This window comes from Streptomyces sp. NPDC038280, assembly GCF_055600045.1.
On record NZ_JBVJYZ010000003.1, the window covers coordinates 1 to 55,870 of the forward strand.

At 70.2% G+C, this 55,870-nt stretch carries 55 protein-coding genes, 1 rRNA gene, 1 pseudogene and 1 riboswitch (1 of these 58 cut by a window edge); of the genes and pseudogenes, 33 read left to right on the top strand and 24 right to left on the bottom strand.

Annotation, left to right across the window (positions count from 1 at the left end; genetic code table 11):
• The 11 genes from rrf to ACZ7J0_RS08315 all read left to right on the top strand — a co-directional run.
• A 5S ribosomal RNA gene (gene rrf, locus ACZ7J0_RS08265) occupies positions 1–91 on the top strand; the annotation flags it as partial.
• Between the two features lie 147 nt (positions 92–238).
• The gene (locus ACZ7J0_RS08270) at positions 239–847 is read left to right on the top strand and encodes a CDP-alcohol phosphatidyltransferase family protein (protein ID WP_470885186.1); all 609 of its coding nucleotides are present in this window, start codon (positions 239–241) and stop codon (positions 845–847) included.
• 113 nt (positions 848–960) lie between these two features.
• A complete protein-coding gene (locus ACZ7J0_RS08275; RefSeq protein ID WP_470885187.1) occupies positions 961–3,456 on the top strand; it encodes a sugar phosphate nucleotidyltransferase in 2,496 nt (831 codons plus the stop codon).
• Between the two features lie 97 nt (positions 3,457–3,553).
• Positions 3,554–4,483: a DUF881 domain-containing protein gene (locus ACZ7J0_RS08280; protein WP_470885188.1), complete on the top strand. Its 930-nt coding sequence runs from the start codon at positions 3,554–3,556 to the stop codon at positions 4,481–4,483.
• Positions 4,480–4,812 carry a small basic family protein gene (locus ACZ7J0_RS08285; RefSeq protein ID WP_003970459.1) on the top strand — a complete coding sequence of 111 codons (333 nt, stop codon included), beginning with the start codon at positions 4,480–4,482 and terminating at the stop codon, positions 4,810–4,812. The genes ACZ7J0_RS08280 and ACZ7J0_RS08285 overlap by 4 nt, the downstream gene beginning before the upstream one ends.
• 5 nt (positions 4,813–4,817) lie before the next feature.
• Complete coding sequence (locus ACZ7J0_RS08290) at positions 4,818–5,603, top strand: DUF881 domain-containing protein (RefSeq protein WP_470885189.1); 786 nt, start codon at positions 4,818–4,820, stop codon at positions 5,601–5,603.
• Positions 5,604–5,685: 82 nt separating this feature from the next.
• The gene (locus ACZ7J0_RS08295; protein WP_470886018.1) at positions 5,686–6,627 is read left to right on the top strand and encodes an FHA domain-containing protein; all 942 of its coding nucleotides are present in this window, start codon (positions 5,686–5,688) and stop codon (positions 6,625–6,627) included.
• Between the two features lie 17 nt (positions 6,628–6,644).
• On the top strand, positions 6,645–7,391 hold the full coding sequence (ftsR, locus tag ACZ7J0_RS08300) for a transcriptional regulator FtsR (protein WP_470885190.1): 747 nt from the start codon (positions 6,645–6,647) through the stop codon (positions 7,389–7,391).
• 53 nt (positions 7,392–7,444) lie between these two features.
• Positions 7,445–7,918, top strand: a complete 474-nt coding sequence (locus ACZ7J0_RS08305) for a bifunctional nuclease family protein (RefSeq protein WP_468707455.1) — start codon at positions 7,445–7,447, stop codon at positions 7,916–7,918.
• A gap of 189 nt (positions 7,919–8,107) precedes the next feature.
• Positions 8,108–8,707: a MerR family transcriptional regulator gene (locus ACZ7J0_RS08310; protein ID WP_469119608.1), complete on the top strand. Its 600-nt coding sequence runs from the start codon at positions 8,108–8,110 to the stop codon at positions 8,705–8,707.
• Positions 8,708–8,851: 144 nt separating this feature from the next.
• Positions 8,852–10,396, top strand: a complete 1,545-nt coding sequence (locus ACZ7J0_RS08315) for a DNA polymerase IV (protein ID WP_470885192.1) — start codon at positions 8,852–8,854, stop codon at positions 10,394–10,396.
• On the opposite strand, the gene ACZ7J0_RS08320 is transcribed toward ACZ7J0_RS08315, so the two are convergent.
• A complete protein-coding gene (locus tag ACZ7J0_RS08320; RefSeq protein ID WP_470885193.1) occupies positions 10,288–10,689 on the bottom strand; it encodes a PRC-barrel domain-containing protein in 402 nt (133 codons plus the stop codon). The two genes, ACZ7J0_RS08315 and ACZ7J0_RS08320, sit on opposite strands and share 109 nt — an antisense overlap.
• A 113-nt stretch (positions 10,690–10,802) precedes the next feature.
• Positions 10,803–10,901: riboswitch (glycine riboswitch) on the top strand.
• A gap of 179 nt (positions 10,902–11,080) precedes the next feature.
• Between ACZ7J0_RS08320 and gcvP the strand changes: the two genes are divergently transcribed.
• Complete coding sequence (gene gcvP / locus ACZ7J0_RS08325; RefSeq protein ID WP_470885194.1) at positions 11,081–13,966, top strand: aminomethyl-transferring glycine dehydrogenase; 2,886 nt, start codon at positions 11,081–11,083, stop codon at positions 13,964–13,966.
• An 84-nt stretch (positions 13,967–14,050) separates the two neighbouring features.
• Here the strand turns inward: gcvP and ACZ7J0_RS08330 are convergent, their stop codons facing one another.
• A complete protein-coding gene (locus ACZ7J0_RS08330) occupies positions 14,051–14,257 on the bottom strand; it encodes a DUF5999 family protein (RefSeq protein ID WP_468707460.1) in 207 nt (68 codons plus the stop codon).
• 337 nt (positions 14,258–14,594) lie between these two features.
• Entirely contained in the window at positions 14,595–15,191 is a 597-nt protein-coding gene (locus tag ACZ7J0_RS08335) for a hypothetical protein (protein WP_470885195.1), read from the bottom strand.
• 481 nt (positions 15,192–15,672) lie between these two features.
• Between ACZ7J0_RS08335 and ACZ7J0_RS08340 the strand changes: the two genes are divergently transcribed.
• Positions 15,673–17,193 (top strand): glutamate-cysteine ligase family protein, encoded by a 1,521-nt coding sequence (locus ACZ7J0_RS08340; RefSeq protein WP_470885196.1) that lies wholly within the window; start codon positions 15,673–15,675, stop codon positions 17,191–17,193.
• A gap of 210 nt (positions 17,194–17,403) precedes the next feature.
• Positions 17,404–18,192, top strand: coding sequence for a CPBP family intramembrane glutamic endopeptidase (locus tag ACZ7J0_RS08345; protein WP_470886020.1), 789 nt, complete (start codon positions 17,404–17,406; stop codon positions 18,190–18,192).
• A gap of 132 nt (positions 18,193–18,324) precedes the next feature.
• On the opposite strand, the gene ACZ7J0_RS08350 is transcribed toward ACZ7J0_RS08345, so the two are convergent.
• Positions 18,325–19,134 carry a PhzF family phenazine biosynthesis protein gene (locus ACZ7J0_RS08350; RefSeq protein WP_470885197.1) on the bottom strand — a complete coding sequence of 270 codons (810 nt, stop codon included), beginning with the start codon at positions 19,132–19,134 and terminating at the stop codon, positions 18,325–18,327.
• A gap of 139 nt (positions 19,135–19,273) precedes the next feature.
• On the opposite strand from ACZ7J0_RS08350, the gene ACZ7J0_RS08355 reads away from it, so the two are divergent.
• Positions 19,274–19,897 (top strand): PadR family transcriptional regulator, encoded by a 624-nt coding sequence (locus tag ACZ7J0_RS08355; RefSeq protein WP_470885198.1) that lies wholly within the window; start codon positions 19,274–19,276, stop codon positions 19,895–19,897.
• Between the two features lie 128 nt (positions 19,898–20,025).
• Here ACZ7J0_RS08355 and ACZ7J0_RS08360 read toward each other — a convergent pair whose 3' ends face one another.
• Entirely contained in the window at positions 20,026–20,454 is a 429-nt protein-coding gene (locus ACZ7J0_RS08360; protein WP_470885200.1) for a type II toxin-antitoxin system Rv0910 family toxin, read from the bottom strand.
• Positions 20,455–20,736: 282 nt separating this feature from the next.
• On the opposite strand from ACZ7J0_RS08360, the gene ACZ7J0_RS08365 reads away from it, so the two are divergent.
• Positions 20,737–21,291, top strand: a complete 555-nt coding sequence (locus ACZ7J0_RS08365; protein WP_470885202.1) for a Clp protease N-terminal domain-containing protein — start codon at positions 20,737–20,739, stop codon at positions 21,289–21,291.
• A 41-nt stretch (positions 21,292–21,332) separates the two neighbouring features.
• Complete coding sequence (locus tag ACZ7J0_RS08370; RefSeq protein ID WP_470885204.1) at positions 21,333–22,325, top strand: EamA family transporter; 993 nt, start codon at positions 21,333–21,335, stop codon at positions 22,323–22,325.
• An 85-nt stretch (positions 22,326–22,410) separates the two neighbouring features.
• On the opposite strand, the gene ACZ7J0_RS08375 is transcribed toward ACZ7J0_RS08370, so the two are convergent.
• Positions 22,411–23,133 carry a pyridoxamine 5'-phosphate oxidase family protein gene (locus ACZ7J0_RS08375; RefSeq protein WP_470886022.1) on the bottom strand — a complete coding sequence of 241 codons (723 nt, stop codon included), beginning with the start codon at positions 23,131–23,133 and terminating at the stop codon, positions 22,411–22,413.
• Between the two features lie 63 nt (positions 23,134–23,196).
• Here ACZ7J0_RS08375 and ACZ7J0_RS08380 point away from each other — a divergent pair, with 63 nt between their 5' ends.
• Positions 23,197–24,528, top strand: a complete 1,332-nt coding sequence (locus tag ACZ7J0_RS08380) for an aminotransferase class I/II-fold pyridoxal phosphate-dependent enzyme (RefSeq protein ID WP_470885206.1) — start codon at positions 23,197–23,199, stop codon at positions 24,526–24,528.
• Here ACZ7J0_RS08380 and ACZ7J0_RS08385 read toward each other — a convergent pair.
• Complete coding sequence (locus ACZ7J0_RS08385) at positions 24,519–25,487, bottom strand: DMT family transporter (RefSeq protein WP_470885207.1); 969 nt, start codon at positions 25,485–25,487, stop codon at positions 24,519–24,521. The genes ACZ7J0_RS08380 and ACZ7J0_RS08385 overlap by 10 nt on opposite strands.
• A gap of 74 nt (positions 25,488–25,561) precedes the next feature.
• On the opposite strand from ACZ7J0_RS08385, the gene ACZ7J0_RS08390 reads away from it, so the two are divergent.
• On the top strand, positions 25,562–26,506 hold the full coding sequence (locus ACZ7J0_RS08390; protein WP_470885209.1) for a LysR family transcriptional regulator: 945 nt from the start codon (positions 25,562–25,564) through the stop codon (positions 26,504–26,506).
• A gap of 204 nt (positions 26,507–26,710) precedes the next feature.
• Here ACZ7J0_RS08390 and ACZ7J0_RS08395 read toward each other — a convergent pair whose 3' ends face one another.
• A complete protein-coding gene (locus ACZ7J0_RS08395; protein ID WP_470885211.1) occupies positions 26,711–27,178 on the bottom strand; it encodes a pyridoxamine 5'-phosphate oxidase family protein in 468 nt (155 codons plus the stop codon).
• 135 nt (positions 27,179–27,313) lie between these two features.
• On the opposite strand from ACZ7J0_RS08395, the gene ACZ7J0_RS08400 reads away from it, so the two are divergent.
• Positions 27,314–27,964 (top strand): cysteine hydrolase family protein, encoded by a 651-nt coding sequence (locus ACZ7J0_RS08400; RefSeq protein WP_470885213.1) that lies wholly within the window; start codon positions 27,314–27,316, stop codon positions 27,962–27,964.
• On the opposite strand, the gene ACZ7J0_RS08405 is transcribed toward ACZ7J0_RS08400, so the two are convergent.
• Positions 27,951–28,433, bottom strand: coding sequence for a Rieske (2Fe-2S) protein (locus ACZ7J0_RS08405; protein ID WP_470885215.1), 483 nt, complete (start codon positions 28,431–28,433; stop codon positions 27,951–27,953). The two genes, ACZ7J0_RS08400 and ACZ7J0_RS08405, sit on opposite strands and share 14 nt — an antisense overlap.
• A 270-nt stretch (positions 28,434–28,703) precedes the next feature.
• Between ACZ7J0_RS08405 and ACZ7J0_RS08410 the strand changes: the two genes are divergently transcribed.
• On the top strand, positions 28,704–31,733 hold the full coding sequence (locus tag ACZ7J0_RS08410) for a DUF6406 domain-containing protein (protein ID WP_470885217.1): 3,030 nt from the start codon (positions 28,704–28,706) through the stop codon (positions 31,731–31,733).
• A gap of 830 nt (positions 31,734–32,563) precedes the next feature.
• Positions 32,564–32,674: pseudogene (locus tag ACZ7J0_RS08415) on the top strand (HipA family kinase); the annotation flags it as partial.
• 374 nt (positions 32,675–33,048) lie between these two features.
• Here the strand turns inward: ACZ7J0_RS08415 and ACZ7J0_RS08420 are convergent.
• From ACZ7J0_RS08420 to ACZ7J0_RS08475, 12 genes are all read right to left on the bottom strand, one after another.
• On the bottom strand, positions 33,049–33,306 hold the full coding sequence (locus tag ACZ7J0_RS08420) for a hypothetical protein (protein ID WP_470885219.1): 258 nt from the start codon (positions 33,304–33,306) through the stop codon (positions 33,049–33,051).
• 135 nt (positions 33,307–33,441) lie between these two features.
• The gene (locus tag ACZ7J0_RS08425; protein WP_470885220.1) at positions 33,442–33,588 is read right to left on the bottom strand and encodes a hypothetical protein; all 147 of its coding nucleotides are present in this window, start codon (positions 33,586–33,588) and stop codon (positions 33,442–33,444) included.
• A gap of 419 nt (positions 33,589–34,007) precedes the next feature.
• Complete coding sequence (locus ACZ7J0_RS08430; RefSeq protein WP_470885222.1) at positions 34,008–34,802, bottom strand: phosphotransferase family protein; 795 nt, start codon at positions 34,800–34,802, stop codon at positions 34,008–34,010.
• 4 nt (positions 34,803–34,806) lie between these two features.
• Positions 34,807–35,286, bottom strand: a complete 480-nt coding sequence (locus ACZ7J0_RS08435; RefSeq protein WP_470885224.1) for an NUDIX domain-containing protein — start codon at positions 35,284–35,286, stop codon at positions 34,807–34,809.
• 43 nt (positions 35,287–35,329) lie between these two features.
• Complete coding sequence (locus ACZ7J0_RS08440; protein WP_470885226.1) at positions 35,330–36,928, bottom strand: hypothetical protein; 1,599 nt, start codon at positions 36,926–36,928, stop codon at positions 35,330–35,332.
• Positions 36,925–37,941 (bottom strand): glycosyltransferase family 4 protein, encoded by a 1,017-nt coding sequence (locus tag ACZ7J0_RS08445; protein ID WP_470885228.1) that lies wholly within the window; start codon positions 37,939–37,941, stop codon positions 36,925–36,927. The genes ACZ7J0_RS08440 and ACZ7J0_RS08445 overlap by 4 nt, the downstream gene beginning before the upstream one ends.
• Before the next feature lie 6 nt (positions 37,942–37,947).
• On the bottom strand, positions 37,948–38,499 hold the full coding sequence (locus tag ACZ7J0_RS08450; RefSeq protein WP_470885229.1) for a P-loop NTPase family protein: 552 nt from the start codon (positions 38,497–38,499) through the stop codon (positions 37,948–37,950).
• Positions 38,496–39,581 carry a hypothetical protein gene (locus tag ACZ7J0_RS08455; RefSeq protein WP_470885231.1) on the bottom strand — a complete coding sequence of 362 codons (1,086 nt, stop codon included), beginning with the start codon at positions 39,579–39,581 and terminating at the stop codon, positions 38,496–38,498. The genes ACZ7J0_RS08450 and ACZ7J0_RS08455 overlap by 4 nt, the downstream gene beginning before the upstream one ends.
• A complete protein-coding gene (locus tag ACZ7J0_RS08460) occupies positions 39,578–41,002 on the bottom strand; it encodes a protoporphyrinogen/coproporphyrinogen oxidase (protein ID WP_470885233.1) in 1,425 nt (474 codons plus the stop codon). Before ACZ7J0_RS08460 ends, ACZ7J0_RS08455 begins: the two co-directional genes overlap by 4 nt.
• 214 nt (positions 41,003–41,216) lie before the next feature.
• Positions 41,217–41,519, bottom strand: a complete 303-nt coding sequence (locus ACZ7J0_RS08465; protein WP_470885235.1) for a hypothetical protein — start codon at positions 41,517–41,519, stop codon at positions 41,217–41,219.
• Between the two features lie 61 nt (positions 41,520–41,580).
• Positions 41,581–41,835: a hypothetical protein gene (locus ACZ7J0_RS08470; RefSeq protein ID WP_470885237.1), complete on the bottom strand. Its 255-nt coding sequence runs from the start codon at positions 41,833–41,835 to the stop codon at positions 41,581–41,583.
• A 64-nt stretch (positions 41,836–41,899) separates the two neighbouring features.
• On the bottom strand, positions 41,900–43,084 hold the full coding sequence (locus ACZ7J0_RS08475; RefSeq protein ID WP_470885239.1) for a helix-turn-helix domain-containing protein: 1,185 nt from the start codon (positions 43,082–43,084) through the stop codon (positions 41,900–41,902).
• A 120-nt stretch (positions 43,085–43,204) separates the two neighbouring features.
• On the opposite strand from ACZ7J0_RS08475, the gene ACZ7J0_RS08480 reads away from it, so the two are divergent.
• From ACZ7J0_RS08480 to ACZ7J0_RS08520, 9 genes are all read left to right on the top strand, one after another.
• The gene (locus ACZ7J0_RS08480) at positions 43,205–43,759 is read left to right on the top strand and encodes a flavoprotein (protein ID WP_470885241.1); all 555 of its coding nucleotides are present in this window, start codon (positions 43,205–43,207) and stop codon (positions 43,757–43,759) included.
• A gap of 289 nt (positions 43,760–44,048) precedes the next feature.
• Positions 44,049–44,630 (top strand): tyrosine-type recombinase/integrase, encoded by a 582-nt coding sequence (locus tag ACZ7J0_RS08485; protein WP_470885243.1) that lies wholly within the window; start codon positions 44,049–44,051, stop codon positions 44,628–44,630.
• Positions 44,631–44,707: 77 nt separating this feature from the next.
• Positions 44,708–45,559, top strand: a complete 852-nt coding sequence (locus ACZ7J0_RS08490; RefSeq protein WP_470885245.1) for a HipA family kinase — start codon at positions 44,708–44,710, stop codon at positions 45,557–45,559.
• Entirely contained in the window at positions 45,556–45,939 is a 384-nt protein-coding gene (locus tag ACZ7J0_RS08495) for a DUF3037 domain-containing protein (RefSeq protein WP_470885247.1), read from the top strand. Before ACZ7J0_RS08490 ends, ACZ7J0_RS08495 begins: the two co-directional genes overlap by 4 nt.
• A 167-nt stretch (positions 45,940–46,106) precedes the next feature.
• On the top strand, positions 46,107–46,868 hold the full coding sequence (gene fabG, locus ACZ7J0_RS08500) for a 3-oxoacyl-ACP reductase FabG (RefSeq protein WP_470885249.1): 762 nt from the start codon (positions 46,107–46,109) through the stop codon (positions 46,866–46,868).
• Between the two features lie 17 nt (positions 46,869–46,885).
• Positions 46,886–47,653 (top strand): SDR family oxidoreductase, encoded by a 768-nt coding sequence (locus ACZ7J0_RS08505; protein ID WP_470885251.1) that lies wholly within the window; start codon positions 46,886–46,888, stop codon positions 47,651–47,653.
• A 119-nt stretch (positions 47,654–47,772) separates the two neighbouring features.
• A complete protein-coding gene (locus ACZ7J0_RS08510) occupies positions 47,773–49,350 on the top strand; it encodes an ABC transporter substrate-binding protein (protein ID WP_470885253.1) in 1,578 nt (525 codons plus the stop codon).
• Positions 49,351–49,416: 66 nt separating this feature from the next.
• A complete protein-coding gene (locus ACZ7J0_RS08515) occupies positions 49,417–50,109 on the top strand; it encodes a uracil-DNA glycosylase (RefSeq protein WP_470885255.1) in 693 nt (230 codons plus the stop codon).
• A gap of 341 nt (positions 50,110–50,450) precedes the next feature.
• Positions 50,451–50,927, top strand: coding sequence for a hypothetical protein (locus tag ACZ7J0_RS08520; protein WP_470885256.1), 477 nt, complete (start codon positions 50,451–50,453; stop codon positions 50,925–50,927).
• Between the two features lie 58 nt (positions 50,928–50,985).
• Here ACZ7J0_RS08520 and ACZ7J0_RS08525 read toward each other — a convergent pair whose 3' ends face one another.
• The 3 genes from ACZ7J0_RS08525 to ACZ7J0_RS08535 all read right to left on the bottom strand — a co-directional run bounded on the left by ACZ7J0_RS08525 (position 50,986) and on the right by ACZ7J0_RS08535 (position 53,928).
• A complete protein-coding gene (locus ACZ7J0_RS08525; RefSeq protein WP_470885258.1) occupies positions 50,986–51,444 on the bottom strand; it encodes a hypothetical protein in 459 nt (152 codons plus the stop codon).
• A 284-nt stretch (positions 51,445–51,728) separates the two neighbouring features.
• Positions 51,729–53,156, bottom strand: a complete 1,428-nt coding sequence (gene rox / locus ACZ7J0_RS08530) for a rifampin monooxygenase (protein WP_470885260.1) — start codon at positions 53,154–53,156, stop codon at positions 51,729–51,731.
• A 160-nt stretch (positions 53,157–53,316) separates the two neighbouring features.
• A complete protein-coding gene (locus ACZ7J0_RS08535; protein WP_470885262.1) occupies positions 53,317–53,928 on the bottom strand; it encodes a TetR/AcrR family transcriptional regulator in 612 nt (203 codons plus the stop codon).
• A gap of 78 nt (positions 53,929–54,006) precedes the next feature.
• Here ACZ7J0_RS08535 and ACZ7J0_RS08540 point away from each other — a divergent pair, with 78 nt between their 5' ends.
• Positions 54,007–55,215, top strand: coding sequence for an FAD-dependent monooxygenase (locus tag ACZ7J0_RS08540; RefSeq protein WP_470885264.1), 1,209 nt, complete (start codon positions 54,007–54,009; stop codon positions 55,213–55,215).
• A 79-nt stretch (positions 55,216–55,294) separates the two neighbouring features.
• Positions 55,295–55,870 carry the 5' portion of a Gfo/Idh/MocA family protein gene (locus ACZ7J0_RS08545; protein WP_470885266.1) on the top strand. The gene runs 330 nt beyond the window's last position, so the window shows 576 of its 906 coding nt (coding positions 1–576); the start codon lies at positions 55,295–55,297; its stop codon lies off the right edge, out of view.

Consider the following 55,870-nt stretch of genomic DNA (forward strand, 5'->3'; position numbering starts at 1 on the left):
GCCCGGTTACATTCCGAACCCGGAAGCTAAGCCTTTCAGCGCCGATGGTACTGCAGGGGGGACCCTGTGGGAGAGTAGGACGCCGCCGAACAATCATTGTGGGAAAGCCCCGCACCTTATGGTGCGGGGCTTTTCTGCGTTTACCGGTCGCTTCATCTCACCCCTGTGCATCCGCCGGCCAAGGCTGACGGTAAGGTCAGGGGGCATCATTGGCACGTTCCCCACAGGAGGCCCCCGGATGGAGGTCCAGGAGACTCGAGTTCAGACGGACCGGGTCCTCACCATCCCCAACATCCTCAGCATGGCCCGCCTGCTGGGTGTGCCGCTCTTCCTGTGGCTGATTCTTCGCCCCGAGTTCGGCGGTCCCAACAGTGATGGCTGGGCGCTGCTGGTGCTGATGCTCAGCGGTGTCAGTGACTATCTCGACGGGAAGCTCGCCCGCCGCTGGAACCAGATCAGCAGTCTGGGACGCCTCCTCGACCCGGCCGCCGACCGGCTCTACATCCTTTCCACCCTGGTCGGACTCACCTGGCGCGAGATCCTTCCGCTCTGGCTCACCGCTGCCCTATTGGCCCGTGAGCTCATGCTGCTGATCATGGTGGGAATCCTTCGCCGGCACGGCTATCCGCCGCCCCAGGTCAACTTCCTGGGCAAAGCTGCCACGTTCAACTTGATGTATGCCTTCCCGCTGCTGCTTCTCAGTGACGACACGGGATGGCTTTCGTCGCTTGCAAAAGTTTTCGGGTGGGCGTTCGCTGGATGGGGTACAAGTCTGTATTGGTGGGCAGGGATCCTCTACGTGGTCCAGGTCCGCCGACTCGTCAAGGCGGATACCGCGGCCGATTGAGCCCGTCTGCTCGTGCTGTGCAACGGGGCCAGCACGGGCAGGTTGTATGAGGGCCCACTGCGCAAGGGTGAAGTCGGCCGGACCGTCGTCTCTTCAAGGAGGACGCTTCCGACATGAAGGCCGTTGTAATGGCTGGCGGCGAAGGCACGCGGCTTCGCCCTATGACCTCAAGCATGCCCAAGCCACTTCTTCCGGTGGCGAATCGGCCGATCATGGAGCATGTGCTACGCCTGCTCAAGCGGCACGGTCTCAGCGAGACCGTGGTCACGGTGCAGTTTCTCGCCTCTCTCGTCAAGAACTACTTCGGTGACGGGGAAGAGCTCGGCATGCAGCTCACCTACGCCGACGAGGAGAAACCGCTCGGCACCGCTGGGAGCGTGAAGAACGCCGAGGATGCGCTGAAGGACGATGCGTTCCTCGTCATCTCCGGCGACGCCCTCACCGACTTCGACCTGACCGATCTGATCGCCTTCCACAAGGAAAAGGGTGCCCTCGTCACGGTGTGCTTGACGCGGGTGCCGAATCCCTTGGAATTCGGTATCACGATTGTGGACGAAGAGGGAAAGGTCGAGCGTTTCCTCGAGAAGCCCACTTGGGGCCAGGTGTTCTCGGACACCGTCAATACCGGTATTTACGTGATGGAGCCGGAGGTATTCCGGTACGTAGAAGCAGACGTTCCGGTCGACTGGTCCGGGGATGTCTTTCCGCAGCTCATGAAGGAAGGCAAGCCGATCTACGGCTATGTCGCCGAGGGCTACTGGGAGGACGTGGGCACGCACGAGAGCTATGTGAAGGCCCAGGCCGACGTGCTCGAAGGAAAGGTCGACGTCGATCTCGACGGCTTTGAGATCTCTCCTGGGGTCTGGGTGGCCGAAGGGGCCGAGGTGCACCCCGACGCGGTCCTGCGGGGACCGCTCTACATCGGTGATTACGCCAAGGTCGAGGCCGGCGCCGAGATCCGCGAGCACACCATCGTGGGATCGAACGTCGTCGTGAAGAGCGGGGCGTTTCTCCATCGGGCCGTCGTGCACGACAACGTGTACATCGGGGAGCACAGCAACCTTCGGGGCTGTGTCATCGGCAAGAACACGGACATCATGCGCGCGGCCCGCATCGAGGACGGCGCCGTCATCGGTGATGAGTGCCTGATCGGTGAAGAATCGATCGTTCAGGGCAATGTGCGGGTCTATCCGTTCAAGACGATCGAGGCCGGCGCTTTCGTCAACACCTCGGTGATCTGGGAGTCGCGCGGTCACGCGAATCTGTTCGGTGCCCGAGGTGTCTCCGGCATCCTGAACGTGGAGATCACGCCCGAGCTAGCCGTCCGGCTGGCGGGTGCCTACGCGACCACGCTCAAGAAGGGCGCCACGGTCACCACGGCCCGTGACCATTCCCGTGGCGCGCGTGCGCTGAAGCGCGCGGTGATCTCGGCTCTGCAGGCCAGCGCCATCGACGTACGGGACCTCGAGAACGTGCCGCTGCCTGTCGCACGGCAGCAGACGGCCCGTGGCAGCGCCGGCGGAATCATGGTCAGAACCTCGCCCGGTGTGCCCGACTCGGTGGACATCATGTTCTTCGACGAGCGGGGCGCGGACCTCTCGCAGGCGGGGCAGCGGAAGCTGGACCGCGTCTATGCGCGTCAGGAGTACCGGCGCGCCTTCCCCGGCGAGATCGGCGACCTGCACTTCCCGTCGAGCGTCTTCGACTCGTACACCGGGTCGTTGCTGCGGAACGTGGACACCTCGGGCATCGCGGATGCCGGGCTGAAGGTCGTCGTGGACGCGTCCAACGGCAGCGCCGGGCTCGTTCTGCCCAGCCTCCTCGGACGGCTTCAGGTCGACTCGCTGACGATCAATCCGGGTCTCGACGAGTCCCGGCCGACGGAGACCCCCGAGACCCGGCGCGCGGGCCTGGTGCGGCTCGGTGAGATCGTCGCGTCGGCGCGGGCGGCCTTCGGGGTGCGGTTCGACCCGGTCGGCGAGCGGATCTCGCTGGTCGACGAGCGCGGCAAGATCATCGAGGATGACCGTTCGCTGCTGGTCCTGCTGGATCTGGTGGCCGCGGAGCGGCGCAGCGGGCGGGTGGCTCTGCCGGTGACGACCACCAGGATCGCCGAGCAGGTGGCGGCCTATCACGGCACGCAGGTGGAATGGACGACCACGTCGCCGGACGATCTGACCCGGGTCGGCCGTGAGGAGACGACGATCTTCGGCGGCGACGGCCGCGGAGGGTTCATCGTCCCGGAGTTCAGCAGTGTCTTCGACGGGGCCGCCGCGTTCGTGCGGCTCATCGGTCTGGTGGCGCGGACCCAGCTCACCCTCAGCCAGATCGACGCGCGGATCCCGCGTGCCCATGTGCTGCGCCGGGATCTGGCCACGCCGTGGGCCGTCAAGGGCCTGGTGATGCGCCGCGTGGTGGAGGCCGCGGGGGAGCGCCATGTGGACACGACGGACGGTGTCCGGGTGGTGGAGGCCGACGGGCGTTGGGTGATGGTGCTGCCCGACCCGTCGGAGGCCGTCACCCATCTGTGGGCGGAAGGGCCCGACGACGCCTCGGCGCAGGCCCTGCTCGACGAATGGTCGGCCGTGGTCGACAGCGCAGGTCACTGACATGTGACCGAGGGCCCGGGAGGCGTCCGCGGACGCCTCCCGGCGCACCGGTGGGGCCATTCGGCGGCAGCCCTCGCGACGTGCGACGATGTGCGGCATGTCGCAGCAGCCCCCCGTTCGGAGCACCGGCTCCCCGCCCCCGCGTCCCGATGCGTCCATGTCGCTGCTGACCAATGTGATGGACCACGCCCTGGACGACGGCTACGCGGAGGCCACGGCGCGCCGTGAGGCGGAGGGCGGCGGGCTGCCCCGTACGCTGCGCGCCAAGCTCGGCCTCGCGGCGGGTCTGCTCCTGGCGGCCGTGGTGGTCACTGTCGGCGCCGCGCAGGCGCGGATCTCCGCTCCGGTGGTCGCCAAGGAGCGCCAGGAGCTCATCGGCCGTATCGACGCCGAGACCTCGACGGCCGACAAGCTGGAGAAGGATGTCGACGAGCTCCGCGGTGAGGTGGGGGAGCGCCAGCGCAAGGCGCTCCAGCAGCATGGCGGGGACCAGGCCGAGCTGGTCGCGTTGCTCTCCGGCGCCACGGAGGTGCGGGGGCCGGGCGTCAAGCTCGTCGTCGACGACGCCAAGGACACCGATCAGGGTGGCGGCGGGCCGCGGGAGAGCAGTGGCTTCTCGGACACGGGCCGGGTGCGCGACCGTGACATGCAGCGGGTCGTCAACGGACTGTGGCAGTCGGGCGCCGAGGCGGTCGCCATCAACGGGCAGCGGCTGACGTCGCTGTCCGCGATCCGTGCGGCGGGCGACGCCATACTTGTCGACAACAAGCCGCTGGTGCCGCCGTACACCGTGCTCGCGGTGGGGAACGGCCAGAAGCTGAGCACGGCGTTCCAGGACAGTGCCGATGGCCAGTATCTGCACGCGCTGCAGGAGAACTTCGGCATCCGTACCAGCATTTCCGCTCAGGACGAGGTGCGTCTGCCGGCGGCTCCGAGCTTGATCGTACGAATCGCAGAGCCGAGGAAGACCGGGGCCGCGACGGCCACCGGGCGGCCCACGGCCGACACAGGGAAGGGCACATCTTGATCGCCGTACTGGGCCTCGTCGTGGGAGTCGTGGTCGGACTGTTGGTCCGACCCGAGGTGCCGGCGGTGGTCGAGCCCTATCTGCCGATCGCCGTCGTCGCCGCTCTCGACGCGGTCTTCGGAGGTCTGCGCGCCATGCTGGACGGGATCTTCGTCGACAAGGTCTTCGTGGTCTCCTTCCTGTCGAATGTGGTCGTGGCCGCGCTGATCGTGTTCCTCGGCGACAAGCTGGGTGTGGGGGCGCAGTTGTCCACCGGTGTCGTGGTCGTCCTCGGCATCCGGATCTTCTCCAACGCCGCCGCGATCCGGCGGCATGTGTTCCGGGCGTGAGGCCGATGAGCAACGACGAGACACCGCAGAACGAAGACCGGCCCGAGCCGGAGACCGTACCGGAGAGGGCGTTGACCGGGCGTCAGCGCCTGGCCGCCGGGCTGTGGCCGCCACGGGTCTCCCGTGCCCAACTGATCGTGGCCGTGCTGCTGTTCGTCCTCGGCCTGGGTCTTGCCATCCAGGTCCGCTCGACCAGCGACAACAGCGCGCTGCGGGGCGCCCGCCAGGAGGACCTGGTGCGGATCCTGGACGAGCTGGACGACCGTACGCAGCGGCTGGAGGACGAGAAGGCGCGCCTGGAGGACCAGCGCGCGGAGCTCGACAGCAGCTCCAACCAAGCGGAGGAGGCCCGCAAGCAGACGCGGGAGAAGGAGCGGCAGCTCGGGATCCTGGCCGGCACGGTGGCCGCCGAGGGGCCCGGTATCACCCTCACCATCACGGACGGTTCGGGCGCGGTCGAGTCGGACATGCTCCTCGACGCGATCCAGGAGCTGCGTGCCGCCGGCGCGGAGGCGATCCAGATCAATGACGTCAGGGTCGTGGCGGACACGTACTTCTCCGGTGGTGACGGTGCCATAGAGGTGGACGGCAACCAGGTGAAGGCTCCGTACGTCTTCAAGGTCATCGGCAAGCCGGAGGACTTGGAGCCCGCGCTCAACATCCCCGGTGGTGTGGTCCAGACGCTGGAGAAGGAGCAGGCCACCGCCACCGTCGCCCGTTCGCAGAAGATCGTTGTGGACGCCTTGCGACCGGCGGAGCGGCCTGACTACGCTCGGTCGTCATCGCAGTGAGGCTGGGGTGCATGGGGGTCGTGCGACAAGGGCATGACGTTGCGGGGGGTCGCCGCATCACAAGCGTGCCGCGTGGTGGAAACTGTCCGGAGGATACGGACGTTGTGAAGGTGTCCGGGTCGGCAGGTGTGTTCATTCAGGGTTCGTCCTGCCCCACGGGCGGGTCTGTTTCGGTCAAGGGGAATCGCCCGTGAAGTTGTTTGCGAAGTTGTTCGGCAAGAGCGCACGCGAGGACGGCGGCAACAGCACCGCCAGGCACCGCGCGCCGCGCCATGCCCAGAGCGAGGAGCAGGGCGGCGAACGCCCGCTGTTCCGTGATGAGGTCGCCCCGGGCGGTGACATTCCCGGCGGCCAGGGCGCGTCGTCTGTTGACCCTGCCGGTCCCGGACGCATAGGTTTCGATGAGCCAACCTCAAGCTCGGGTGGAGGGTTTGCGCCCGATCCGTACGCATCCCAGGCAGCCGCGGGGCAGCCGCGGCAGGAGGATTCGTCCATGCCGGTATGTACGAGGTGCGGGCACCGCAACGCCGAGGCGAGTCGGTTCTGCTCCAACTGCGGCGCTCCGCTGCGGGGTGGAGCGCCCGCCGAGCGCCCGTCCGAGACTACGTCGACCATCTCGATCTCCGGACTCGAGGCGTACGACGCGGAGGTCACCGGTCAGACCGCGGTGCCGTCGCTCTCGCCCGAGGCCCAGGCCGCGGTCGACGCTCTGCCGCTGGGTTCGGCGCTCCTGGTGGTGCGCCGCGGACCGAACTCGGGCAGCCGCTTCCTGCTGGACAGCGAGCTGACCACGGCCGGCCGTCACCCGCAGAGCGACATCTTCCTCGACGACGTGACTGTCTCGCGGCGGCACGTGGAATTCCGCAGGGCGCAGGACGGCAGTTTCACCGTGTCCGATGTCGGCAGCCTCAACGGCACGTACGTCAACCGTGAGCGGATCGACTCGGTCGCTCTGTCGAACGGTGACGAGGTCCAGATCGGCAAGTACCGGCTGGTCTTCTACGCGAGCCAGCGGGGCGTGTGACCCCTCAGGGAAGGTCCATGCTGCGAACACCGTCGGGCGGTGCCGGCCGTGGCACCGCCTCCGGGGGCGACCGGCTGGTCAGCATCGGTTCGGTGCTGAACCAGCTGCGCGACGAGTTTCCCGAGGTCACGATCTCCAAGATCCGGTTCCTGGAGGCCGAGGGGCTCGTGGAGCCGCGGCGGACGCCGTCCGGGTACCGCAAGTTCAGCCCCGAGGACGTGGAGCGGCTGGCCCAGATCCTGCGCATGCAGCGGGATCACTATTTGCCGCTCAAGGTCATCAGGGAGCACCTCGACGCGCTCGCGCGGGGCGAGCAGGTCCAGCTGCCCGCTCAGGGGACGCAGCGTGACCTCCCGGACGGGCCCTGGGACCTGGAGGCGGACCGGCCGACCGCCGCGCGGGTGGGCCGGGGCGAGCTGCTCGCGGCCGCCGAGGTCAGTGAGGCGGAGCTGGCCGACTGGGAGTCCTACGGCCTGATCGGTCCCGTGTCGGACGACGGGGGCTACGACGCCGAGGCCGTGACGGTCGCCAGACTTGTCGCGGAACTGGGGAGATTCGGTCTCGAACCTCGTCATCTTCGCGCCGTGAAGGCGGCCGCCGATCGCGAGGCCGGTCTGGTCGAGCAGGTCGTCGCGCCGCTGCGCCGGCACCGTAATCCGCAGACCAGGGCCCATGCGGAGGCCACGGCGAAGGAGCTCGCGGGGCTCTCGGTACGCCTCCACGCCGCATTGGTACAGACCGCGCTCGGGGTCCGCTTTCAGTGATCTTGCGGATGCCCGACTACCCAAACCGGTCGGGCACGTCCTAGGGTTGCTGTGTGAACGAGCTCGACGTTGTGGGTGTCCGGGTGGAAATGCCCTCCAACCAACCGATCGTGCTCCTGCGTGAAGTGGGAGGCGATCGGTACCTCCCCATCTGGATCGGACCGGGTGAGGCGACGGCCATTGCCTTCGCCCAACAGGGCATGGCTCCGGCCAGGCCCCTGACTCATGACCTCTTCAAGGACGTGCTCGAAGCCGTCGGGCAGGAGCTCACCCAGGTCCGGATCACGGACCTGCGGGAAGGGGTCTTCTACGCGGAGCTGGTCTTCGCCAGTGGCGTTGAGGTGAGCGCTCGGCCCTCCGACGCCATAGCGCTCGCCCTGCGGACCGGGACGCCGATCTTCGGCAGTGACGGTGTGCTGGACGATGCCGGCATCGCGATTCCGGATGAGCAGGAGGACGAAGTGGAGAAATTCCGCGAGTTCCTCGACCAGATCTCGCCGGAGGACTTCGGATCCAGTAGCCAGTGACCGGCCTTTCGACCTGTCTCGCTGCTCCGGGTGCCGTCCGGGCATTCGAGTAGCCGTTCCCGGAAGAGAGTCACGGGAAACCACTCTCAGGGTGATTATCACTCGGCGTGCCGAGTGTGGCGATCGTTGACGCACCCCGAGTGACTGCCTACCGTCGTGTGGGCAGGTCAAGGACGGAGGGTCGGCGTCATGAGCAGCGGCGACGGTACGGCAGGGGGTTCCCTCGGACGGAGTCCGGGGGAGAGCGGGCCGTATCCGCTCCACGGCAGTGCGGCGGCGGCCGAGCCGACGACCGACACCATCGGGTATCGAGGGCCGACCGCGTGCGCGGCGGCGGGCATCACGTACCGCCAGTTGGACTACTGGGCGCGCACCGGGCTGGTCGAGCCCAGCGTGCGGCCCGCGTACGGCTCCGGCACCCAGCGGCTCTACAGCTTTCGTGACGTCGTCGTACTCAAGATCGTCAAGCGCTTCCTGGACACCGGGGTGGCGCTGCAGAACATCCGGGCGGCCGTACAGCATCTGCGGGCGCGGGGCTTCCGGGACCTCGAGCGCATGACCCTGATGAGCGACGGCGCGACGGTGTACGAGTGCTCGTCGCCGGACGAGGTCGTCGATCTGTTGCAGGGCGGCCAGGGGGTCTTCGGGATCGCCGTGGGTGTGGTGTGGCGGGACGTCGAGGCCGCGCTGTCGCAACTTCACGGGGAGCGGGTCGACACCGGCGAGACGCTGGTCGGGCACAACCCGGCGGACGAGCTGGCGCGGCGCCGCCGCGACAAGGCCGTCTGAGGCTCGCTGGTGCCTTCCGGCGCCTCTGACCCGGCGGTCTCGGTCGCTGTCTCGTCCTTGCGGCCGGATGTCCGCGGCGACGCGGCCGGACCGTCGTACAGAAGTGCGGGTCGATTGTCAGTGCCGTAGGGCAGCATCGGTGGTGTGAGAGCCGCGCCGACGATCCTGCATCTCGACATGGACGCCTTCTTCGCCGCCGCGGAGCAGGCGGCGAAGCCGAGCCTGCGCGGAAAGCCGGTGGTGGTCGGAGGTCTCGGCCCGCGCGGAGTCGTCGCCACCGCCTCGTACGAGGCCAGGCGCTTCGGGGTGCATTCGGCGATGCCCATGTCCCAGGCCAGACGGCTCGCGCCGAACGCCGCCTATCTGGTGCCCCGCTTCTCGCTCTACCGCTCGGTCAGCGACCAGGTGATGGAGCTGCTCGGACGGCTCTCGCCGCTGGTCGAGCCGCTGAGCCTGGACGAGGCCTTCGTGGACCTCGAAGCCGGGGGTGCGGCATATGACTCGGCCACGGCGCGGGAGGCCGGTGAGCGGCTGCGCAGGGACATTCTCGGCACCACCGGGTTGACCGGGTCGGTGGGACTCGCCGGATCGAAGATGCTCGCCAAGATCGCCTCCGAGGAGGCCAAGCCCAACGGGCTGGTCCTGATAGAGCCGGGGACCGAGCGCGAGCTGCTCGGCCCGAAGTCCGTACGGATCCTGCCCGGCGTCGGGCCGGCGACCGGCGAGCATCTGCGCCGGGCCGGCATGACGACGGTGGCGGACCTCGCCGAGGCGGGGGAGGACGAGCTCGTACGCCTCCTGGGCCGGGCGCACGGTGCCTCGCTGGCCCGGATGGCCCTGGGGCACGACGACAGACCCGTGGTGGCCGAGCGCGACACCAAGTCCGTCTCGGTGGAGGACACCTTCGATGTCGATCTGCACGACCGGGTTCGCATCCGGGTTGAGGTGGAGCGCCTCGCCGACCGGTGTGTGCAGCGGTTGCGGGCGTCGGGGCACTCGGGGCGGACCATCGTGCTCAAGGTGCGGCGGTTCGACTTCTCGACGCTGACCAGGTCGGAGACGCTGCGCGGGCCGACGGACGCGGCGGCGGTCGTGAGGGAGGCGGCCGCACGGCTCCTCGAGGCGGTGGACACGACCGGCGGCGTCAGGCTGCTGGGCGTGGGTGTGACCGGCCTCGCCGACTACACCCAGGAGGACCTCTTCGCACAGGCCGCCGACGACGAGCCGACGGCGGTCGAGGACGACGGGAAGGGCGAACAGGACCCCGGGGCGACGGCGGAGCGGACGGAGATCGCCGCCGAGCCGCCGGAGCGGCGCTGGCCGGCCGGGCGGGACGTGCGCCACGCCCGGTACGGGCCGGGGTGGGTGCAGGGCAGCGGGGTCGGACGGGTCACCGTGCGGTTCGAAGAGCCCTGGTCGAAGCCCGGGAGGGTACGGACGTTCCTCGTCGACGACCCCGAACTGGAGCTGTCGGATCCGCTGCCGCTCGTGTGGAGGGAGCCGGAGACCCCGGCGGAGGAGAGCGCGGCGGAGCCCTCACCGGGACCTGTGGACAGGTCCGGTGAGGGTGCGGCGGACGGTCAGGTCTCCGAGGGCTTGTCGCGGCCTGCCAGCCGGCCGAAGTCACGGCCCGGCGGTGGCGGGGACGGAGTCGCGTCGTCGGGTGCGGCGGGGAGGTCCATGCCGTAGTGCCGGTAGAGCTGGAGCTCCTGCTCCGGGGAGAGATGGCGGCCGACGCCGAAGTCCGGCGCGTCCTTGATCAGGGAGCGTTCGTAAGGGATGTGAAGCGCGCCGCCGACCAGTTCGCTGGGCTCCAGGGGGACGAAGGCGTCTCTGCTGAACAGGCCCGTGCGCACGGCCGCCCACTCGGGAACACCCGTGGCATCGTCCAGGTACACCTCGTCGATGGTTCCGATCTTGGTCCCGTCACGGTCGAACGCTTTGCGGCCGATCAGGCTGCGCGGATCGATGTCGGTCTGCACGGTCCCTCCAACGGTTCGCAACTGCTCTTCAAACACTACGAAAGTGCACAACGGGGATGTCGGCCACTCGAGGGATGTCCGGGGAACCTCGCTGGTAGGCTGGCTGTGGCTGCTGACCCTGTGCGGGAGAGTCCACCGAAGAAACCTTTCGGGGGCGCCGAAGGAGCAAATCCTCCCCGGAATCTCTCAGGCCCCTGTACCGCACGGACGAGGTCACTCTGGAAAGCAGGGCGGACGTCCGACGGCATCCGCTCTCACCGACGGTGAAAGCCGGCGTGCCGTTTCGGCGTGCCGGTGAAACTCTCAGGTTGAGATGACAGAGGGGGAGGCCGTCCGGGCATCCGCGCCGTGGTGCCCCTCGCAGGTCGTGACGACCAGGAGGCCTCCGTACATGACCGCCAACCGCATTCCGCTCTCCGTACTCGAACAGGGCATTCCCTTCGAGCAGCGGCACATCGGACCCGACGCCGAGGCGCGCGCGAAGATGCTCGCGCAGGTCGGCTACGGCTCGCTCGACGAACTCACCGACGCCGCGGTACCGGACGTGATCAAGAGCGCCGAGGCGCTCGGACTCCCCTCCGCCCGCACCGAGGCCGAGGTGCTCGCCGAACTGCGCTCGCTCGCCGACCGCAACCAGGTACTCGCGCCGATGATCGGCCTCGGCTACTACGGCACGTTCACGCCGCCGGTCATCCTGCGCAACGTCATGGAGAACCCGGCCTGGTACACGGCGTACACGCCCTACCAGCCGGAGATCTCGCAGGGCCGCCTCGAGGCGCTGCTGAACTTCCAGACCATGGTCGCCGACCTCACCGGTCTGCCCACCTCCGGCGCGTCCCTGCTCGACGAGGGCACCGCCGCCGCCGAGGCCATGTCGCTGGCCCGCCGGGTCGGCAAGGTCAAGGACGGCGTCTTCCTGGTCGACGCCGACGCGCTGCCGCAGACCATCGCCGTGATCGAGACCCGCGCCGAGCCGACCGGCGTCGAGGTCGTCGTCGCCGACCTGTCCGACGGCATTCCGGAGGAGATCGCCGAGCGCGGTGTCTTCGGCGTGCTGCTCCAGTACCCGGGCGCCTCCGGCGCGGTCCGGGACCTCAAGCCGGTCATCGAGCGGGCGCACGAGCTCGGCGCGATCGTCACCGTCTCCGCCGATCTGCTGGCGCTCACCCTGCTCACCTCGCCCGGTGAGCTCGGCGCGGACATCGCCGTCGGCACGACCCAGCGATTCGGTGTCCCGATGGGCTTCGGCGGCCCGCACGCCGGTTACATGGCCGTCCGCGAGAAGTTCGCCCGCAGCCTGCCCGGCCGCCTCGTCGGTGTCTCCGTCGACGCGGACGGCAACAGGGCCTACCGCCTGGCGCTGCAGACCCGCGAGCAGCACATCCGCCGGGAGAAGGCGACCAGCAACATCTGCACCGCGCAGGTGCTGCTCGCCGTCATGGCCGGGATGTACGCCGTCTACCACGGCCCCGACGGCCTCAAGGGCATCGCCCGGCGCACCCACCGCTACGCCGCGATCCTCGCCGAGGGGCTGCGCGCCGGTGGTGTCGAGGTCGTGCACGGCTCGTACTTCGACACCCTGACGGTCCGCGTGCCCGGCACCGCCGCGCAGGCCGTGGCCGCCGCCCGCGAGGGCGGGGTCAACGTGCACCTCGTCGACGCCGACCACGTGTCCATCTCGTGCGACGAGACCACGGGCCGCGCCCAGCTCACCGCCGTGTGGGCCGCCTTCGGTGTCGACGCCGACATCGAGGTGCTCGACGCCACCGCCGCCGACGCGCTTCCCGAGGGCCTGCTGCGCTCGGACGTGTACCTCACGCACCCGGTGTTCCACGCGCACCGCTCCGAGACGGCGATGCTGCGCTACCTGCGTAAGCTCGCCGACCGCGACTACGCGCTGGACCGCGGCATGATCCCGCTCGGCTCCTGCACGATGAAGCTCAACGCCACCACCGAGATGGAGCCGGTCACCTGGCCGGAGTTCGGGGCGATGCACCCGTTCGCGCCGGCCGACCAGGCCGCGGGCTACCTCACCCTCATCACCGAGCTCGAGGAGCGCCTCGCCGAGGTCACCGGCTACGACAAGGTCTCCATCCAGCCCAACGCCGGTTCGCAGGGCGAGCTGGCCGGTCTGCTGGCCGTCCGCGCCTACCACCGCGCCAACGGCGACACCCAGCGCACCGTCTGCCTCATCCCGTCCTCGGCGCACGGCACCAACGCCGCCTCCGCCGTGATGGCCGGGATGAAGGTCGTCGTCGTCAAGACCGCCGACGACGGCGAGATCGACATCGACGACCTGCGCGCCAAGATCGAGCAGTACCGCGACGAGTTGTCCGTGCTGATGATCACCTACCCGTCGACGCACGGTGTGTTCGAGGAGCACGTCGCCGACATCTGCGCCCAGGTGCACGACGCCGGCGGCCAGGTGTACGTCGACGGAGCCAACCTCAACGCCCTGGTCGGGCTCGCCAAGCCGGGCCGGTTCGGTGGCGACGTCTCGCACCTGAACCTGCACAAGACGTTCTGCATCCCGCACGGCGGCGGTGGCCCCGGCGTCGGTCCGGTCGGCGTCCGTTCGCACCTCGCCCCGTACCTGCCCAACCACCCGCTCCAGCCGGCCGCCGGCCCGGCGACGGGCGTCGGCCCGATCTCGGCCGCGCCGTGGGGCTCCGCGGGCATCCTGCCGATCTCCTGGGCGTACGTACGGCTCATGGGCGGCGAGGGTCTCAAGCGCGCCACCCAGGTGGCGGTGCTGGCGGCCAACTACATCGCCAAGCGCCTGGAGCCGCACTTCCCGGTGCTCTACACCGGTCCCGCCGGGCTGGTCGCGCACGAGTGCATCGTCGACATCCGGCCGCTGGCGAAGGCGTCCGGCGTCAGCGTCGACGACATCGCCAAGCGCCTGATCGACTACGGCTTCCACGCGCCCACGATGTCGTTCCCGGTCGCCGGCACGCTGATGATCGAGCCGACCGAGAGCGAGGACCTCACCGAGATCGACCGGTTCTGCGACACGATGATCGCGATCCGCGCCGAGATCGAGAAGGTCGCGTCGGGCGAGTGGCCCGCCGAGGACAACCCGCTGCGCAACGCCCCGCACACCGCGGCCGCGTTGGGCGGTGAGTGGGAGCACCCGTACAGCCGTGAGGACGCGGTCTTCCCGGCCGGTGTCTCGGCCGCCGACAAGTACTGGCCGCCGGTGCGCCGTATCGACGGCGCGTTCGGCGACCGCAACCTCGTCTGCTCGTGCCCGCCCCTGGACGAGTACGACAACTGACGGTCGGACCACGGCTGACATGAGTCAGGGCCGGTTCGGAGCGCGCTCCGGGCCGGCCCTTTGTCGTACGTCGTGCCCGCCGCCTCAGGCGGCCGTCACCACCTGCTCGGTGTCCAGCGGCCGGTGCGGCGCGATGATCTGGCCGTCCGGCAGCAGCTCACCGGTGTCCTCGAAGAGCAGGACACCATTGCACAGCAGGCTCCAGCCCTGCTCCGGGTGGTGCGCCGTCAGACGGGCGGCCTCCCGGTCGGCGGAGTCGGCTGTCGGGCAGGATGGCTTGTGCTGGCACATGGGTGGGTTCTTTCGCTGCGGTGTGGTGAGTGTCCTGCGGCTCGATGCGGTGTTCATGGCCGCCCCCCGTTGGTCGGTTCGGTCCGGTCCCAGTGTTGTCCTGCGGGCGTCGATCCGCAGGGATTTCGCGGCAGCTCTTCCTACTGGTTAGGGACGTATCACCCGCCCGGACGGTTCAGCTCAACTACACGGTCTCTTCGGATGGTTCGGGGTGGTCATTGTGGGCTAGTCCGTATGGGGCAGGACGGTGGTGTCCGTACGAACGCCGTACGTGGACAGAGCGATGCCCCGCGGCGGTGACGGCCGCGGGGCATCGCTCCGTGCTCTTCGGAAGAGGTCAGGCCGGTGAGCCCAGGAGTGGGACCGGCGGAGCGAGGCGCAGGGTGAGGACGGGCAGCAGATCGGCGACCCGGTGGGGTCTGTGGGCGGCGATGCCGGGGGGCGCGGGCGCCAGCGGAATCAGGAGGTCCGACGGCGCGGGGGACCCCTTTGACCCGTCGGCTTCCGTGTCCCCGTGCAGCCACAGGGTCAGCATGTACAGCTCGGGCACGGACAGCAGGCGTGGTTGATAGGGAGTGCTTATGGACTCGGCCTGGCGCAGTGCGCGTTCGGTGGCGGTGATGTAGGGCCCTTCGAAGAAGTGCGAGAAGGACCAGCCGTCCGGAGTGAGCATCGTGTCCGCGGCGGCGACGGCACGGTCGCCGCCACGGATCAGAAACCGCCAGCCGGCGAGCCGGGTACGCGGTGTCGGGGTGGGCGGGACGACCTGATCCAGTACATCCAGCACATGGACGGGCAGGGGCAGTTCGGCAGTGAGCTGTCCCTGGACGGAACGGAGAGCTGGTGTACGGGCCTCGCGGACGGCGGCGGGGGAACCGAGGGCCACGAGGACACTGCGCAGGGCCGGCGCGGGGGCCGGAGGGATGTGGAGCATGGTGGGTCGCCTCTCACTCAGGAGACACGGTGAAGCGGGGGGCAGTGCGGACGACGCTGTCAGCTGCGGGGCCAGAGGGGGCCATAAGGCCGTGGCCGGGCGCCGGCTCTCTGCCTCGTCCGCGGAGTTTATACCGCGCGTGTTCACCCGGTGTTTCTGCTAGACGGCTGAGCTATTGCGGCCAAGGCGGAATTCGGTCTTTATTATGCGGCATTTCGACGGATTTAACGTCAAGGCAAGCCTCTGGCCTGCGGCGTGAGCGCCGCTACGACGGCCGAATCTCGTCGGCGTTTCGGTCGTGCTGTCGGCAGTGGTAACTGCACAGTGCTCCATGCCTGCGGAATGTGCCGCACGGACTTCCTTCTCAGCCTACCGTTCAGCCTGTGCGCGTGGGGGCGTTATGGATCAGCCGGGCTGGGCATTATCGTCCGTGACACGAGCGGCCGAGCCGCGGGCTGCCCACTCGAGGAGGGACCCTTCGATGGGGGAGAAGGTCGTGGCAGGCGGGTTCGACCTGTCCGATCGACAGAGGTACCGGCGCAAGCTCCAGCAGTGTCTGGCGGGACTGGGGAGGCTCCTGGCGGAGAAGAGGTTCGACCGGCCCAGAAACATGATGGGCCTGGAGATCGAGTTGAATCTGGCGGGCGCCGACGGGATGCCCCGGATGATGAATGCCGAGGTTCTGGAGCGGATTGCGAGCAGGGATTTCCAGACGGAACTCGGAATGTTCAACCTGGAAGTGAACATCGCGCCGCACCGGCTCGGCGGGCGGGTTTTCGATCAGCTCGCCGAGGAGCTGCGCACCGGTCTGGGATATGCCCACCGCAAGGCCCAGGAGGTGGATGCCGGCATCGTCATGATCGGAATTCTGCCCACGCTCGCGCAGCACGATCTGGTGACCGCGAACCTCTCGGACGTCGACCGCTACATGCTCCTCAACGACCAGATCGTGGCCGCTCGGGGCGAGGACTTCGCGCTCGACATCCAGGGCGTCGAGCGGCTGACCTGCACCGCGGCGTCGATCGCGCCCGAATCGGCGTGCACGTCCGTGCAGTTGCACCTCCAGGTCACTCCCGCCCGGTTCGCCGCGGTGTGGAACGCGGCGCAGGCCGTCGCGGCCGTCCAGGTGGCCGTCGGCGCCAACTCGCCCTTCCTGTTCGGCCGGGAGCTGTGGCGCGAGTCGAGACCGCCGCTGTTCCAGCAGGCCACGGACACCCGGCCGCCCGAGCTCCAGGCCCAGGGCGTCCGGCCGCGCACCTGGTTCGGGGAACGCTGGGTGGACTCGGCGTACGACTTGTTCGAGGAGAACCTGCGCTTCTTTCCTCCGCTGCTGCCCATCTGCGACGAGGAGGACCCGCTGCGGGTCCTCGACGACGGGGGCGTCCCGCGTCTCCAGGAACTCGTCCTGCACAACGGCACGGTGTACCGCTGGAACCGGCCGGTGTACGACCTCACCGACGGCGTCCCGCATCTGCGGGTCGAGAACCGGGTGCTGCCCGCAGGACCCACCGTCACCGATGTCATCGCCAACGCGGCCTTCTACTACGGGCTGGTCCGCGCCCTGGCCGAGGAACCCCGACCCGTGTGGAAGCGGCTGCCGTTCGAGGAGGCGGAGGCCAACTTCGACACCGCCTGCCGGTACGGCATCGACGCCGAACTGCGCTGGCCGCGCCCCGGCCGCGCCGGCGGGGTCGCCACCGTCCCCGCCGTGCAGCTCGTACAGGACGAATTGCTGCCGCTCGCGGCGGCCGGGCTCGACGCCTGGGGCATCGAACCGGCCGACCGGGACCTCTATCTCGGAATCATCGAGGAGCGGTGCCGCCGACGGGTGAACGGCGCCTCGTGGCAGGTGGACGCCTATCACCGCGCCCTGGAGGCCGGGCTCACGCGCGAGGAGGCGCTGGCGGCGACCACCCGGCGCTACGGGGAGCTGATGCGACGGGGCGATCCGGTGCACACCTGGCCGGCGGGGTCAGCCGAACCCGGCGAAGCGGCCGCCTGAGGAGGTCCGGCGATCAGCTCCGGCGGCAGCCCCTCCTTCAGCCACGCCGCGACTCCCGCGCCCCCGCCGCCCCCCACCCGGCCGCCGTCGGGCAAGCTGTGACGTCCCAGCACGGTGGTAGGACGGTCGTGCACGGTGGTGGCAGGGAACGTGGAGGCAGGTGTGCAGGCGGAGGCGGGACGCGTGGCTGAATCTCTTCCCCAGGACGGCATGTCCCGGAGGATCCTTCGCTCCGAGACGGTGCTCGTACTGGCGCTGTCGCTCGGCGCGAGTGGTGTGTCGTCACTCATCAGCTTTGTCGGATCACTGACCAAGCCGGGCGGTCTCAAGGATCAGGCGGCGAACCTCAACACCTCGTACGCCCCGGGACGGCCGTGGCTCGACCTCGCCTGGCAGCTCTTCTCCGTCGCGACGGCCCTGGTGCCGGTCCTGCTCGTGGCGCATCTGCTGATGAGGGAACGCTGGGACAGGGGCCTGGCAGCGGGCCCCGAAGAAGGCCGGGGGCTGCGGCTGATCGGTTTCGACCTCATCCGGCCGTGGTCGGACCTCGGGCGCGGGGCGCTGGTGGCCGCCGGTATCGGCAGCGCCGGCCTCGCCTTCTATCTCGTCGCGCGGACAGCCGGGTTCAACCTGACCGTGGTGCCCGAATCGCTGCCCGACGTGTGGTGGAAGTACCCCGTGCTCCTGGCCTCGGCGGTGCAGAACTCCGTACTGGAGGAGGTCATCGTCGTCGGCTATCTGCTGCGCCGGCTCGGGCAGTTGGGATGGACGCCGATGGCCGCCCTGGTGGCGAGTTCGGTCCTGCGCGGCTCGTACCACCTCTACCAGGGCATCGGCGGCTTCCTCGGCAACATGGTCATGGGTGTGGTCTTCGTGTGGCTCTACCGGCGCTGGGGCCGGGTCGGGCCGCTCGTGGCGGCGCACGCGCTGCTCGACATCGTGGCGTTCGTCGGATACGGGCTGCTGGCCGGAAGGGTCGGCTGGCTGCCCGCGATGTGAGAGACGTGGACGCACGGCGAGGGGCGTACGGCAGGTGCCGTACGCCCCTTTCTCATCGGCCGGTTCCGAGACGTCAGCCGGTTCCGCGGGGTCGTCCGGCCTGAGAGGTCGACCGGCCCGGGGCGACGGCCGTCAGACGAGCAGGTCGCCCTCGATCACCGTCACCGCGTTGCCGGTCAGCAGGGTGCGCTCACCGCGCAGGGAGGTGCGTACGAGACCGGTGCGGGCGCCGCCCTGAAACCCCGTGAGGTCGTCGCGCCCGAGGCGCCGCGACCAGAACGGCGCCAGCGCGGTGTGCGCGCTGCCCGTCACCGGGTCCTCGTCGACGCCGACGCCGGGGAAGAAGCCGCGTGAGACGAAGTCGTAGCCCCGGGAGGGGTCCTCGGCGGCGGCCGTGACGATGATGCCCCGCTCCGACAGCTCCACGAGCGCCCGGTGGTTCGGGGCCAGGCTGCGCACGGCCTCCTCGTCGGTGAGCTCGACCACCAGGTCGCCGATGTGCGGCGAGGTGTCGTGCACCGAGACGACTTCCGCTCCCAGCGCCTTCGCGAGCCCCTCGGGGGCCGGTACGGGGGTGAGCGACGACGTCGGGAAGTCCAGGGTGATCGTGCCGTCCGCCGCGGCGCTCGCGCGCAGGACCCCGCAGCGCGCGGCGAACCGGATCGTCCCGCTCGCCCGACCGGTCGTGTGCAGGACATGGGCGGTGGCGAGGGTGGCGTGACCGCACATGTCGACCTCGGTCGCCGGGGTGAACCAGCGCAGCGCCCAGTCGGCGTCGCCGCCGGCGGGGAGCGGGTGGGCGAAGGCGGTCTCGGAAAGGTTCACCTCCGCCGCGACGTTCCGCAGCCAGTCGTCGTCGGGGAAGGCGTCCAGGAGCAGCACGCCCGCTGGGTTTCCGGAGAAGGGGTGGTCGGTGAAGGCGTCGACGATTCGAATCCGCATGAACGTGAACGTAGGGCCCCGGCAGAGCCGCGGGCCAAGGCCAATCGCACATCGCTGGACCGATAAGGCGTTGCCAACCGAACAGTTCCGATATATCGTTGACGCATCGCGACAGATCAACGATGGAAGGAGCGTAGCGATGCGTTCACATGGACACGAGCATGAGCACGGACCTGGGCACTGCGGGCCGGGCCATCACGGTCGGGGCGACTTCGAGGGGCGGCGTGCTGCCTTCGGGCCGTTCGGGCCGGGCTTCGGTGGCGGCGGTCCCTGGCGCGGGGGCCCCTTCGGCGACGGGCGCGGCCGCGGAGGCGGCCGGGGGAGGGCGCGGCGCGGTGATGTGCGCGCCTCGATCCTGGCGCTGCTGAAGGACCGCCCGATGCACGGGTACGAGATGATCCGGGAGATCGGGGAGCGTAGCGGTGGGGCGTGGAAGCCCAGCCCGGGCTCGGTCTACCCGACGCTCCAGCTGCTGGAGGACGAGGGGCTGATCATCAGCGAGAGCGAGGGCGGCAAGAAGCTGTTCACGCTCACCGAGACCGGCAGCGCGGAGGCCGAGGCGGGGCCCGACGCCCCGTGGGAAGAGGCCGGGCGTGGGGTCGACTGGGAGGCCCTGAACGAGATCCGCCAGGCCGGCTTCGGTCTGACGGAGGCGTTCGGGCAGGTCTGGAAGACCGGCAGTGCCGAGCAGCGGCGGAAGGCCGTCGATGTCATCAACGAAGCCCGTAAGAAGCTGTACCTGATCCTGGCCGACCAGCACTGATGCCCGTACCGGCCGGCGTACCGAGGAAGGGCCCCGCGGTCATCGCCGCGGGGCCCTTCCGCGTGCCGTCACGGCCCGCCGCGTCCGGCGGAGGGCCTGCCCCCTGCCCGCGCCCGGGAGTCCGCGCGTCAGGTCACCAGCCCGTCGAGCTTCCGCAGTGACTCGTTCAGCGCGGCGGTCGCCGAGTCCTTGAGCTTCCCCGCCATCAGGGACACCGCCGCGCCCGTGAACTCCCCGTCGATCCGGACCACGGTGGCGCCGCCGTCGGGTGTGAGCGAGTAACGGGTGCCGACGTTGACGCCCATGGGTCCCTTGCCCCGGATGGCGAGGACGCGCTCGGCCTCCAGCTCTTCCACCGTCCAGGTCACTTCGGCCGGGAAGCCCATCAGCTTCATGTTCTCGTCGAAGGTGGCACCCGCTTCGAGCGTGGCCGGGCCCCCTTTGGGGAAGCTCGTGTGGGTGGCGTTCCACTGGCCGTACGAAGCGAAGTCCGTGAGCTGCGCCCAGACCTTCTCGGCCGGTGCCTCGATCCGTGCCTCCGCGGTGACTTCGGCCATGCGACCACCCCTTCACGCGTCCCGTTGGGCTCTCGTGTCGACGGAACGTAGCCGTGCGGCCTCCAACATTCAATACTGATGAACCGTCAGATCTGCTCGGCCTTCGTGGAGTTCCATCGGCCGCGAGCATGCGGGCGTGGCGGCGCGCACCCTGACGGGGATATTGGCCGTGATCTCATCCGTAAGGAGGAGGAACCGCTCGCCCGCGCCCAACCGTCGTGGGATGCGCACATGGTTCCCCATGGGGATGTCATGGCCGCCGGGGGCTGATGGGATGGGACGGTGCACACTCCTGTCCCACGGGTTCCCGAGCAGCCCGAAACGAACCGCGCGGAGAACGAGGCGAGGCTCACCGTCGAGCTGAGCAGGCTCACCGTCGAGCTGACCTCGGTCGTCGCGGGGGCCCGCAGGAGGGCGCTGCGGGACGGGGACCGCCAGATCGACACCGCCCATCTGCTGCACTCGCTGATCGAGACCGACCCGATGGTCGCCGCCGCGTTCGAGGGGCCCGGCCGGCTCGCGCGCGTCCTTGGCTATCTCGTCCAGCGCAGCATCGGATACGGCCTGCGCTGGCGCGGGTCCGTCGAGGACTCGGGTGGCGTCCCCGTGCACGTACGGGAGCGCGATGTCGCAGGCTGGTCGCCCGCGGCCGTCGCCGCGATGGCGGGAGCACTGCGGAGCTCCGCACTGCGCGGCGAGCCCCGTGCGACCGGACTCGATCTGCTGGCCGCCCTGGCCGGCGATCCGGACTGCCGCGCCGTCGAGGTGCTCCGGCGCGCGGGCATCGATCCGGGCAGCCTCAGCGGCCGGATCGGGGACCTGTCTCAACAGGTGTAACGGGTCTTACACACCTGACGCGGTGCTGTCATGATGGCCCGATGCACGCGTCTCAGGGGAGAAGCGCCGGCCTGGGACTCGCCCTGGCGTCGGCCTTCGCATTCGGTGGATCAGGTGTGGCGGCCAAGCCACTGATCGAAGCGGGGCTCGACCCGCTGCATGTGGTGTGGCTCAGGGTGGCCGGCGCCGCGCTCGTCATGCTGCCCGTCGCCTGGCGACACCGCGATCTGCTGCTCCGCAAGCCCGCCCTGCTCGCCGGCTTCGGGCTCCTCGCCGTCGCCGGCGTCCAGGCCTGCTACTTCGCCGCGATATCCCGCATTCCCGTCGGGGTCGCCCTGCTCATCGAGTACCTCGCCCCCGCCCTGGTCCTCGGCTGGGTCCGCTTCGTGCAGCGCAGGCCGGTGACCCGCGCGGCGGCGCTCGGTGTCGTCCTGGCCGTCGGCGGCCTGGCCTGTGTGGTGCAGGTGTGGTCGGGACTGAGCTTCGACGCCCTCGGACTGCTGCTCGCGCTCGCCGCCGCCTGTTGCCAGGTCGGCTACTTCGTCCTCTCCGACCAGGGCAGTGACGAGGCCGAACCCGCCGATCCGCTGGGTGTCATCGCGTACGGACTGCTCATCGGCGCCCTCGTCCTGACCGCCGTCGCACGGCCCTGGGGCATGAACTGGTCGATCCTCGCGGGCAGCGCCGATCTCGGCGGGACACGGGCCCCGGCCTGGCTGCTCCTCGGCTGGATCGTGCTCATCGCGACCGTCGTCGCCTATGTCACCGGGGTCGTCTCGGTCCGCAGGCTCTCCCCGCAGGTGGCCGGCGTGGTCGCGTGTCTGGAAGCCGTGATCGCGACCGTACTGGCCTGGGTGCTGCTCGAGGAACACCTGGCGGCGCCGCAGATCATCGGCGGCGTGGTCGTGCTCGTCGGCGCCTTCATCGCACAGTCGTCGACGCCCCGGTCGCCATCCGGGCCGGTCGCGGGCTCGGAGCCCGTCGACGGTGACGGCGCCGGGCTGGTGACCGACCGCGCGGGCCGCGTGGGATGACGATCAGGCATTCGACCGTTCTCCCGCCTCCCGCCGCGTCGGAGAGCGGGCGGCCTCCGAGCACGGGCGGACGGCACGGGCAGGCTCAGAGCACGGACAGATAGTCGGGCAGCGCTATGCCCCGGTCCAGGTCGTCGGCCGGGATCGGCGTGCCGTGCCGGGGTGCGACCGGGATCACGCCCGCCCAGTGGGGCAGGGAGAGGTCCTCGGGGTCGTCGTTGGGGCCGCCCGTGCGGACCTTGGCGGACACCTCGTCGAGGTCCAGACGCAGCACCGCGGTGGCGGCCAGCTCCTTGGCGTCGGCCGGGCGGGAGTCGAAGGAGCGGCCGGGCACGACATGGTCCACGAGGGCGTCGAGCGCGCTGCGGCGTTCGTCGGGATCGGTGACCTGATACGCCGTGCCGTGGACCACGACCGACCGGTAGTTGATCGAGTGGTGGAACGCGGACCGGGCCAGGACCAGGCCGTCGACATGGGTGACGGTCAGACAGACCGCGAGCCCGGGGTCGGCGTCCCCATGACCGGCGCCCGCCATGCGCAGCGGGCGCGAGCCGGTCGAACCGTGCACGTAGAGCCGCTCACCCACCCGTCCGTAGAGCGTCGGCAGGACGACCGGAGCGCCGTGGCGGACGAACCCGAGGTGGCAGACGTACGACTCGTCGAGGATCGAGTGGACCAGCTCGCGGTCGTACGAGGCACGGTCGCGGCCCCGGGTGGGGAAGGTGCGCTCGGTCTTGGCGTAGGCGCCCCCATCGGCGTGCTGCTGGGGGACCGCGGAATCGACGGCGCTGGACTCGGCGCCCTCCATGGTGCTGTGCTGTGAGGTCTCCGGCATTGACGTTCTCCATTGCACTAGTGCATAGTGTTCTTTGTGCTAGGAGAGTATCGGATTGTCGGGTGCCGCGCATCGGAGATCGCCGCGAGCGTCGAGCAAGGGGTGGGGGCCGGCCTGCTCGCTCCCGGCCAACACCTGCCGCCTATGCGGGAGTTGGCCGCTGAGCTGGGGGTGAATCCCAATACGGTGGCCGCGGCCTACCGCACGCTGCGCGAGCGAGGAGTCATCGAGACGGCGGGCAGGCGGGGAAGCCGCGTGCGGTCGCTGCCCGCCACGACCTCGCGCTCGTCCCTCCAGATCGACGCCCCGGCGGGCGTGCGCGACCTGGCCAACGGCAGTCCCGATCCCGAGCTGCTTCCCCCGCTCGCCGAGGCGCTCGCCGCGGCGATCCGCCCCGACGACGGGCGCTCCGGGCTCTACGGCCAGGAGCCGGTGGACGCCGGCTTCGCGCGGCTCGCGCGCGCCGCGTTCGACGCGGACGGGGTGCCGGACGGGCCCGTCGCCGTCGCTTCCGGGTCGCTGGACGCGATCGAGCGCGTGCTCGTCGCGCATCTGCGGCCGGGCGACGCCGTGGCCATCGAGGATCCCGGGTGGGGGAGTCTCCTCGATCTCGTCCCGGCGCTGGGCCTCAAGCCGGTGCCCGTCACGGTCGACGACGACGGGCCGCTGGCGGACGACGCGGAACGGGCGCTGCGGGCCGGTGCCCGCGCGCTCGTCGTCACCGACCGCGCGCAGAACCCCACCGGGGCCGCCGTGTCCGCGGCGCGCGCCGCCGAGCTGCGCGCGGTGCTCGGACGCCACCCCCGCACCCTGCTGATCGAAGACGATCACGGGCACGGCATCGTCGACCTGCCGCTGCACCCGCTGGCGGGGGTGACCGACCACTGGGCCTTCGTGCGCTCGGCCGCGAAGGCGTACGGGCCGGATCTGCGGGTCGCCGCGCTGACCGGGGACGCCGTCACCGTGGATCGGGTGCTCGGCCGTCAGCGGCTCGGACCGGGTTGGGTCAGCCGGGTCCTGCAGCGGACCGTGGCCCATCTCTGGGAAACCGGAGCGGTCGATGCGCGGGCGGTGGCCCGGTCGTACGCGGAGCGGCGGGACGCGCTCGTACGGGCGCTGGCGCACCGGGGTGTCGAGGCGCACGGGCGAAGTGGGATGAACGTCTGGGTACCCGTCGCCGACGAGACCGGCGCCGTGGCCCGGCTGCTGCACGCGGGGTGGGCGGTCGCGCCGGGGGCCAGGTTCCGGATGGCCGCCGGGCCCGGCATCCGGCTGACCGTCTCCGCCATGACTCCGGACGAGATCGCTCCTGCCGCCGACGCGGTGGCGGCGGCGGTCGGACCGGCCCCCGCCCGCAGTTACGGCTGAGACGCGGCACGCCGGCGCGCGGAGGGCCGGCCCTGCGTCAGGGCCGCGCCGACGAGCACGATCAGCGCGCCCAGCGGGGTGTTCCAGGCGAGGTGTTCGTCGAGGAGCGCGACACCGGCGGCGGTCGCGATGACCGGGATGAAATAGGTGACCATCGACCCGGTCGTGGGGCCGACCTCGGCGACCAGGCCGTACTGGAGCAGGACCGCGTAGCCGGTGCCGAGGGCGCCGAGGGCCAGCACCGCGAGCAGGGGCACCGCCGGGAAGGAGGTCGGCAGATCGGTGAACAGCGGGGTGACGGCGGCCAGTTGCAGGGTCGCCAGGCCCAGTTGCGCACCGGTCAGGGACAGATGGGAGGTGCTGTTGCCGCCCAGGGTCCGGCGCACGTAGATCCAGCCGACGGCGTAGCTGAGCGACGCGAGCAACGCCATCGCGGTGCCGGTGACGTCGAGCCCGGAGAAGCCCTGCCAGGCGCCGAGCACCGTGAGCACCCCGGCGAATCCGATGCCCAGACCGGCCGCGCGGCGGCGGGTGGGGCGGTCCTCGGAGAGCGCGACCATCGACAGGACCATGCCCCACAGGGGAGTCGTGGCGTTGCAGATGCCGGCGAGGGTCGAGGGGATCGTCAGCTCGGAGTAGGCGAACAGCGAGAACGGCAAGGCGTTGAGGAAGAACGCGGCGACGGTGAGGTGGCCCCAGGTGCGGGCCCCGCGCGGCAGCCGCTCCCGCTTCAGGGCCATGGCGACGGCGAGCACAGCCGTACCGAACAGGAGGCGGCCGAAGGTGACCTGGAAAGGTGCGTACGCCTCCGTTCCCACCTTGATGAGCAGGAAGCTGAATCCCCAGATCAGGGAGAGCACGGCGAAGCGGACGCGCCAGTCGAGCGCGCGGCGGCGAGGTGGCTGCGGGGCGGCGGACGCCGTGGTCGGGAGGTCCCTTGCGGGGACGGCGGTGCTCATGGTTGCCACCTTGACGGAGCCAACCTCGTAGAACAAGCGACTTTTACTCGACGTATTGAATTAGTATTGCTTACATGTTGAACCTGGAGCGCCTGCGCACCCTGGACGCCCTCGCCCGGCACGGCTCGGTGAGTGGCGCGGCCGACGGGCTGCACGTGACCACCTCGGCCGTCTCCCAGCAGCTGTCCAAGCTGGAGCGCGAGGTCGGCCAGCAGCTGCTGGCCAAGAACGGTCGGGGAGTCCGGCTCACCGACGCCGGACAGCTGCTCGCCGACCATGCCGCGCGGATCCTGTCCCAGGTCGAGCTGGCACAGGCGGACATCGAGGCGCAGCGCGGACAGGTCGTGGGAGAAGTGCGACTGTCGGCCTTCCCGACGGCGATGCGCGGTCTGTTCCCCCGGGCGGTGCCGGCGCTGCGACAGAGCCATCCCGAACTGCGCGTGCGTACCCTGGAGTTGGAGCCCGAACAGGGTATCCAGCGGGTCATCCGGGGCGATGTCGACCTCGCGGTCGTCCTGGACTGGAGCAACAAGCGGCTGCCGGTGCCCGGCGGGCTGGCGATGGCGCAGCTCCTCGACGACGAGGCCGACGTCGCGATGCCGGCCGACCACCCGCTCGCGGGGCGTGACGAGGTCGACCTGGAGGACTTCGCCGAGGACGACTGGGTGTCCTGGCCCGAAGGCGAGTTCTGTCACGACTGGCTGGTGTTCACCCTGCGGTCCCAGGGCATCGAGCCGCGCATCGCCCACCTCGCCGGAGAGCACCACACGCAGCTCGCCCTCATCGAGGCCGGGCTCGGGGTCTGCGTCACTCCACGGCTGGGGCGGGGGTCGGCGCCGGAGGGCGTCGCGTTCGTGCCCGTACGGCACAAGATGCGGAGGCACATCTACGCGGTGTGGCGGGCGGACGCCGACCGGCGGCCGTCCATCCGTGCGGCCGTGGAAGCGCTGCGGGAGGCGGGGCGCGCGCAGGCCACGCCCCGGGCGGCCGGGAGTGCGGACCGCGAAGACGGGGCCTAGGGGCCTCGCCCTCGGATCGTGCCGGGCCGATCCGAACGACAAGGTCCCGGGAACCGTACGGCGAGGACGACGGAGGGGCCTCGGTCTCGCCCCGGCGGCTCTCGTCGGCGCGGGGACCTTGGTCTTGCCCCGGTGTCCAACGCCGGCGCGGGGACCTCGATCTTGCCCCGGCTTCCAACGCCGGCGCCGCGCACGGGGCTGGCCCTAGAGTCCGGCCAGTTTGCGGAAGTCCCAGGACGCGACGGCGTCGGGCGTCAGCCGAAGCCAGGCGTGCCGGCCGTCGTGCGGCATCTCGTCCAGGCCGAAGTTCTTCCGGGCGAAGAGGCGCTCCACCGCCTCCAGTTCGGGGCATGGTTCGCCGGTGCGGGGCGCCTCCCCGACGAAGACGGCCGTGCCTGACAGCTCCACCCCGCGGAGCTCCCCGTACTCCACCCCGTCGTCCACCACCACCGCGAGATGCGGATCACGGCGCAGCTCGGCCCATCGGCGGCTGCGGGTGATCGAGTAGAGCCAGAGCGAGTTTCCGTCCCAGGCGAACCACAGGGCGCTGACGTGGGGGCGGCCGTCCGCGGAGACGGTCGCCACCCGGCAGGTGCGCTGCTCGGTGAGGAACGCGTCCAGTTCGGCCGGGCTCATCATGATCCGGCGTCCACGGCGCTGTGTGACGGTCATTGGCCGTCCCCTTCCGTATTTCTGATGGAGTGTCAGAAATCATGGGGGCTCTTCCGTCCCCGCGCAATGGGAACTAGCCTCGCGCGCCCAGGAGGTGACCCGAGAGGTGACCCACGAGGTGATGAGGGGGACCGCATGCCGTCGTACGCACAGCTCGTGGAACAGATCGACCCGGCCGCGACCGTGCTGCTCACCGTCGAGTGCCAGCAGGGCGTCGTCGGTACTCAGAGCGCGCTGCCCGAACTCGCGGCGGTGGCACGCTCGTCGGGCGCTCTCCACCACGTCGCCCGGCTCGTGGCCGGCGCGCACGAAGCGGGGGTGCAGGTCCTGCACGCGGTGGCCGAGCGGCGGCCCGACGGCCGCGGCTCCAACCGCAACGCGCGCCTCTTCCGGGCCGCGGAACGCCTGCCCGTGCAGCAGCACAGCGGCAGCGCAGCCGTACGGATCGCCGAACCGATCGAGGTCACCGAGGAGGACCTGGTGGTACGGCGCCTGCACGGGCTGTCGCCGCTCGCCGGAACCGACGTCGATCCCTTGCTGCGCAATCTCGGCTGCCGCACGCTGATCGTGACCGGGGTCTCGGCGAACGTCGCCATCCCCAACGCCGTGTTCGACGCGGTCAATCGCGGCTACACCGCCGTCGTCCCGGCGGACGCCATCGCGGGGGTGCCGGCCGACTACACCCCCGCGATGATCCGCCACACGCTCTCCCTGGTCTCCACGGTCACCACCACCGACGAGATACTCGCCTGCTGGAAGGGGCCGCGACGGGTCACGCGAGCTTGATCGAACTCCCCTCGACCGTGATCGCGGCGGCCGGCAGCGGCGAGGTGGCGGGACCGGCCTTGACGCTGCCGTCCGTCGCGTCGAACTTGCTGCCGTGGCACGGGCACGCGATCACGCCGTCGCTGACGTCCTTCACGCCGCAGCCGGCATGGGTGCACTTGGACGAGAAGGCCTTGAACTGCCCCGCCGTCGGCTGCGTCACCACCACGCCCTTGTCGCCGAAGACCTTGCCGCCGCCGACGGGGATGTCCGCCGTGGCCGCGAGGACCTCGCCCTTGCCGCCGCCACCGGACGAGCCCGCCGAGCCCCCTGTGCCCGCCGCGCCCGCGTCCGCCTTGTCCCCGCCGTAACCGGCGTTGTCGTCCGAGCCGCCGCAGGCGGTCAGCGCCGCGGCGAGCCCCACCCCTCCCGCCGCCGCGACGACGGTACGGCGCGTGACCTTCCGAGCGGTCCCCTGCGATCCGGTCATACCGGGCTCCCCTTCCGATGCGGTGACTGATTCATGCGGGAGTACGGGCGCCGGTGCCCCGACGTTCAACGAACCGGCGCTCTGCTCCGAAGCAATGCTGGGGCAATGCTCTCCGACGTCACAGCGGCCCGCTATGTCACGCGCCTGCGTGAGGGCGGCTCACCGGGATCGTCGAGGCCGACGACCTCGGCACGTATGTCCCAGGCATGAAGATCACGATCCACAGCTGGAATACTAAGGGTTTCGTGATCACCATAGGATCTGGTGTTCATGACGACGATGCGAGGCGGGGCGTGGCAACAACTCCGTTCACTGGACACCTGCTTGGTCGAGGAGATCCCCAGCGACAGGGCCTCCCGGGTGGCCGCGGCCGGGGTCTCCGATGAGCTGCGGGCGCAGCGGCTCGCCGCGCTGGCCTCCGCCTATCACTCGGACGAGCCGGACGGTGGAACGGTTCTGCTCGGCTGGTCCCGCCCGGTGGCAGACCGGCCGCTCGACGTGTTCGTAGGCGGCTCCGCCCTGCTGCGCGGCCCGGCAGACGCGGGCACGGATACGACGCTGCTGAGCCTCCCGGCCGGGGCGCGGGCGCGGCGCCAGGACAACGGCACGCTCGCGGACTCCCTGAACGCGTTCCCGTACTGGACGGCGATCGCGGGGATTACTGACGGGCTGCTGGTCGACGAGGATCTGCGCGACGCCGAGTCCCGGACCCGGCCCTTGCCCCGGCCCACGCTGGATGACTGCCTGCTGAGTGTGTGGCAGGAGCCCTTCGCCTGGCTGGTCCTCGCCGAACCCGTGGCCGCCCATACGATCGGCGCGCTCGCCGGCGATGTCGCGGACCGCCGCCTCGCAGCGCATCCCTCTGCAGACGGACATCCCGTGTCCTGGGAGGAGCTCCTGGTCCAATTGTGGCGGGCCGGCCTTCCCGCATACGCGGGAGAAAAGGACCGTTTGGAGCGCCGGTACAGGGAGTTGGTCACGGCCTCGGCGAGCGGACTCTGGAGCATCCGGCTCCTCGCCGGTGGCCACACCCCGCATGCTGCCGCCCGAGTCGCCTCCCTGGTGTGCTCGTCGGCCGATCTGAAGGGGCTGCCCTATGCCCTCACGCCGCACGGCACGGCGGGTGGGCTGAGTGCCGTTCTCGACGCGGGGCCGGCATTCCATGGCGGGTCCGAACTGCTGGCCGCGCTGGCCAGGCCTCCGGTCCGGGAAGTCCCGGGCGTACGGTTCGCGCTTCGGCACGACTTCGACGTCACCCCGGAGCACCGCCCGCAGCTCCCGTCGCCCGGTGAGACTCCGATCCGGCTCGGATCCATCCTCGACGGCAACCGTAATCCCGTTGGTGACCTCAAGCTCCCCCGCGCCAGTCTCAACCGGCACACCTTCGTCTGCGGAGCGACCGGTGCCGGCAAGTCCCAGACCGTACGTGGCCTGTTGGAAGCCGCGTCCCGGGAACGTCTGCCGTGGCTGGTCGTCGAACCGGCCAAGGCCGAGTACCGCGCCATGTCGGCGCGGATGGGCGACGACGGCGAGGTCATCGTCATCAGACCGGGCGAGCGGGACGGGCTTCCGGCAGGCCTGAATCCGCTGGAACCGTCCGTCTACGGCAACGGCGAACGATTTCCGCTCCAGACCCACCTGGACATGGTCCGGGCGCTCTTCCTCGCCTCCTTCGACCCTCAGGAGCCCTTCCCGCAGGTGCTCAGCGCGGCCCTGACCCGCGTGTACGAGGACGTGGGCTGGGATCTGACGCTGGGCGAGCCGCGATTTCCCGGCACCGAGCCCCGCTACCCCACGCTGGAGGATCTGGAGCACACCGCCCTCAAGGTGGTGTCCGAGATCGGCTACGGCAAGGAGATCACCGACAACGTCCGCGGCTTCATCAAGATCCGCCTCACCAGCCTGCGGCTCGGCACCACAGGCCGGTTCTTCGAGGGCGGCCACCCCATCGATTTCGGGGAACTCCTTCGGCGCAACGTCGTCTTCGAGATCGAGGACGTGGGCGACGACAAGGACAAGGCGTTCCTGATGGGCACCGTCCTCATGAGGCTCGTGCAGTACCTGCGGATGGAGCAGCGCACGACCCGGAAGCTGGCCTTCCCATTGCGCCACATGACTGTCTTCGAGGAGGCACACCGGCTGCTGCGCCGCGAAGCTAAGGGCGGGGCGAGCGCACACGCCGTGGAGATGTTCGCCGGCGTACTGGCGGAGATCCGCGCCTACGGGGAGGGCCTGGTCATCGCCGACCAGATACCCAGCAAACTGCTTCCCGACGTCATCAAGAACACCGCCGCCAAGATCGTCCACCGACTGCCCGCCCGGGACGACCGCGACGCCGTCGGCGCCACCATGAACATCACGGCAGCCCAGTCCGAATACCTCGTCACCCTCAAGCCGGGCGAGGCCGCCGTCTTCACCGACGGCATGGACTACCCGCTGCTCGTCCGCATGGAGGACGGAACGCACCGGGAGAACGGCGCGGCGATCCGCCCCGCCTCACCGGCCCCTCTCGTCACCCCGCGCAGCCGCGCCTGCGGCAAGGAGTGCGGCGTCATGCCCTGCACGCTGCGGCAGCTCCGCACCGCAGAGCACCTGACCGAACAGCATGAGCTGCGGATCGCCCTCTGGGCGGAGACTTCCGTGGCGGCCCACATGCTGGGCTGGACCACGCCACTCCCCGGCGACGCGATGCGCCGCTCCCTGGAGCCGCTGTGGACCAGTGACCGCCGTCTCGTGGAATGCGCCATCGGCCAGGCCGCGGACCGGGCGGTCGCCGACCGCGGCGGCCACATCGGCGAACCCGCCGCCCTCGCCGGGCACATCGCCGAGATGATGCGCGCCCAGCTCGACGGCGACGACCCGTGCCCCGTCGGGGAGTCGCGTTGGAAGGCCCGCAAGGGCACGAAGACCCGGCACTACTACCACGGGCGTTACAGCCCGTCCACACTGGAGAAGATCGTCGGCTGCTCGGACCCCTCCGACGCCTGGTCCAAGCGCTTCGCCTCTGCCCTCACCGCCTTCTCCCGCTCCCTACGCAAGCCCGTTTCCCCCGGCGCCACGATCACGCTCCGGCCCGGAACCCTGGCGCGCGAAGCCATCGGCAGCTTCGCCGCGCAGTGCGATCCGGAGTCGCAGGCCGGGACACCCGAAGTCCGCCTCTCCATCGAAGCCGACGGCGAGCACCACCACATCCTGCATCCCGGCGACAGCTTCTTCGTGCGCGACCAGACCTGGAAGCTCGACCGCGTTGAGAACCCCGACAGCGACGACTGGACCGTCGTACTCCTCAGGGTCGAGTGACGGCCTCCGCTGAAGCACGTGCGTGAAGCACCCTCGAGGCCACCGGAGGCCACCCGATGGGTCACCTCCGGCGGAGTGCCGACGAGCCGCAAGGGCTGGCCGCGTCGGCGCGGAGCTAGATCCTGCTGGAGGTGATCCGCCCCGCGCCTGGGGCTGCGTGATTGCTGGTCAGCGTCCGTGATCAGGCCCGCGCCGTTACTATCGAGCACAAACGATCAAGGAAGGGCTGAAGAGCCGAATGATGCCGCCTCGGTGCTACGTCTGCCATCTGACGTTGGACGATGTTCCGGACGAGAAGCCCATGCCGTTCGAGCTTGTGAGATTCGGTAAGCCTGAGGTGCACCCGCCCGGCTGGACGGGGCATCCGCGGAATGCCGTCTGGTTCTGCACCGAGCACGCCCCGCTCGGAAAGGAACGCGCCCACATGGACGTGACAGAGGCACTGACGGCCATCACGGAGACTGCTAAGCCGCGTGACGCATCTTCGGATTGATCCGACTGGCCGCCCATGCCCTCTGCGCCTTGGGTGCACACGGCGCATCTGCCGTGCGCACCACTTCCAACTAGGGGTAGGGGGCTGGCTGATGCGGCAACTGAGGGCGGAGCCCGGCCGAACACGAGAAACAGAAGCAAGCTGAAGCGCCAGGCGCTGCAGGACGCCGTTCGTCCCCCGCAATCACGTGCCATGCTGGACGGACTGCTGGGGAGCCCTCCTGACCGGGAGGCCGAAACTTCCCAGCTTCTCTCCAGGGCTGACTGGATTCCTCGGGTTGTGCGACGCTCACCTGTTCCGTGGATTTCCAGGGGGGTAGGCCGTATAGCCTGGGGAAATGCTTACAGAGGTGACAGCGACCCGCTATGTCACGCCCCTGCGTGAGGGCGGCTCGCTCCCCGGGATCGTCGAGGCCGACGATCTCGGTACGTACATCATGAAGTTGTCTACCTGGTGGCGCTGACCAGCGTAGATGAGGCGGTTCCCGTCCCTGACCTGGGCGGACGAGTCTTTCAGCGTCTTTCAGGTTCGTGTTGCGTTACGCGATCGATTCTCCCCACGCGCTCCCCAGCACCGTCGAAACTCCCCAGATTCTCCCCATGACGAGCCACTGCGGCGGGCTGTGGGGGCACGGAGGTCAGCCACTGGAGGCGCCATCTAGCGCACGCTGAGTGACTGCCGTGCGCGAGGCCGGCCAGCAGGAGCCTGGCGCCGAGTGGATGAGCACAGGGGCTCGTCGCCAGGCGCCCCATCACAGCACGTTCACCACGAGGCGGGCACGCGGGCCGTGCATTACGGGCATCGCGCTCGCGTTGACCTTGGTCAGATGCGGATTGGGTCAGCGTCGACGTCGCGGGTGATGACGATGCCCGGCGCGTCTTCCCGCTCGATCTCCGGGTTCCGGCCGGAGGACAGGACGATGTAGTCCGCGTTCAGACCCCACTGGACGTTCGCCCACTTCTGCCGCTGCGGCGGCACGTAGATGTAGCGGTCGTCCGGGATCGGCTTGACCCACGTCCCGTCGACGCGGACCTGGCCCTTGTAGATGTGGATGGGCGGCAAACCGTACTGGACACGCACCGAGACCTGGTCCGGGGTGAGCGAGGCGGTCGGCGTGGTGGAGGGGTTGCCCGACTTGTAGAACGCGGCTCGGTAGGCGTTGTTCGCGGTCCGCGTTGATCACCGACGCGAGGTCAGCGCGAACTCCGGGGAGGGCTAGCCGATATCCTGCAGGTACTGAGGCCAGCCCAGCTCGTCCCGGAGCGGGTCCGAGGTCGGGTCGGACCACAGCTTCGGCGCGGTCGGCATGTTCTCGGCCGGCACGCCGAAGTCGACCTCGGTGATGAAGTTGTTCTCGTTCACGGTGAGCTTGCCGTCCAGCCAAACGTCCGCCGCGGCGAGATCGATACGGCCCTTGGTGGCCTCGACGTGCCGTGTCGGCCGCCGTCAATAAATCAAAATCGAATGACTCGGAGACTCCCGAGTCATGACGCTGGAACACTTACGCCGCCCTCGTCTCGCCACGCATTGCGCATACCCTGACAGACACCACGGACAATCGAGGTCGGGAGAGAAGTAGCTTCCGCCCTCTTCAGCGCTCTAGGCAGAATCGAACGGCCTCGCCCCCTTCGACCGCTCCGCCGCCCCGACTCGCTGCCACCACGCTCGCAAATCTCGGCAGTGCTCTCGCCATCGCCCGCGAGGCCGTGCGCCTGGGGTGGGGCGGCTTGAGTCGCCGCTCAATGGCGGTGAACAGCGAGGGGCCTGCGACAGGTCGTGGTTCACGAGGGCAGGAGCGGGTGTAGCTTTCGCCCGAGGCGAGCCCGACCGCGTTGCCGCACGACCGGATTGGTGCTGAGGGCTGCGTCGGCGAGCTGATGAATGCGCCAGTACATCTGGAACCTGCGGACGGCGTTCGGAGCGGGCTGGTGGGCGACCTGAAGCACATGGGTGGGGTCGGTGAGGTCGAGACGGACGGCGAGGCGGGCGAGGTCGGACAGCGGGTCGCCGAAGGCGGCGAGTTCCCAGTCCAGTAGCAGTGCCCCGCCGGTCGCGGGCCTGACGAGGTGGCCCGGCTGCAGGTCGTGGTGCAGCAGTCTGGGCTCGATGTTCAGGTCCGTGGTGTCGAGTTGGCGGCGGAGGGCTGCCGCGGCGGGCGCGAGGTCGGGTGCGGCAGTCGTGTACGTGTCGAGACGGCCGTGAAGGTAGCGGTGCCAGGTGCGGTACTGCCGGGCTCCGGCGAGCCGACCGGTGTGGGGGCCCGTGATGCGGTGGACGGCGGCGAGGGGGCCGGCCAGCTCGTGAAGGAGCTGACCAGCGGGCACGGGCCCAGCGTGGACCGCGGCCTGCGCGGTCCACGCCGGACTGCCCCTGGGGCCGGCCCCAAGGAGCTCGGGAGCCGGGGCACCGTGCATGGTGAGGAGGGCCAGGGCGGCGGCCTCGTTGGCGGCGCGGTTCGGGTCGCTGTAGTGCTTGAGTACATACGGCACTGGGCCGTCGATGTACCAGACGCGGTTTGCCTGTCCGGTGGTGATTTCCCGGGCGTTGTCGGGGACCCTGCCGTTTATCGCCGCCACGGGTTCAGGCGACGTCGCCGAGATAGCCGGATGAGGGCTGGCCCGTGGCGAGGGCGGCGATCGGCTGCCGGAGGGCGTGGGGCAGCAGGTTCAGACCGGGAACCTTCTCCAGTTCCACCCATTCCAGGCCGGTCTGCACGTCGTCTTCGGCGTGTCCGCCGAGGGGGCGGGGGTCGCCTTCGGGGGTGCAGTGGAAGATCGCTTCGATGCGATGGGTGCCGGCCTCGGTGTCGGCGTGGTCGTGGTTGGCGCCGATGTACTCGCGCAGCCACAGCAGCTTGTCCACGGTGACGGTCAGGCCGGTTTCCTCGTGGACCTCGCGGCGGGCGGTCTGGTCGAGGGGTTCGCCGGGGTTCTGGCCGCCGCCGGGCAGGAAGTAGCAGTCCTGGCCCTCCCAGTTGGCTCGTTGGAGCAGGACCTGACCATCGTGGACGACGACGGCTTTGGCGGAGGTGCGGATGGTCGGGGTGACAGGCTCGGCCACGAGTGGGCTCCAACTCTGCTTCGGTGGTGGGCGGGAAGGGTTGTCAGCGTTCAGTCTTGCCGAAACCGCGGTGGCGTCCGGCCGCCTTCGCGAAGATCAGCTGCCAGGGTCCGGCCAGTCGTACGAATGGCTGGAACGGGCTGGCTGCGACCAGCGATGCCAGGTGTGTCGGGGACGTACGGGGCAGGGGGGCGAGACCGGGCGGTGGGGTGACGGCCGCGTGCAGGGCCGGGGCGAGGGCCAGTAGTCGGGCGGTGGCCACGGGGCCGTGCAGCAGCACGCCGACCGCCGCGACGGCCGTCCAGCCGGGCCCGGCCCACCAGGCGGAGAGGAGGGCCGCTGCAATCAGCGGGGCGCCGAGCAGCCAGGCGGCCTCGTCCGCCCACTCCCGGGCCACCAGGACCACCCTGGCTGGGCGGGACAGGGCGGTGGGAAGGTGCGCGACGGCGGCAGCGTGACGGTCCGGGCGGGCGGAGGCGGTGAAGGCCAGCGCGTGGAGGTTGGCCAGTCCGGAGGGTTCGGTGTAGGGCTCGTCGAGGACGGCGATGGTGGAGGCGGTGAGGTCGGCGCCGAGCAGGGATAGCCGGTGGCCGGTGCCGAGGTCTTCCATCGGTTCGGGGAAGCCGCCGAGCGCGCGGACGGCAGGGAGATGGACGGCCATGCCGCAGCCCACGGCGTACACCATGGGCCGCAACCACATCCGTACCGCCTCCGGCAGACGGGAGGAGGCCAGGAAGCGGTGGAGGCGGACGCGGGCGAGTTCGATGCCGAGCGAGCGCCGCAGCTGGTAGGCCCATTCCCCCTCCAGCAGCAGACCGACCGGGCCGGCCGGAAAGGGGCGGCGGGCCAGCAGCGGCAGCCGTTGCTGCTGGATGAGGGCCGGGGCGTGCCGGGTGCGGGTCCGGTGCACGGTGGCCTCGGTGGCGAACGCCTGAAGGGTGCGGCGGTCGGGGGCCGCGTCGGCGTCGTAGACCACTGCGTACGTGTCGTCAGCGTGCTCGTCCTCCCTCCACCCGAACGGGCTGAGAACCCGCTGCAGGCGGTCGAGGGCGAAGTTGAGCTGTCCGGCCTTGCGTCCGCCGACATCGGGCTGGTGGAGATGCACCAGCGGCAGCCCTCCGTACGGCAGGCGGGCGGCGAGGGCCGTCACGATGTCGGCGGTGGTCGGCTCGGTGTTGAACAGTTCGGTCAGCACCCGTAGCCGGTCGGCTGGACGTTCGGCGTTGACCGCCTCGGCGACCTTGCGGCAGCGGGCGGCCGGGAACAGGCCCCGCAACTGCCCTGCCTCCAGCGGGGCGTGGGCTGCCAGGGCCCCCAGCCGGTCGCGGTGTCCGGCGCGTGCGGAGATTTCGCGTTCGGTGGTGATGACCACGACGGCGGCGCGGTCGCGCGGGTAGTCGAGTGCCCTGAACGCGGTCACCGTCTCCTCCGCGATGGCCTGCTCGCGCAGCATCGGCAGTAGCACCACCAGCCACGGCACCGAGTCCTTCCCCGCCTGCGTCCCAATGGGTGTGCTGCCGGCGGAGGCGAGGAGCCACCTCGCGCATACCTCGACCGCAATCAAGGCCCACAGCGCGCGGGCCAGCAGCAGTGTCAGCAGGACGGGCACGGTCGTCTGTAGCCACATCTCGGCCGCGGTCACCGTGCTTCCTCCATCAGTTGGTAGACGCTGCGCATTTGGTCGGCGACGAGGGGCCAGGCGAACTGTTCCGCCCGTTCCCGGGCAGAGGCCCGCCTGACGGCGTGCGCGGCGGTGCCGGTCTCGGCGAGGACCTTCTCCACCGCCTCCGTCGCAGCGACGACGTCGCCGGGTGGGGGGAGCTGGCCTGCCTCTCCGGTGTAATGGCGGATGCCGCCGACGTCGGTGGCGACGACCGGTGCGCCGCAGGCCATCGCCTCCAGGAGCGCGTTGTTGGCGGTCGCGTCGAGTAGCGGCAGCAGCATCACGGCTGCCCGCCGGTACAGCGCGACCAGGGCCTGCTCGGCGACGCCTTCGAGGACGCGAGCGGCCTGGTGCCAGACACGGGTGCGGGCCTGGCGGGTGACGACGACCAGCTCGACGCCGTCGCCGTAGCGGCGGTGCAGCCGCTCGTGGACCGCGTCCAGGACAGTCCAGTCCCGCAGCCACCAGCCGACGGTCAGCACCAGAGGCCGGTCCGACAGCGACGGTGCGGGCGCCGGAGTGAAGACGGCGGTGTCGATCCCGTGGGGTACCAGGTGCACGCGGTCGGCGGGCACCAGGTCGGCGAAGAACGCCTGCTGGTGCGGGTCGAGGACGACGATGCGTTCGGCAGTCGGCGCGAGCATTCGCCACGCGCGGGCCGACAGGTGCTGCTGGAGGTGTGCGGGCGGCTGGTGATAGGTGACGGCGGTTGGGCCGAGGCGGCGGCGGGAGAACCAGTATTGCTCGTCCCCGTACAGCACGTGGGCGGCCGAGCGAGAGGCCAGCAGGTGCAGGTCGGTGGTGAAGTGCTCGGCCGGGTAGAAGGGCAGCGGGCAGCTTCGGGCGAGCAGGCGGTGGGCCTGACCGGCCGCCCTGATGGCGAGCGGCCCGGCGGGTGGGGCGATGCGGCGGACTTCGGGGAGGTGGTCGAGAAGGCGGTCGTAGCCGCCGTGGGCGGTGTGCCAGGGGACGCGTACGACGGAGGCGATCACGGCGGCTCACGCCTCCTTCGGGGCGAGAAGACCGAGGGACCGCAGTCGGCCAGTGACAGCACGGGGGCGGTTGAGGTGCACGACGGGCTGGCCGTCGGCCTGGTCCGGGCGGAGATGTTCGGCCCAGCGGCGGCGGTGCCGGCGGTGGTGGGCCGGGCCCCACCACAGGATCGAGTCGCGGGCCAGCAGGTGGCTGAAGGTCTCCCGGTTCCCGGCGAACAGCTCCTGCCGCGTGCCAGCCCGCCGTAGCGAGCGGCGGATCAGCCGGGGCAGGCAGACCCTCAGCGGCAGGTCGAGCCAGATGACGAGCTCGGCGCGAGCCAGCAGCGTTTCGCCGACTTCGCCGCCATAGTTGCCGTCGGCGATCCAGATGTCCGAGGCCAGGGCGTCTCGGACGCGGGCGTGAAAGATCTGCGGGCCGACGGGCGTCCACCTCGGTCCCCAGAACAGCTCGTCCAGGTCGAGGTGGGGCAGTCCGGTGTGGGCCGCGATGGCGGCGGCGAGGGTGGACTTCCCGGAGGCCACCGGGCCGACCAGCGCGATGCGCTTGGGTATCACGGAAGCCTCCTCGCGACGGCGTCAGCGATCCGTTCCAGCAGGTGAGGGGTGTGCACTCCGGCGGTCACTTGCATCACGGGTACCCGTGCGACCAGGTCGTGCATGACGTCGGCGGCCTGCCGGGCCAGTTCGCCCTCGGGACGGGTGCGGTCGGCGAACCACGGGTGCAGCCAGTCCTCGTCGTGCGGGGTGCAGCACACGGCGGCGAGCGCGGCGCGTGCCGTCGCCGCGCCCGGGAAGGCGATGCTGATGTCCTGGTCGTCGTCATGGAGCCGGGGGAGGACGACGAGCCGCAGTGGGGCGCTTTCCCTCACACGGACGGTGAAGGCGCCAGCGAAGTCGTGCGGGGTGCACGAGGCTTTGCGGGGCGTGCCGAAGTCGGTCGGTAGCACGCTGTGCGGCGGCAGGTTGCTGTTCGGCGCTAGCGCGGACAGGGTGCCGCCGGCGATGCGGACCGAGATCGGTACCCCGACCACGCTCGCGGCCGACTCGGTGACCAGTACGCGGTCAGAGCCGACGAGGTCGGCGCGACGGTGGGCGGCCAGGGCCGTGAGCAGGGTGGTCTTGCCTGCCCCGGATGGGCCGGCGATCAGTACCCCGTGGCCGTCGACCGTGGCGGCTGCGGCGTGGAAGGCGGTCCAGCCGCGGTGTTCGGCGCAGCGCAGGACGACCTCGCGGATCACCCGTAGGGCGTACCGCTCGCCGCGGTCGGTCCCTGGGTGCAGCACGATGTGCAGCCAGCCGGTCGCGTCGCGGGCGTACAGGTGGTCTGCCGGCAGGTGCGAGGCGGGGTCGGGCCTCCACCAGCGGACCTGCCGGAGCCGTGAGGCAAGGTACGGCTCGCCGCGGAACGGCAACACCTTCAGCGACTGTGCATCGGCCAGGCGGGCCCCGTGGTCGCGAAAGAGGTCTTCGCTGTGGTGGATGCGTATCTGCGTGAGCTGCCCGCACATCGGTGCCGGCGAGGTCTCGGGGGAGAAGTGCTGCAGGTGGATGCTCTGGTCAGCGTGGAAGGTCTCGTCGGTGCGGACGTCGAAGCGGTGCCCGGCGAAGGCGACCGTCCCGTTGCTGCGGCCGCTCACCTTCGTCCCCCTGTTGCCGCCGTGGCGTCGGGGGCCTGGATGAGGAGTTCTTCAGTGGTGCCGTGCACCAGGCGTCGGGCGATATCGATGCCCATCTTCACCGCGTGGTCCATGTTGCCGATTTCGTACCGCCATGTCCCGAACCGGCCTCGTGGGTAGATCCCTTGGGACTCCATCCACGGCATTACTGTGTCCAGGGCCTCATCACGGTCGAGGGTGGGTATCGGGTAGGCGTAGTCGATCAGTTCCAGGTGGGTACTAGCCAGCGGCGCGTCCTCGGGGACGAGGCCGTGGCGCCGCAGGGCCTGGTCGCAGTCGCGTATGAGCTGGCGATGGTCCAGCCGGGTCCCCGGCAGCAGGGAAGTCTCGGTCATCCACGCACTGAATGCCGTTGTGTCGGCGCCAGGGACGTTGGCAGGCGCGTACTTGCTGAAGTTCGTGGCCCGGTAGAACGGCACCTCAGGCTGGGGGAAGTACAGCCAGGACCGTTCGTCGGTAGTGGGGGCCTTGTAGCCGAGGCCGACCATGGCCACCGTGGTGTGCCGCAGCCGTCCGGCTGCCGCTCGCACCGCGTCCGGGGCGCCAGCCGTGATGGCGGAGAGCTGGTCAAGCGGACCGGTGGCCACCAGGTGGTCGAAGCCGATGAGCTCGCCGTCGGAGAGCGTGACAGTGCGGGCGGCCGGGTCGACGGCGACCGCGCGGACTGACGTCCGCAGGCCGGCGTCGAGCCGTGCGGCCAGGCGGCGCCAGATCTCTCCGGTGCCGCCGCGGGCGGGGAAGGCGAACGTGGCGTTGGGCCCCCACCGGCGGGCCGGCGGGGCGGTCCCCGAGAAGGCAGCCAGGATTTCACCAGGATCGACCGGGGCGACGCGTTCGGCGACCCAGGACGAGGCCATCTGCTCAGGAGGCATCGCCCAGACCTTGGAGTTGTACGGGCCGAAGAACCGCTCCACCAGGCCCGATCCGTACGTCGCTTGCAGCCACGTGGCGAAGTCCATACCCGCAGCCATCCCCACCTTGCGCTGTTTGCACGCGCGAAGAAGATCGTGCACACACGCCTCGGCGTCCTCGGCTGGGAGGCGATGGAGGTACTGCTGGAAGGGGTAGGGCACCCACCGGTCGCGGAAGCGGATGTAGGACGACCGGTCGTGATGCAACAGCTCGTCGGGGGTGAACAGCTCGGCAAGCAGCCTGTCGAACTCGCCGAAGTGGGAGAAGACCACGTGCCCGCCCAGGTCCCAGGTGAAGCCGGCCGGATCGACCACGGACGAGGCAAGTCCGCCCGGCATGGGGGCCGCCTCCAGCAGCGTCCAGGAACGGTGACCCAGCCGCTTCAACTCGTCCGCGCAGGCCAGGCCACAAGGGCCAGCGCCGAGAATGACAATCCTCTCTGAGGGTAAGGCGTGCGGTGAATCAGGCATGAAGCCTCCTTCGATCGGCAGGCGGCCGGGCTATGGCCTGCGTCGGGCGGGCGGCGGTGACAGTACGGGGTCGCCCCGCCGCGAGCCGGGCTCGGCTCGCGGGAAGCGGCAGCAGGCGGGACGCATTCGCCCGCTGTCGCTGGTCGGGAAAGACGGCCTGCCCGTTCGAGAGAGCGGACATCCCAGACGGGCAGGAGTCGGTGAGTACGGCCCTTCACTCGTCCGCAGGCGGGGGACCCGCCGAACCTGGCGACGCCCCGTACAGCAGGGTGCCCAGCGGAGCGGTGTTCGTTGGGTTGGACAGGGCAGGATCGCGCACGCTGAACGTGATCTGCTTGCCGACCGGCGTGGGACGGATCTGCCAACCAGGGGGCCAGGAAATCCACCAGGCCCAGCCCCCGTCCGGATTCGGCTCCTCGTCGTCAACCGCGACCGGCCAGCGACTGCGCAGCAACTCTGGATCGGGGTCGTGCACCTTCACCGACACCCCGTCCTTCTCGGCGTCGACTTCGACCACGAGGGGGCGTGCGTGAGCGCGGGCCGCCGACAGGGTCCGGCAGGCGCCAGCCGGAGGAACATCAGGTCGCCGACCCCTCGGTGTCCGGGGCCACGTGTGCGTTGTGGATGTGGAAGTGGGCCACCTCCACCTGCTCTTCGAAGCCCTTGCCGTCCACAAGCGCCTGGAACAGCGTCTCGCTGACGGACCGGCAGTAGCCGCAAGTCTCCACGTTGGCAAGGCCCTCGCGGCGCGCCATGGCCGCACGGGCCTGCTCCACTGCTTCGGGAGACAGCCCGTCCATCAATTCCTCGGTCAGGTCCGTGTCATCGCTCACACCGCCATCGTGGCCACTGAGGACCCTGGAAACTCTTTCACTTCAACGAGAGTCCCAACTGCCCCTACATGCCGATCCAGGCCGCCATGTTCCGCAGCGGCTCCGGAATCCGGCGGGAGAGGTGAACGAGCCCGCGGATCGTCTCCCTGGCACCAGGGTGATAGCGGGTCTGCTCCGGCGCCGCCCGCCGCGCCGCCCAGAGCGACCGCAACGACGGCTCTACTTTGCCCAGTTCCATCTCGAGGCGGGCCCGGTCGATGAAGAAGTGCGCGCGGCGGGACGTCGCGATCGAGGCCGGCAGCTTGATCGCCTTGGCTTGCCGCAGCGCCTCGTCGTACTGACGCATCTCCATCGCCACGGTCATCTCGTGCAAGGCCACGTTCACCGGGCCGAAATTGAGCCAATGCACCTTGCTGGCGTCGCCGACCCGCCCCGCGTAGTCGCGGGCCCGTGCGATGTGGCTGGCGGCCGCGCTCGCGTCCTCGGCCCGCGCCGCCAGCACGGAACCGCCGAGGTGAAGCTGTCCGGCGACAGTGAGAGCCTCGCGGGTCGAGTCGCCCGGGTCGAGCAGTCTGTGGCCGGAGCGGACCAGGCGCAAGCCGATGCCGTACTCCCCTTCGCGGAAGTAGACCAGCCCCCGGAAGTACTGCCGCATGGCCGCCAAGCAGGGATCCGAAGCCCGCTCCGCCGCCCAGCCGAGCCGGTCGAGGGCGACGCTGGCGAGATCGAAGTACCCCAGCTTCACCGTGACGTCGTGCGCGGTGCGGTAGGCAGAACCCAGGGCTCGCCACAGCTCCGTCGTCGGCGAACGCCAGCACAGGACGGTCAGTTCCGTGATGATGTCTGGGAGGGCTGACGCCGCCGCGTGCAGGTGGGTGGCGCGGACATGGGCGCACAGCTCGTCAGTGGCGGTGACGAGCTCGCCGGCTGTGCGTGTGGTGACCTGGGGATCGTCGCCGAGGTCGTACAGGTCGAGGGACTCACGGATCGGCCGGATCAGCTCCGCCAGCCGGTCCTCCTGCATCTGCGTCACGTACGGCTGACCCGTCAGCACCGTGACATCGATCCGCAGCGCTCGCGCGACGGCCGCGACGAAGTCCGAGGACGCTGGCCGGGCTCCGCACTCGACCTGGGTGAGCCAGCTGTACGAGTACGGAATCCGGCACGACAGCTCCCGCTGAGTCAGCCCCGCCAGCCTCCGCTGCTCCTTGATCCGCGTACCGGTGTGGTCCTCGTCGCGCGTCGGCATACCGGACTCCCGTCTCTGACCCGTCACCCGGAACGCTACGCGCTGCTCTATGCCGCGACAGGTGGATTCACAAGGGGCTCCGCCAAGTTGGTGGCCGCCTGGCTGTGATCGGATACCCTCATGACCACTCCGACCCTGTACCTGTTCAGCAGCGCGGCCCCGCCCGTCTTCGACGTCGCACGCGTCATCGAGGAGGCGCTGGCCGACGGCTGGGACGTATGCCTCGGTCTCACTCCGACGGCCGCCCGCTGGCTCGCCGACTCCCTCGACGGCCTCGCCGCCCTCACCGGCCACCCCGTCCGCTGGGACTACCGCCTCCCCGGAGAGCCGGACGTGTGGCCGAAGCCGGACGCCGTCATCGTCGCGCCGGCGACCTTCAACACGATCAATCAGTGGGCGCTCGGGATCACGGACAAGTGGCTCGTCGGCGTAGTTGCCGAGGGCATCGGCAAGGGCATCCCCATGGTGATGATGCCGTGCGTGAACCGCGCGTACGTCGCGCACCCGCAGTTCCAGCGCTCGATCGACGCCCTCCGGAGCGCAGGGGCCCGGGTGCTGTACGGCGAAGGCGGCTTCATCCCGAACGAACCGGGCCAGGGCAATCCCGCCACGTATCCGTGGCGGGCTGCCCTGGACGCCGTCGCCGACAACCTCGGCCCGACGTCCATCGCCTAGGGCTCCCCGCGCACCATCCGACCAGCTCTTCGACGATCCTGGCGATCACGAGTATCGGAGGCGCCGGTCAGCGGGTTCGTCAGCCTCGACCGCGGCCCCGAGGCCGCGCACCGTTGGGCGCCGGCCTCGGTCCGCCTCTTCCATATCTCGAAGGCGTCGCCGTTCAGGAGTTCCGGGAAGCCGTGTTCCCAATAGAGGTCACGACGACAAGCGCCTCGCGCGCAACCCAATGCACGCGAAATCTGTGCGGTGGCCCAAGTCGCCACGGGAGCGGCGCGACTCGTGGCCGATGCGTACGGCACTGCGAGTCCGCGATGCCATCAGCGAGCGGAACAGGATCGCCGTCGTAGTCGGCCTGGGGTGCGGACTCCGCCAGGACGAGGTCTTCGGGTCGGTAGCTGAGGAACTGAAGCGTCACATCGAAGCGTTCCCGCCGGTAGAGGTGGAGCTGCCATGGGGGAAGCCGGAGGGGGAGAGGAAGAAGTTCTCCCTGCTGCTCACCATGCGCTTCGGCAACGCCGTCGCGGTGAACACATGGAACACCTACACCTGGAAGCCGGCCTTGGCCAAGGCCGACGTCATCCCGCCACGTGCCGAGGGAACGAAAGCCTGGCAGTGGGCGGCGGCCCCGAAGGACGGTTTCCACGTGCTTCGGCACACCTACGCCTCGATCATGTTGGAAGCCGGAGAGTCCGTCGTGACCCTGGCTCGGTGGCTCGGACACTCCTCTCCGGCGATCACCCTCGGTTACTATGCTCACTTCATGCCAGAAGCTGGCAGCAAGGGGCGCGGCACCATCGACGGTCTGCTTGGGGAGCGGGGAGACCGGCTCGCCGGCCGAAACTCCCCAGATTGTCCCCAGCGCCGTTGACCCCTGAGTTCCTGCCTCTACGCTCCGGAGAAGTCGTCCGTGGATTGTAAGGCTGAAGAGATGGGTGGCCTGGGAAAGTGTTGGAAGAGGTCGTAGCGACCCGCTATGTCACGCCCCTGCGTGAGGGCGGCTCGCTCCCCGGGATCGTCGAGGCCGACGATCTCGGCACGTACGTCATGAAGTTCACCGGCGCGGGGCAGGGGCGCAAGACCCTGGTCGCCGAAGTCATCTGCGGGCAGCTGGCGCGCCGGCTCGGGCTGCGCGTGCCCGAACTGGTCACCATCCAGCTCGATCCCGTCATCGGCCTCGCTGAGCCCGACCAGGAGGTGCAGGAGCTGCTCAAGGCGAGCGGCGGGCTGAACCTGGGCATGGACTATCTGCCGGGCTCGCTCGGATTCGATCCGCTCGCGTACGAGGTGGACCCGGCGGAGGCGGGCCGGGTCGTCTGGTTCGACGCCCTGATCAACAACGTCGACCGCTCCTGGCGCAATCCGAACATGCTCGTCTGGCACGGCGACGTCTGGCTCATCGACCACGGTGCCACCATGATCTGGCACCACAACTGGCCGGGCGCCGAGGCCTCCGCCGCCAAGCCCTACGACGCCTCCGACCACGTCCTCGCGCCCTTCGCCCCGGACGTGATCACGGCGGCCGCCGAGCTGGCCCCCCTGGTCACCCGCGACCTGCTCACCGAGGTGACCGCCGACGTCCCCGACGAGTGGCTCGTCGACGAGCCCGGCTTCGAGACCACCGACGCGCTGCGGCGCGCCTATGTGGAGGCCCTGCTGCCGCGGGCCGCCACCATCCACGAGCGGATCAACCTCGGGCCGCGCGCCGAGCGCAAGTCGTCGCAGGCACCGGGCTGGCTGACCGATCACCTCGCTCCCTGGCCGCACCCCACCAAGAGCAAGAAGGACGGCGACCAGTGAGCGACCGGGACGTCTTCGAGTACGCGCTGCTGCGCGTGGTGCCCCGTGTCGAGCGCGGTGAGTACCTCAATGCAGGGGTGGTGGTCTACTGCCGCGCCAAGACCTTCGTGGCCGCCAGGACGCACCTGGACGAGACCAAACTGAGGGCGCTCGACCCGGGGGCGGACATCATCGGCGTACGGGCGGCGCTGCACGCCGTCGAGGGGGTCTGCCGGGGCGGGGAAGACGCCGGTCAGGCAGCCCGTGACGACGCCGGACGGCGCTTCCGCTGGCTCATCGCGCCCCGCTCCACGGTCGTCCAGCCGGGCCCGGTGCACACCGGACTCACCACCGATCCGGAGGCCGAGGTCGAAAGGCTGCTCGATCTTCTGGTGCGCTGATCGAACCCGGGTTGCGACGGGGAGTGAGCGGGCGCACCCGGTGGGCCGTTGACACCGGGTGCCAGGGCTTCTAGCGTCTCGTCTGCGGAAGGTACTAAGCGGTCGCTCATCTGCGGGACGCACGGTCTGGGCCGCATCCAAGGGATCCAAGGGCGAGGAGAACCAGCATGTCCACCACCGAGCAGCGCGTCGCCGTCGTGACCGGCGCGGCACGGGGCATTGGCGCCGCGACCGCCGTACGGCTCGCGGCCGAGGGCCGCGCCGTCGCCGTACTCGACCTCGACGAGGCGGCCTGCAAGGACACCGTCGAGAAGATCACCGCCGCCGGTGGCACCGCCATCGCCGTCGGCTGCGACGTCTCCGACAGCGCCCAGGTGGAGGCCGCCGTCGCGCGCGTCGCCACGGAGCTCGGCGCGCCGACGATCCTCGTGAACAACGCGGGCGTCCTGCGCGACAACCTCCTCTTCAAGATGAGCGAGTCCGACTGGGACACCGTGATGAACGTGCACCTCAAGGGCGCGTTCCTGATGGCCAAGGCCTGTCAGAAGCACATGGTCGACGCGGGCTTCGGCCGGATCGTCTCGCTCTCCTCCAGCTCCGCGCTGGGCAACCGGGGCCAGGCCAACTACTCCGCGGTCAAGGCGGGTCTCCAGGGCTTCACCAAGACCCTCGCCAAGGAGCTCGGCAAGTTCGGCATCACCGCCAACGCCGTCGCGCCCGGTTTCATCGTCACCGAGATGACCGCGCAGACCGCCGCGCGCGTGGGCATGGGCTTCGAGGAGTTCCAGGCCGCCGCCGCCACCCAGATCCCGGTGCAGCGGGTCGGCCGCCCCGAGGACATCGCGAACGCGATCGCCTTCTTCACCGGCGACGACGCCGGCTTCGTCTCGGGCCAGGTCATGTACGTGGCCGGCGGCCCGCTCAACTGAAGCGAAGGGTGAAGAACATGACCGCATCGGAACTTCCCGAACTGTCCGGCAAGGTCGCGCTGGTCACCGGCGCCAGTCGGGGCATCGGCTACGGCGTCGCCGAGGCGCTGGTCGCCCGCGGCGACCGGGTGTGCATCACGGGCCGGGGCGAGGACGCCCTCAAGGAGGCCGTCGAGCGGCTCGGCGCCGACCGGGTCATCGGCGTCGCGGGCAAGGCCCACGACGAGACCCACCAGGCCGTCGCCGTCGAGCGGGCCATGGAGGCCTTCGGCCGCGTCGACTTCCTGATCAACAACGCGGGTACCAACCCGGTCTTCGGCCCCATGGCGGACCTCGACCTCAATGTGGCCCGCAAGGTCTACGAGACCAATGTGATCTCGGCGCTGGGCTTCGCGCAGCAGACCTGGAAGGCCTGGCAGAGGGAGAACGGCGGTGCGATCGTGAACATCGCGTCGGTCGCCGGTCTCGCAGCCTCGCCCTTCGTCGGCGCCTACGGCATGAGCAAGGCCGCCATGGTCAATCTGACCCTGCAGCTGGCGCACGAGTTCGCCCCGGTCGTACGGGTCAACGCGATCGCCCCGGCCGTGGTCAGGACGAAGTTCGCCGAGGCGCTCTACGCGGACAGGGAGGAAGAGGTCACTGCCGCGTACCCGCTGGGCCGCCTCGGCGTGCCCGAGGACATCGGGGGTGCGGCCGCCTTCCTGACCTCCGAGCAGTCGGACTGGATCACCGGCCAGACGCTCGTCGTCGACGGGGGAATTTTCCTCAATGCCGGAGTCGGCTGACCCGTATTGTCCTGAATGACCGCTGATTGACTCAAGTGCCCCGCCAGGGTTCCGCATTGACCTGGCGGGGCGCTGCGGTATGGTCGGCCGACCCATGGCTGAACGAGGAGCGTGCGCACGTGTTCAACCGGACCAGTCTGCAGGTCGCTGCAGCCCTTGCGTCCATATCCCTGGTGTCCGGATGCAGTGCCTTTTCGGGCGATGACGAGGATGGGGAGAAGCGGATCGTCGTCGGCACGACGAGCGCGCCCAGCACGCTCGATCCGGCTGCTTCTTGGGACGGTTCGTGGGAGTTGTACCGGAATGTCTTCCAGACGCTTCTGAGCTTCCCGACCGGCAGCAGCACCCCCCAGCCCGACGCCGCCGACTGCAAGTTCACCGACTCGGCGAGCCAGGTCTTCGAGTGCACGCTCCGTGAGGGGCTGACCTTCTCCAACGGGCACCCTCTGGACGCCAAGGCGGTACGGCACTCCATCGAGCGCATCCGGAAGATCAACGTCGACGGTGGTCCGAACGGTCTGCTCGGCTCTCTCGGCACGATCGACGTCAGCGGCGACCGCAAGGTCACCTTCCGGCTGACCCAGTCGGACGCGACCTTCCCGTTCATCCTCGCCACCCCCGCGATGTCCCTGGTCGACCCGGCCGAGTACCCCGCGGACAAGCTGCGTGAGGACGGCAAGCTGCTCGGCTCGGGCCCCTTCGTCCTCGAGTCGTACGAAGAGGGCAACAAGGCGGAGCTCGGCAGGAACCCCCAGTACAAGGGCTTCGCCGACCGTAAGAACAACGGCGTCACCATCCGGTACTTCAAGGAGTCCGAGGCGATGGTGGCGGCGCTGAAGAACAAGGAGATCGACGCGACCAACCGCGGTCTCACCGCGGAGGAGGTCGTCGACCTCCAGGAGAAGAAGCCCGAGAACGAAGGGCTCCAGCTGGTCGAATCGACCGGAGCCGACATTCGCTACCTGGTCTTCAACCCCGCCGACCCCTCGGTGCGCAAGCTCCCCGTCCGCAAGGCGATCGCCCAGATCGTCGACCGTGACGCGCTCGTCGCCAAGGTCTACCAGGGCACGGCCGAGCCGCTGTACTCGATGGTCCCCAAGGGCATCGCCGGGCACACCACCGCCTTCTACGACCGCTACCAGAACCCGAGCGTCGACAAGGCGAAGAAGATCCTCCGCGAGGCCGGCATCGACAAGCCGGTGGAGCTGACGTTCTGGTTCACCACCGACCGGTACGGCTCCGCGACCGCGAAGGAGTTCGCCGAGCTCAAGCGGCAACTCGAGGCTTCGGGCCTTTTCAAGGTGACGATCCAGGGCAAGCCGTGGAAGGAGTTCCAGGCCGGCTACCAGAAGGGCCAGTACCCCGTCTTCGGACGAGGCTGGTTCCCCGACTTCCCGGACCCGGACAACTTCATCGCGCCGTTCGTCGGAAAGAACAACGTGCTGCGCACGCCGTACGACAGCCCCGTGATCACCAAGGAGCTGCTGCCCCAGTCCCGGCGCGAGAGCGACCGCGGCGCCGTCTCCAAGCAGTTCGAGCAGGCCCAGCAGATCCTGGTCGACGACGTCCGGCTGCTGCCGCTGTGGCAGGGCAAGCTGTATGTCGCCGCGAGCGAGGAGATCGCGGGCGGCGAGCGCGCGATGGACCCGCAGACGGTCATGCAGCTGTGGGAGCTCCAGCGGAAGAAGAGCTGGTAGCAGCCGTTGTCAGTGGCCCCCGGTAGGTTCTTCGCAAGAAGTGATCGCCTACCGGAGGTTGTTGACGTGACCGACACCGACATGCTGCCCGAGTCCTGGCGCGGCGTCCTCGGCGAGGAGCTGCAGAAGCTGTACTTCAAGCAGCTCACCGAGTTCGTCGAGGAGGAGCGGGCCAAGGGGCCGGTCTATCCGCCGCGCGACGAGGTCTTCGCCGCGCTGGACGCCACGCCGTACGACAAGGTCAAGGTCCTCGTCCTCGGCCAGGACCCCTACCACGGAGAGGGGCAGGGGCACGGCCTCTGCTTCTCGGTGCGGCCGGGTGTGAAGACGCCTCCCTCCCTGCGGAACATCTACAAGGAGATGAAGGAGGAGCTCGGCCACCCGGTTCCGGACAACGGCTATCTGATGCCGTGGGCCGAGCAGGGAGTGCTGCTGCTCAACGCGGTGCTCACCGTGCGGGGCGGCGAGGCCAACTCGCACAAGGGCAAGGGTTGGGAGAAGTTCACCGACGCGGTGATCCGCGCGGTGGCCGAGCGGCCCGACCCGGCGGTGTTCGTGCTCTGGGGCAACTACGCGCAGAAGAAGCTGCCGCTGATCGACGAGGAGCGGCACGTGGTGGTGAAGGGGGCGCATCCCTCGCCCCTCTCCGCGAAGAAGTTCTTCGGGTCCCGCCCGTTCACGCAGATCAACGAGGCGGTCGCGGCGCAGGGCCATGCGCCGATCGACTGGCGGATCCCGGACCTGGGGGTCCAGGGCTAGAAGTCCGACGCCGACGCCGACGCCGACGCCCGTGCCCGGTGGCGTGGGCCTGGTCCATGTCTGGAACCCGTGCCCGGCGGACGTGCTCGGGTTCGCGGGCCCGGGTCCACGTCACGAGCCTGTGGGCCCCGGCTGTGCGCGGGTTCGCGGCCCGGTCCATGTCCGGAGTCCGTGGCCCGGGTCCATGCTCGGAGCCTGTGGCTCCCCGGTCCGCGGCCGGGGTCCGTGTAGGGGATCCGGACCGGGCGTCCGGCTGACAGGCTCGGGGTGGTGCCCGAGCCTCTCGGCCGTCATCGGCCGCGGCAGCTAGCGTCGAAGATCTCACGAGCACGGAGGTCGCAGTGACCGAGCAGCAGCAGGCGCCGGGGGACGACGGTGTGATGACCAGGATCGGGCAGGCGATGATGCTGCTCCACGGCGGCGACCGGGAGGAGGCCCGCAACCGTTTCGGCGAGCTGTGGGAGCAGATCGGCGCCGACGGGGACCCCCTGCACCGGTGCACGCTCGCGCACTACATGGCCGACGCGCAGGACGACCCGGACGACGAGCTGGCCTGGGACCTCCGGGCCCTCACGGCGGCGGACGCGCTGGACGAGGAGCGGTTGGCCCAGCACGACACTGCCGTCGCGCTGCGGGCGCTGTACCCCTCGCTCCACCTCAATCTGGCCGCCGACTATGTGAAGCTGCGGCGGCCCGACGACGCGCGGATCCATCTGGACCGGGCCCGCGCGGCATCGAAAGCGCTGGCCGACGACGGCTACGGACACGGCGTCAGAACGGCCATCGACCGGCTGGACGGTCGGCTGAGCGCCGAGTGAACCGGCGGCCGGGACGGACGGTCGAGCGGCGACCGGACTCCGGCAGGCCGCCGGGCCCTCACTGCCCGTAGGTGTCCTCACAGATCCGGGCCTGCGGACTGTGCGGCTGCCACCCGCCGTACTTCTTGCCCAGCGCGCACAGGTCTCCGCCCACCTGCGGGTGGGCCGCCGGGGGCAGCCGCGCCGAGGGTGGCAGCTCCGGTAGGTCGCGCTGCCACCCCCGGCCAGGGGCGTCGGGGCGGTGCCGCCGGGCGGTCTTCTCAGCGGGGGCGTTCTCCGCCTTCGGCGCGGGGCGGCGGGGCGGTGCGGCCTCGGCGGAGGGCGTGGCGGCCTCCAGCGCCTCCCTGGCGGGCGCCTGGATGATCTGCGGCTCCACGTCCCGCGCGGCGGCCGGGCTGCTCACCTCGGGGACCGGCAGGGCCCCGGGGGCAGGACCCGCCTCCACCGACACGCAGCCGGAGACGGCCGCGACCGCCACCCCCACCAGGACCTTCGCTGTGGTTCTCGTTCGATGCACCCGCGCCACTCTGCTGTGCGGCGCGCGATCTTCCCACCCCGAGTGCCGAGATTGCCCCGCACGGGTGATGCCGATGGCGTGGACACGATGCTCACCTGGCCGGGTTTCGCCGCCACGCCATACCGCCGCGCCATGCCGCCCAGCCGTCCCCGGCCCGGACCCGGACCCGGACCTGGCACCCGACCCGGACCCGGACCTGGGCCTGGCACCCGACCCGGCATCCGGACCCGGCACCCGGCGGCGGGCCCGGCACCGGGCCCGGCACCCGGCGGCGGGGAGGTCGCTCAGCCGACGGCAGCACCGAACCACTTGGGCAGCCGGCTGAGCAGATCCTGCTGATCTTCACCGACCCACGCCACGTGGCCGTCCGGCCGCAGCAGCACCGCGGGCACGTCCAGTTCCTCGCTCACGTCGACGACGTGGTCGACCCGATCCTCCCAACCCGCCACCGACAGCCGGCCCGTCTGGTCGAGCAGCAGCCCGCGGCCGCCGTGCATCAGCTCGTAGAGGCGACCACGCTTCAGCCCCACGTCCCGCAGCCGCCGGCCGAGCAGTTCGTGGCCCACGCCGAAGTCGTAGCGGATGCCGACCGCGGTGATGATGCCTGTCAGGTACCGGTTCACCTCCTCGAACTCCGAGAGCTCCGCGAACAGCTCTCGCAAAGCCACCGCACCCGGATCGGTCCCCAGCAGCACCATCTGCGCCCGCGTGTTGGCCAACACGCGGGCGCCCACCGGATGCCGTTCGGCGTGATAGCTGTCCAGCAGCCCCTGCGGGGCCCAGCCGTTGACCTCGGCGGCCAGCTTCCAGCCGAGGTTGAACGCGTCCTGGACACCGAGGTTGAGCCCCTGCCCGCCGGTCGGCGGGTGGATGTGCGCCGCGTCGCCGGCCAGCAGCACCCGGCCGACCCGGTAGCGCTCGGCCTGCCGGGTGGCGTCGCCGAACCGGGACAGCCAGCGCGGTGAGTGCACGCCGAAGTCGGTGCCCGCGACCGCCCGCAGCTGCTGCTTGAAGTCGTCCAGGGTCGGCGCGGTCGCGGGGTCCTCAGCCACCCCCGCGGCCGGCACGATGATGCGGTACACCCCGTCCCCTTCTCCGATGGCGCCGAACCGCAGCTCGGTCTTGCGGACCTCGGCCACCACGGCGGCCAGCGTCTCCGGGTCCACGGCCATCTCCATGTCGCCCAACAGCGTCTCGACCTTGGCGGGTTCACCGGGGAAGCCGACACCGAGCAGCTTGCGCACGGTGCTGCGGCCACCGTCGCAGCCGACGAGATAGCGCGAGCGCAGTCGCGTGCCGTCGGCCAACTCGACACTCACCCCCTGCTCGTCCTGGCTGAGCCCGACCAGTTCGCAGCCGCGCCGGATCTCCACGCCGAGCTCGACGGCGTGCTCGGTCAGCAGCCGCTCGGTGACGATCTGCGGGGTCGCGAGGCCGTACGGGTGCGCGGTGTCCAGCCGGTCCGGCCACGGCCTGGCGATGCCGGCGAAGAGACTGCCGACCTGGAACCGCTCGCTCTCCGCGGCGAACCGTTCCAGCAGGCCGCGCTGGTCCATCACCTCGACGCTGCGTGCGTGCAGGCCGCGCCCGCGGGACTGCCCGGCCGGCTCCGTCAACTTCTCCAGTACGAGCGTCCGCACCCCGTGCAACCGCAGTTCGCCCGCCAGCATCAAGCCGGTCGGTCCACCGCCGGCGACGATCACGTCGATCATGAGAGTCTCATTTCCGCAGGTACTGGCCATGGGCCGATGATTCTGCGGCACTACCCGGGTCTTGCCACAAGCCCCCCGGTGCGCTATATGTTGAGAGTGGCAAGGAGTCGGTAACCTCCTTGCCTTTGTTGTTCGTCCGTCCCCTGGAGACGAACAACCTTCACCGGCCGCCGAGCATCCCGCGCAGCAACTCCTCAAACCCCGTACGCAGTTCGGTCCGGGACGGCACCGCTGAGTGGTACGAGCCGGCGGTGCAGGAAAACATCATCCCCTCGCACCAGGCGATGAGCGCCAGCGCGTGGCGCCGGGGAGTGGGGGAGCCCGCGCCGGCCATGAGCGCGACGACCGGATCCCTGAAGGCCGCCCCCGCGTTGTCGTAGAACGACCGGAGCTCGGGGCGGCGGGTGGCCTCCAGGGCCAATTCGTAGCGGGAGACGAGCAGTTCGCGATGGTCGGCGAGCAGGCGGTGCAAGGCCTGCGCGAGTGCGTCGGCCAGCTGCTCCCGGCCTGAGGCCGGCGCCGGCATCTCGTCCGGGGTGAGCACCCGCGCCTCGCGCTCGGCCTGCCGCCTCACCGCGGTCTCCAGCAGGGCGAGGCGCGTCCGGGCGTGATTGGACGTCGAGCCCTGCGGAAGCCCGGCCCGCTCGTCGACGGCGCGGTGGGTGAGCCCGCGCATACCCCGCTCGGCGAGGAGAGCGAGTGCGGCGTCGCCGATCAGGTCGCTGCGGGAGGGGCCGTCGGAAGGGCGGGAAGCGGGGCGCTGTGCGGGCATGCGTTCAACCTACCGCCCTCACTACAGCTGTAGTACGGTGAGGGCGTCACTACAGCTGTAGTTTCCCTAGGGGGAGTCATGGACACCGAACAACGCCGCGCCCTTGTCATCGGAGCCGGAATCGGCGGACTCACCGCCGCGATAGGCCTGTACCGGCGGGGCTGGCAGGTCACGGTCCTGGAGCGCGCGCCCGGTCTGACGCCGGTCGGCGCGGGCATCGGCCTCGCCCCCAACTCCCAGCGCGCCCTCGACGTCATCGGACTCGGTGACCAGGTCCGCGCCCTCTCCGCCTGGCAGGGCGACGGCGGCATGCGCACCCCGGCCGGCCGCTGGCTCTCCCGTACGAACGCCCGGGCCGCCGCCGACCGCTTCGGCGGCCCCCTCGTCCTCCTGCACCGGGCCACGCTCGTGGACCTCCTCACCTCGGCCCTCCCCGACGGCGTGATCCGCACGGGCGTCACGGCCGCGCTCACCGACCCCGGCAGCGACGAACGGCCCGCCGTCGTCACCACCCCGGACGGCGCCTACGAGGCCGAGCTCGTCGTCGGGGCCGACGGCATCCACTCGGCGACCCGCCGCACGCTCTTCCCGCACCACCCGGGCCCGTCGTACTCCGGGTTCACCACCTGGCGCCTCGTCGCCCCCGCCCCTGGGCAGTCCTTCGCGCCCCACGAGACCTGGGGGCGGGGCAGCCTCTGGGGCACCCAGCCGCTCAAGGACGGCCGGATCTACGCCTATGCGATGGCCGTCGCCCCCGCCGGAGGCCGGGCCGCCGACGAGAGGGACGAACTACTGCGCCGGTTCGGCGACTGGCACGACCCGATCCCGGCGGTCATCGCCACCGCCGACCCGGCCGCCGTCCTGCGCCACGACGTCCATCACCTCGACGTGCCCCTGCCCGCCTTCCACCGAGGCCGCGTCGCGCTGCTCGGCGACGCGGCGCATGCCATGCAACCCACCCTCGGACAGGGCGGAAACCAGGCCATCGAGGACGCGGTCGTGCTCGCGCACCATGCCGCGCCCGGGGCCACCCCGGCCGGTTCACTCGCCGCGTACACCGCGGACCGGCTCCCGCGCACCACGGCTCTCGTCCGCAAGGCCGCGCGGGTCGGCCGTCTCGCCACCCTCGGCAGCGCGCCCGCCGTGGCCGTCCGCGACGGCGTGATGGCAGGTGTCTCCCGCCTCGGACCCGGCCTGGCGCTGCGCGCCTTCGACGGCATCGCCGACTGGCGCCCGCCCGCCGCGACGTATGCTGCCGGTGTTTCCGACGGGCACGACCTGCGGTGACACCATCGACAACTCCTGCGGGAACCAGCACCGCCGGCTCCCGGGGGACCAGCACATCACCACGCCAGGGAGACACCCCGTGAAGGTTGGCTGCATCGGACTCGGCGACATCGCACAGAAGGCCTACCTTCCCGTGCTGGGCGCCCTGCCCGGAGTCGAACTGCATCTGCAGACCCGCAGCCCCGCCACTCTGGAGCGGGTCGCCGAGATACACCACGTCCCGCCGGGCCGGCGCCACACCGACCTCGACTCGCTCATCGCGGCCGGCATCGACGCCGCCTTCGTGCACGCGCCGACCGCCGTGCACGCCGAGATCGTCAGCGGCCTCCTGGAGGCCGGCGTACCGACGTACGTCGACAAGCCCCTCGCATACGAACTCGCCGATTCACAGGCCCTCGTGGACCTCGCGGAGAAGCGCGGGGTCGGCCTGGCGGTGGGCTTCAACCGCCGCCTCGCGCCGGCGTACGCGCAGTGCCTCGACCATCCTCGCGAACTGATCCTGATGCAGAAGAACCGCATCGGGCTGCCCGAGGACCCGCGCACCCTGGTGCTCGACGACTTCATCCATGTCGTGGACACCCTGCGGTTCCTTCTGCCGGGCCCGGTGGAGCACACCGATGTGCGGGCACGGATCCGTGACGGACTCATGCATCAC

Coding starts and splice junctions, on each gene's coding strand:
- ACZ7J0_RS08270 (WP_470885186.1), top strand. CDS start 239: ATGGAGGTCCAGGAGACTCGAGTTCAGACGGACCGGGTCCTCACCATC.
- ACZ7J0_RS08275 (WP_470885187.1), top strand. CDS start 961: ATGAAGGCCGTTGTAATGGCTGGCGGCGAAGGCACGCGGCTTCGCCCT.
- ACZ7J0_RS08280 (WP_470885188.1), top strand. CDS start 3,554: ATGTCGCAGCAGCCCCCCGTTCGGAGCACCGGCTCCCCGCCCCCGCGT.
- ACZ7J0_RS08290 (WP_470885189.1), top strand. CDS start 4,818: ATGAGCAACGACGAGACACCGCAGAACGAAGACCGGCCCGAGCCGGAG.
- ftsR (WP_470885190.1), top strand. CDS start 6,645: ATGCTGCGAACACCGTCGGGCGGTGCCGGCCGTGGCACCGCCTCCGGG.
- ACZ7J0_RS08310 (WP_469119608.1), top strand. CDS start 8,108: ATGAGCAGCGGCGACGGTACGGCAGGGGGTTCCCTCGGACGGAGTCCG.
- gcvP (WP_470885194.1), top strand. CDS start 11,081: ATGACCGCCAACCGCATTCCGCTCTCCGTACTCGAACAGGGCATTCCC.
- ACZ7J0_RS08330 (WP_468707460.1), bottom strand. CDS start 14,257: ATGTGCCAGCACAAGCCATCCTGCCCGACAGCCGACTCCGCCGACCGG.
- ACZ7J0_RS08335 (WP_470885195.1), bottom strand. CDS start 15,191: ATGCTCCACATCCCTCCGGCCCCCGCGCCGGCCCTGCGCAGTGTCCTC.
- ACZ7J0_RS08340 (WP_470885196.1), top strand. CDS start 15,673: ATGGGGGAGAAGGTCGTGGCAGGCGGGTTCGACCTGTCCGATCGACAG.
- ACZ7J0_RS08345 (WP_470886020.1), top strand. CDS start 17,404: ATGTCCCGGAGGATCCTTCGCTCCGAGACGGTGCTCGTACTGGCGCTG.
- ACZ7J0_RS08350 (WP_470885197.1), bottom strand. CDS start 19,134: ATGCGGATTCGAATCGTCGACGCCTTCACCGACCACCCCTTCTCCGGA.
- ACZ7J0_RS08355 (WP_470885198.1), top strand. CDS start 19,274: ATGCGTTCACATGGACACGAGCATGAGCACGGACCTGGGCACTGCGGG.
- ACZ7J0_RS08360 (WP_470885200.1), bottom strand. CDS start 20,454: ATGGCCGAAGTCACCGCGGAGGCACGGATCGAGGCACCGGCCGAGAAG.
- ACZ7J0_RS08370 (WP_470885204.1), top strand. CDS start 21,333: ATGCACGCGTCTCAGGGGAGAAGCGCCGGCCTGGGACTCGCCCTGGCG.
- ACZ7J0_RS08375 (WP_470886022.1), bottom strand. CDS start 23,133: ATGGAGGGCGCCGAGTCCAGCGCCGTCGATTCCGCGGTCCCCCAGCAG.
- ACZ7J0_RS08385 (WP_470885207.1), bottom strand. CDS start 25,487: ATGAGCACCGCCGTCCCCGCAAGGGACCTCCCGACCACGGCGTCCGCC.
- ACZ7J0_RS08390 (WP_470885209.1), top strand. CDS start 25,562: ATGTTGAACCTGGAGCGCCTGCGCACCCTGGACGCCCTCGCCCGGCAC.
- ACZ7J0_RS08395 (WP_470885211.1), bottom strand. CDS start 27,178: ATGACCGTCACACAGCGCCGTGGACGCCGGATCATGATGAGCCCGGCC.
- ACZ7J0_RS08400 (WP_470885213.1), top strand. CDS start 27,314: ATGCCGTCGTACGCACAGCTCGTGGAACAGATCGACCCGGCCGCGACC.
- ACZ7J0_RS08405 (WP_470885215.1), bottom strand. CDS start 28,433: ATGACCGGATCGCAGGGGACCGCTCGGAAGGTCACGCGCCGTACCGTC.
- ACZ7J0_RS08410 (WP_470885217.1), top strand. CDS start 28,704: ATGACGACGATGCGAGGCGGGGCGTGGCAACAACTCCGTTCACTGGAC.
- ACZ7J0_RS08460 (WP_470885233.1), bottom strand. CDS start 41,002: ATGCCTGATTCACCGCACGCCTTACCCTCAGAGAGGATTGTCATTCTC.
- ACZ7J0_RS08475 (WP_470885239.1), bottom strand. CDS start 43,084: ATGCCGACGCGCGACGAGGACCACACCGGTACGCGGATCAAGGAGCAG.
- ACZ7J0_RS08480 (WP_470885241.1), top strand. CDS start 43,205: ATGACCACTCCGACCCTGTACCTGTTCAGCAGCGCGGCCCCGCCCGTC.
- ACZ7J0_RS08485 (WP_470885243.1), top strand. CDS start 44,049: ATGCGTACGGCACTGCGAGTCCGCGATGCCATCAGCGAGCGGAACAGG.
- fabG (WP_470885249.1), top strand. CDS start 46,107: ATGTCCACCACCGAGCAGCGCGTCGCCGTCGTGACCGGCGCGGCACGG.
- ACZ7J0_RS08505 (WP_470885251.1), top strand. CDS start 46,886: ATGACCGCATCGGAACTTCCCGAACTGTCCGGCAAGGTCGCGCTGGTC.
- rox (WP_470885260.1), bottom strand. CDS start 53,156: ATGATCGACGTGATCGTCGCCGGCGGTGGACCGACCGGCTTGATGCTG.
- ACZ7J0_RS08535 (WP_470885262.1), bottom strand. CDS start 53,928: ATGCCCGCACAGCGCCCCGCTTCCCGCCCTTCCGACGGCCCCTCCCGC.
- ACZ7J0_RS08540 (WP_470885264.1), top strand. CDS start 54,007: ATGGACACCGAACAACGCCGCGCCCTTGTCATCGGAGCCGGAATCGGC.